Annotated in this window: 57 protein-coding genes, 1 tRNA gene and 1 other RNA gene (2 of these 59 cut by a window edge); 29 read left to right on the top strand and 30 right to left on the bottom strand. The window is 48.4% G+C overall.

Annotated features, from left to right (window positions below):
- Positions 1 to 805 carry the 5' portion of a 4-hydroxy-3-polyprenylbenzoate decarboxylase gene (ubiD, locus tag TOL_RS17640; RefSeq protein ID WP_015488738.1) on the bottom strand. It extends 704 nt beyond the left edge of the window, so the window shows 805 of its 1,509 coding nt (coding positions 1-805); its start codon is at positions 803 to 805; its stop codon lies beyond the left edge, outside the window.
- Positions 806 to 916: 111 nt separating this feature from the next.
- Between ubiD and TOL_RS17635 the strand changes: the two genes are divergently transcribed.
- The 4 genes from TOL_RS17635 (at position 917) to TOL_RS17620 (ending at position 3,451) form a co-directional block, all read left to right on the top strand.
- The gene (locus tag TOL_RS17635; protein ID WP_015488737.1) at positions 917 to 1,309 is read left to right on the top strand and encodes a DUF423 domain-containing protein; all 393 of its coding nucleotides are present in this window, start codon (positions 917 to 919) and stop codon (positions 1,307 to 1,309) included.
- Between the two features lie 9 nt (positions 1,310 to 1,318).
- Positions 1,319 to 2,095 (top strand): tRNA (guanosine(46)-N7)-methyltransferase TrmB, encoded by a 777-nt coding sequence (trmB, locus tag TOL_RS17630; protein WP_015488736.1) that lies wholly within the window; start codon positions 1,319 to 1,321, stop codon positions 2,093 to 2,095.
- A gap of 162 nt (positions 2,096 to 2,257) precedes the next feature.
- A complete protein-coding gene (locus TOL_RS17625) occupies positions 2,258 to 2,551 on the top strand; it encodes a PA4642 family protein (RefSeq protein WP_015488735.1) in 294 nt (97 codons plus the stop codon).
- A gap of 57 nt (positions 2,552 to 2,608) precedes the next feature.
- Positions 2,609 to 3,451 (top strand): hypothetical protein, encoded by an 843-nt coding sequence (locus TOL_RS17620; protein WP_015488734.1) that lies wholly within the window; start codon positions 2,609 to 2,611, stop codon positions 3,449 to 3,451.
- Positions 3,452 to 3,509: 58 nt separating this feature from the next.
- On the opposite strand, the gene TOL_RS17615 is transcribed toward TOL_RS17620, so the two are convergent.
- Complete coding sequence (locus TOL_RS17615) at positions 3,510 to 5,402, bottom strand: ATP-binding cassette domain-containing protein (protein ID WP_015488733.1); 1,893 nt, start codon at positions 5,400 to 5,402, stop codon at positions 3,510 to 3,512.
- Positions 5,403 to 5,427: 25 nt separating this feature from the next.
- On the opposite strand from TOL_RS17615, the gene TOL_RS18580 reads away from it, so the two are divergent.
- The 3 genes from TOL_RS18580 to TOL_RS17600 are packed head-to-tail and all read left to right on the top strand — an operon-like array spanning position 5,428 to position 7,215.
- Positions 5,428 to 5,913, top strand: coding sequence for a TIGR02444 family protein (locus TOL_RS18580; protein ID WP_015488732.1), 486 nt, complete (start codon positions 5,428 to 5,430; stop codon positions 5,911 to 5,913).
- Positions 5,906 to 6,337, top strand: a complete 432-nt coding sequence (locus TOL_RS17605; RefSeq protein WP_223248691.1) for a YbaN family protein — start codon at positions 5,906 to 5,908, stop codon at positions 6,335 to 6,337. The genes TOL_RS18580 and TOL_RS17605 overlap by 8 nt, the downstream gene beginning before the upstream one ends.
- Positions 6,334 to 7,215: an alpha/beta fold hydrolase gene (locus TOL_RS17600; protein ID WP_015488730.1), complete on the top strand. Its 882-nt coding sequence runs from the start codon at positions 6,334 to 6,336 to the stop codon at positions 7,213 to 7,215. The genes TOL_RS17605 and TOL_RS17600 overlap by 4 nt, the downstream gene beginning before the upstream one ends.
- Positions 7,216 to 7,233: 18 nt before the next feature.
- On the opposite strand, the gene TOL_RS17595 is transcribed toward TOL_RS17600, so the two are convergent.
- Positions 7,234 to 9,234 (bottom strand): alkyl/aryl-sulfatase, encoded by a 2,001-nt coding sequence (locus tag TOL_RS17595; RefSeq protein WP_015488729.1) that lies wholly within the window; start codon positions 9,232 to 9,234, stop codon positions 7,234 to 7,236.
- Here TOL_RS17595 and TOL_RS19455 point away from each other — a divergent pair.
- Positions 9,234 to 9,359 (top strand): hypothetical protein, encoded by a 126-nt coding sequence (locus TOL_RS19455; protein ID WP_269450296.1) that lies wholly within the window; start codon positions 9,234 to 9,236, stop codon positions 9,357 to 9,359. The two genes, TOL_RS17595 and TOL_RS19455, sit on opposite strands and share 1 nt — an antisense overlap.
- 108 nt (positions 9,360 to 9,467) lie before the next feature.
- Here the strand turns inward: TOL_RS19455 and TOL_RS17590 are convergent, their stop codons facing one another.
- Positions 9,468 to 10,217 (bottom strand): ParA family protein, encoded by a 750-nt coding sequence (locus TOL_RS17590; protein WP_231847996.1) that lies wholly within the window; start codon positions 10,215 to 10,217, stop codon positions 9,468 to 9,470.
- A 93-nt stretch (positions 10,218 to 10,310) separates the two neighbouring features.
- Here TOL_RS17590 and TOL_RS17585 point away from each other — a divergent pair, with 93 nt between their 5' ends.
- Complete coding sequence (locus TOL_RS17585) at positions 10,311 to 10,769, top strand: DUF4124 domain-containing protein (protein ID WP_015488726.1); 459 nt, start codon at positions 10,311 to 10,313, stop codon at positions 10,767 to 10,769.
- Positions 10,770 to 10,775: 6 nt separating this feature from the next.
- Here TOL_RS17585 and TOL_RS17580 read toward each other — a convergent pair whose 3' ends face one another.
- From TOL_RS17580 to TOL_RS17570, 3 genes are all read right to left on the bottom strand, one after another.
- Entirely contained in the window at positions 10,776 to 11,753 is a 978-nt protein-coding gene (locus TOL_RS17580) for a WD40 repeat domain-containing protein (RefSeq protein ID WP_015488725.1), read from the bottom strand.
- Positions 11,754 to 11,861: 108 nt separating this feature from the next.
- Positions 11,862 to 12,335: a sigma D regulator gene (gene rsd / locus TOL_RS17575; RefSeq protein ID WP_015488724.1), complete on the bottom strand. Its 474-nt coding sequence runs from the start codon at positions 12,333 to 12,335 to the stop codon at positions 11,862 to 11,864.
- 209 nt (positions 12,336 to 12,544) lie between these two features.
- On the bottom strand, positions 12,545 to 13,081 hold the full coding sequence (locus TOL_RS17570; protein ID WP_015488723.1) for a disulfide bond formation protein B: 537 nt from the start codon (positions 13,079 to 13,081) through the stop codon (positions 12,545 to 12,547).
- 157 nt (positions 13,082 to 13,238) lie between these two features.
- On the opposite strand from TOL_RS17570, the gene TOL_RS17565 reads away from it, so the two are divergent.
- Positions 13,239 to 13,682 carry a flagellar basal body-associated FliL family protein gene (locus TOL_RS17565; protein ID WP_015488721.1) on the top strand — a complete coding sequence of 148 codons (444 nt, stop codon included), beginning with the start codon at positions 13,239 to 13,241 and terminating at the stop codon, positions 13,680 to 13,682.
- A gap of 75 nt (positions 13,683 to 13,757) precedes the next feature.
- Here the strand turns inward: TOL_RS17565 and gshA are convergent, their stop codons facing one another.
- The 6 genes from gshA to yrfG all read right to left on the bottom strand — a co-directional run bounded on the left by gshA (position 13,758) and on the right by yrfG (position 21,733).
- Positions 13,758 to 15,320, bottom strand: coding sequence for a glutamate--cysteine ligase (gshA, locus tag TOL_RS17560; RefSeq protein WP_015488720.1), 1,563 nt, complete (start codon positions 15,318 to 15,320; stop codon positions 13,758 to 13,760).
- 119 nt (positions 15,321 to 15,439) lie between these two features.
- Positions 15,440 to 17,782, bottom strand: coding sequence for a Tex family protein (locus TOL_RS17555; RefSeq protein WP_015488719.1), 2,343 nt, complete (start codon positions 17,780 to 17,782; stop codon positions 15,440 to 15,442).
- A 253-nt stretch (positions 17,783 to 18,035) separates the two neighbouring features.
- Complete coding sequence (locus TOL_RS17550) at positions 18,036 to 19,571, bottom strand: phosphoenolpyruvate carboxykinase (protein WP_015488718.1); 1,536 nt, start codon at positions 19,569 to 19,571, stop codon at positions 18,036 to 18,038.
- A gap of 201 nt (positions 19,572 to 19,772) precedes the next feature.
- Positions 19,773 to 20,630, bottom strand: coding sequence for an Hsp33 family molecular chaperone HslO (hslO, locus tag TOL_RS17545; RefSeq protein ID WP_015488717.1), 858 nt, complete (start codon positions 20,628 to 20,630; stop codon positions 19,773 to 19,775).
- 2 nt (positions 20,631 to 20,632) lie between these two features.
- On the bottom strand, positions 20,633 to 21,040 hold the full coding sequence (hslR, locus tag TOL_RS17540; protein WP_025266568.1) for a ribosome-associated heat shock protein Hsp15: 408 nt from the start codon (positions 21,038 to 21,040) through the stop codon (positions 20,633 to 20,635).
- A gap of 36 nt (positions 21,041 to 21,076) precedes the next feature.
- Positions 21,077 to 21,733: a GMP/IMP nucleotidase gene (yrfG, locus tag TOL_RS17535; RefSeq protein ID WP_015488715.1), complete on the bottom strand. Its 657-nt coding sequence runs from the start codon at positions 21,731 to 21,733 to the stop codon at positions 21,077 to 21,079.
- Between the two features lie 53 nt (positions 21,734 to 21,786).
- On the opposite strand from yrfG, the gene nudE reads away from it, so the two are divergent.
- Complete coding sequence (gene nudE, locus TOL_RS17530; protein WP_015488714.1) at positions 21,787 to 22,350, top strand: ADP compounds hydrolase NudE; 564 nt, start codon at positions 21,787 to 21,789, stop codon at positions 22,348 to 22,350.
- A gap of 13 nt (positions 22,351 to 22,363) precedes the next feature.
- Here the strand turns inward: nudE and TOL_RS18575 are convergent, their stop codons facing one another.
- The 4 genes from TOL_RS18575 to TOL_RS17510 form a co-directional block, all read right to left on the bottom strand.
- Positions 22,364 to 24,853 (bottom strand): ATP-binding protein, encoded by a 2,490-nt coding sequence (locus TOL_RS18575; RefSeq protein WP_051052438.1) that lies wholly within the window; start codon positions 24,851 to 24,853, stop codon positions 22,364 to 22,366.
- A gap of 45 nt (positions 24,854 to 24,898) precedes the next feature.
- Positions 24,899 to 25,585, bottom strand: coding sequence for an LrgB family protein (locus TOL_RS17520; RefSeq protein WP_015488712.1), 687 nt, complete (start codon positions 25,583 to 25,585; stop codon positions 24,899 to 24,901).
- A complete protein-coding gene (locus TOL_RS17515; protein ID WP_015488711.1) occupies positions 25,582 to 25,914 on the bottom strand; it encodes a CidA/LrgA family protein in 333 nt (110 codons plus the stop codon). The genes TOL_RS17520 and TOL_RS17515 overlap by 4 nt, the downstream gene beginning before the upstream one ends.
- Before the next feature lie 16 nt (positions 25,915 to 25,930).
- Positions 25,931 to 26,015 (bottom strand) — tRNA-Leu (locus TOL_RS17510).
- 203 nt (positions 26,016 to 26,218) lie between these two features.
- Here TOL_RS17510 and TOL_RS17505 point away from each other — a divergent pair.
- The 4 genes from TOL_RS17505 (at position 26,219) to TOL_RS17490 (ending at position 30,794) form a co-directional block, all read left to right on the top strand.
- Positions 26,219 to 27,238, top strand: coding sequence for an AI-2E family transporter (locus tag TOL_RS17505; protein WP_015488710.1), 1,020 nt, complete (start codon positions 26,219 to 26,221; stop codon positions 27,236 to 27,238).
- Positions 27,239 to 27,330: 92 nt separating this feature from the next.
- On the top strand, positions 27,331 to 28,023 hold the full coding sequence (locus tag TOL_RS17500) for a response regulator (RefSeq protein ID WP_015488709.1): 693 nt from the start codon (positions 27,331 to 27,333) through the stop codon (positions 28,021 to 28,023).
- Between the two features lie 43 nt (positions 28,024 to 28,066).
- Positions 28,067 to 29,404: a HAMP domain-containing sensor histidine kinase gene (locus TOL_RS17495; RefSeq protein ID WP_015488708.1), complete on the top strand. Its 1,338-nt coding sequence runs from the start codon at positions 28,067 to 28,069 to the stop codon at positions 29,402 to 29,404.
- 127 nt (positions 29,405 to 29,531) lie between these two features.
- A complete protein-coding gene (locus TOL_RS17490) occupies positions 29,532 to 30,794 on the top strand; it encodes a malic enzyme-like NAD(P)-binding protein (protein WP_015488707.1) in 1,263 nt (420 codons plus the stop codon).
- 62 nt (positions 30,795 to 30,856) lie between these two features.
- Here the strand turns inward: TOL_RS17490 and TOL_RS17485 are convergent, their stop codons facing one another.
- Together TOL_RS17485 and typA are read right to left on the bottom strand one after the other, a co-directional pair.
- A complete protein-coding gene (locus tag TOL_RS17485; RefSeq protein ID WP_015488706.1) occupies positions 30,857 to 31,627 on the bottom strand; it encodes a substrate-binding periplasmic protein in 771 nt (256 codons plus the stop codon).
- A gap of 137 nt (positions 31,628 to 31,764) precedes the next feature.
- Positions 31,765 to 33,582, bottom strand: coding sequence for a translational GTPase TypA (gene typA, locus TOL_RS17480; protein WP_015488705.1), 1,818 nt, complete (start codon positions 33,580 to 33,582; stop codon positions 31,765 to 31,767).
- Between the two features lie 426 nt (positions 33,583 to 34,008).
- On the opposite strand from typA, the gene glnA reads away from it, so the two are divergent.
- The 3 genes from glnA (at position 34,009) to TOL_RS17465 (ending at position 37,020) form a co-directional block, all read left to right on the top strand.
- Positions 34,009 to 35,415 (top strand): glutamate--ammonia ligase, encoded by a 1,407-nt coding sequence (gene glnA, locus TOL_RS17475; RefSeq protein WP_015488704.1) that lies wholly within the window; start codon positions 34,009 to 34,011, stop codon positions 35,413 to 35,415.
- Between the two features lie 92 nt (positions 35,416 to 35,507).
- A complete protein-coding gene (locus TOL_RS17470) occupies positions 35,508 to 36,461 on the top strand; it encodes an alpha/beta hydrolase (RefSeq protein ID WP_015488703.1) in 954 nt (317 codons plus the stop codon).
- A gap of 139 nt (positions 36,462 to 36,600) precedes the next feature.
- Positions 36,601 to 37,020, top strand: coding sequence for an ester cyclase (locus TOL_RS17465; RefSeq protein ID WP_015488702.1), 420 nt, complete (start codon positions 36,601 to 36,603; stop codon positions 37,018 to 37,020).
- A gap of 25 nt (positions 37,021 to 37,045) precedes the next feature.
- Here TOL_RS17465 and TOL_RS17460 read toward each other — a convergent pair whose 3' ends face one another.
- On the bottom strand, positions 37,046 to 37,501 hold the full coding sequence (locus TOL_RS17460) for an EVE domain-containing protein (protein ID WP_015488701.1): 456 nt from the start codon (positions 37,499 to 37,501) through the stop codon (positions 37,046 to 37,048).
- Between the two features lie 183 nt (positions 37,502 to 37,684).
- Here TOL_RS17460 and TOL_RS19450 point away from each other — a divergent pair, with 183 nt between their 5' ends.
- Positions 37,685 to 37,810, top strand: coding sequence for a hypothetical protein (locus TOL_RS19450; RefSeq protein WP_015488700.1), 126 nt, complete (start codon positions 37,685 to 37,687; stop codon positions 37,808 to 37,810).
- Positions 37,811 to 37,827: 17 nt separating this feature from the next.
- Here the strand turns inward: TOL_RS19450 and TOL_RS17455 are convergent, their stop codons facing one another.
- From TOL_RS17455 to TOL_RS17445, 4 genes are all read right to left on the bottom strand, one after another.
- The gene (locus TOL_RS17455) at positions 37,828 to 38,430 is read right to left on the bottom strand and encodes a 5-formyltetrahydrofolate cyclo-ligase (RefSeq protein WP_015488699.1); all 603 of its coding nucleotides are present in this window, start codon (positions 38,428 to 38,430) and stop codon (positions 37,828 to 37,830) included.
- 21 nt (positions 38,431 to 38,451) lie between these two features.
- A non-coding RNA gene (gene ssrS / locus TOL_RS18865) (6S RNA) lies at positions 38,452 to 38,630 on the bottom strand.
- A 108-nt stretch (positions 38,631 to 38,738) separates the two neighbouring features.
- Positions 38,739 to 39,053: a cell division protein ZapA gene (locus TOL_RS17450; RefSeq protein WP_025266560.1), complete on the bottom strand. Its 315-nt coding sequence runs from the start codon at positions 39,051 to 39,053 to the stop codon at positions 38,739 to 38,741.
- Complete coding sequence (locus TOL_RS17445; RefSeq protein ID WP_015488697.1) at positions 39,046 to 39,258, bottom strand: TIGR02449 family protein; 213 nt, start codon at positions 39,256 to 39,258, stop codon at positions 39,046 to 39,048. The genes TOL_RS17450 and TOL_RS17445 overlap by 8 nt, the downstream gene beginning before the upstream one ends.
- Positions 39,259 to 39,452: 194 nt before the next feature.
- On the opposite strand from TOL_RS17445, the gene TOL_RS17440 reads away from it, so the two are divergent.
- The 4 genes from TOL_RS17440 (at position 39,453) to TOL_RS17425 (ending at position 43,848) form a co-directional block, all read left to right on the top strand.
- Positions 39,453 to 40,007: a UPF0149 family protein gene (locus tag TOL_RS17440; protein ID WP_015488696.1), complete on the top strand. Its 555-nt coding sequence runs from the start codon at positions 39,453 to 39,455 to the stop codon at positions 40,005 to 40,007.
- A 10-nt stretch (positions 40,008 to 40,017) separates the two neighbouring features.
- Complete coding sequence (gene pepP / locus TOL_RS17435) at positions 40,018 to 41,334, top strand: Xaa-Pro aminopeptidase (RefSeq protein WP_015488695.1); 1,317 nt, start codon at positions 40,018 to 40,020, stop codon at positions 41,332 to 41,334.
- Between the two features lie 10 nt (positions 41,335 to 41,344).
- Positions 41,345 to 42,568 carry a 2-octaprenyl-6-methoxyphenyl hydroxylase gene (gene ubiH / locus TOL_RS17430; protein WP_015488694.1) on the top strand — a complete coding sequence of 408 codons (1,224 nt, stop codon included), beginning with the start codon at positions 41,345 to 41,347 and terminating at the stop codon, positions 42,566 to 42,568.
- 65 nt (positions 42,569 to 42,633) lie between these two features.
- Positions 42,634 to 43,848: a UbiH/UbiF/VisC/COQ6 family ubiquinone biosynthesis hydroxylase gene (locus tag TOL_RS17425; protein WP_015488693.1), complete on the top strand. Its 1,215-nt coding sequence runs from the start codon at positions 42,634 to 42,636 to the stop codon at positions 43,846 to 43,848.
- Between the two features lie 26 nt (positions 43,849 to 43,874).
- On the opposite strand, the gene TOL_RS17420 is transcribed toward TOL_RS17425, so the two are convergent.
- Positions 43,875 to 44,753 carry an HDOD domain-containing protein gene (locus tag TOL_RS17420; protein ID WP_025266556.1) on the bottom strand — a complete coding sequence of 293 codons (879 nt, stop codon included), beginning with the start codon at positions 44,751 to 44,753 and terminating at the stop codon, positions 43,875 to 43,877.
- A 150-nt stretch (positions 44,754 to 44,903) separates the two neighbouring features.
- Here TOL_RS17420 and TOL_RS17415 point away from each other — a divergent pair, with 150 nt between their 5' ends.
- On the top strand, positions 44,904 to 46,100 hold the full coding sequence (locus tag TOL_RS17415; RefSeq protein WP_015488691.1) for a class I SAM-dependent rRNA methyltransferase: 1,197 nt from the start codon (positions 44,904 to 44,906) through the stop codon (positions 46,098 to 46,100).
- On the opposite strand, the gene TOL_RS17410 is transcribed toward TOL_RS17415, so the two are convergent.
- Positions 46,090 to 47,313 (bottom strand): imelysin family protein, encoded by a 1,224-nt coding sequence (locus TOL_RS17410; RefSeq protein ID WP_015488690.1) that lies wholly within the window; start codon positions 47,311 to 47,313, stop codon positions 46,090 to 46,092. The two genes, TOL_RS17415 and TOL_RS17410, sit on opposite strands and share 11 nt — an antisense overlap.
- A gap of 3 nt (positions 47,314 to 47,316) precedes the next feature.
- A complete protein-coding gene (locus TOL_RS17405; protein ID WP_015488689.1) occupies positions 47,317 to 47,979 on the bottom strand; it encodes a histidinol-phosphatase in 663 nt (220 codons plus the stop codon).
- 289 nt (positions 47,980 to 48,268) lie between these two features.
- Here TOL_RS17405 and TOL_RS17400 point away from each other — a divergent pair, with 289 nt between their 5' ends.
- Both TOL_RS17400 and ptsP read left to right on the top strand, forming a co-directional pair.
- Positions 48,269 to 48,760: an RNA pyrophosphohydrolase gene (locus TOL_RS17400; protein ID WP_025266552.1), complete on the top strand. Its 492-nt coding sequence runs from the start codon at positions 48,269 to 48,271 to the stop codon at positions 48,758 to 48,760.
- Positions 48,761 to 48,766: 6 nt separating this feature from the next.
- Positions 48,767 to 51,049 (top strand): phosphoenolpyruvate--protein phosphotransferase, encoded by a 2,283-nt coding sequence (ptsP, locus tag TOL_RS17395; RefSeq protein ID WP_015488687.1) that lies wholly within the window; start codon positions 48,767 to 48,769, stop codon positions 51,047 to 51,049.
- Between the two features lie 42 nt (positions 51,050 to 51,091).
- Here ptsP and mepK read toward each other — a convergent pair whose 3' ends face one another.
- From mepK to TOL_RS17380, 3 genes are all read right to left on the bottom strand, one after another.
- Positions 51,092 to 51,634 (bottom strand): peptidoglycan L,D-endopeptidase MepK, encoded by a 543-nt coding sequence (mepK, locus tag TOL_RS17390; RefSeq protein ID WP_015488686.1) that lies wholly within the window; start codon positions 51,632 to 51,634, stop codon positions 51,092 to 51,094.
- 179 nt (positions 51,635 to 51,813) lie between these two features.
- On the bottom strand, positions 51,814 to 53,589 hold the full coding sequence (locus TOL_RS18570) for a L,D-transpeptidase family protein (protein ID WP_051052437.1): 1,776 nt from the start codon (positions 53,587 to 53,589) through the stop codon (positions 51,814 to 51,816).
- Positions 53,590 to 53,728: 139 nt separating this feature from the next.
- Positions 53,729 to 54,577: an NRDE family protein gene (locus TOL_RS17380; RefSeq protein ID WP_015488684.1), complete on the bottom strand. Its 849-nt coding sequence runs from the start codon at positions 54,575 to 54,577 to the stop codon at positions 53,729 to 53,731.
- A gap of 35 nt (positions 54,578 to 54,612) precedes the next feature.
- Between TOL_RS17380 and TOL_RS17375 the strand changes: the two genes are divergently transcribed.
- From TOL_RS17375 to thyA, 3 genes are all read left to right on the top strand, one after another.
- Positions 54,613 to 55,395, top strand: a complete 783-nt coding sequence (locus TOL_RS17375) for a sulfite exporter TauE/SafE family protein (RefSeq protein WP_015488683.1) — start codon at positions 54,613 to 54,615, stop codon at positions 55,393 to 55,395.
- Between the two features lie 102 nt (positions 55,396 to 55,497).
- On the top strand, positions 55,498 to 56,307 hold the full coding sequence (lgt, locus tag TOL_RS17370) for a prolipoprotein diacylglyceryl transferase (protein ID WP_015488682.1): 810 nt from the start codon (positions 55,498 to 55,500) through the stop codon (positions 56,305 to 56,307).
- On the top strand, positions 56,304 to 56,487 hold the 5' portion of the coding sequence (thyA, locus tag TOL_RS17365) for a thymidylate synthase (protein WP_015488681.1). The gene runs 611 nt beyond the window's last position; only the first 184 of its 795 coding nucleotides appear in the window; the start codon lies at positions 56,304 to 56,306; the stop codon falls past the right edge of the window. The genes lgt and thyA overlap by 4 nt, the downstream gene beginning before the upstream one ends.

The following is a 56,487-nucleotide window of genomic DNA, read 5'->3' as shown; positions in this document are numbered from 1 at the left end:
TACTTTTGATGAGTTCGGTACGGCTATCGCGTAGCAAACCGGCAAAGGCATATTCGCTCAGAGTATCTGGAACCGGCGTAACTGCGCCAAGAATCGTTGCAGGGTCGGCACCCAAAGCAACACTCACAGGGAAAGGTTTGCCCGGATTCGCCTTTTGCCACTCTAAAAAGTCTAATGCACCGCCGCGATGACTCAACCAACGCATGATGACCTTGTTTTTGCCAATCACTTGCTGGCGGTAGATGCCCAGATTGTGGCGATCTTTATGCGGCCCTTTGGTGATAACTAATGGCCAAGTGATCAGTGGGCCGGCGTCGCCTGGCCAGCAATGCTGTACTGGGATTTTCGATAAATCGACTTGGTCGCCTTCTAATACAATTTCTTGGCAAGGCGCTTTCTTAACTTCCTTTGGCCCCATGGCCAGCACTTTTTTGAAGATTGGCAGTTTCGACCAAGCGTCTTTTAAGCCTTTCGGTGGTTCTGGTTCTTTTAAAAAGGCCAGCAGCTTACCGACTTCACGCAGTGCCTCTACCGATTCCTCGCCCATACCTAAGGCAACGCGTTCGGGGGTGCCGAATAGATTGGCCAGCACCGGCATATCGTAGCCTTTGGGGTTTTCGAATAGCAGGGCTGGGCCTTTGGCGCGCAACACGCGGTCGGCAATTTCGGTCATTTCAAGATAGGGATCGACCGGCGTCTTAATGCGTTTAAGCTCACCGCGTTTTTCGAGTAATTTGATAAAGTCGCGAAGGTCGGCGTACTTCAAGAGAATCTCCCAGATCCAGAGTCTGTTAAGGGCAAGCATGATAGCAGTGTTCATTGCCTAGCTGCCAATTGTGACGGCGGGCCTAGTCTCCTTTATAATGCGAGTCGTTTTGCGTATTACGCTATTTTTGTTCATCTAAGGAGCTGCACAATGCAGGCAAGAAATACCTTGCGCGTCGCCGCGGTTGCCGGTTTTAGCGCAGTTGCCTTTGGTGCATTTGGTGCTCACGGCTTAAAAGGCGTACTCGCCCCTGAATTGATGACGGCCTACCAAACCGGCGTGCAATATCATTTGGTACACGCGGTCGTACTCTTGGTGCTTGCAGCTTGGTCGATGGTACGTCCTGATCGCTGGCTAAGCCTAGCGAGCGGTTTTATGACCGCGGGCTTAATTCTATTTAGCGGTAGCTTATATGCCTTGGCATTAACCGGTGAGCGCAAACTCGGCATGATCACCCCTATTGGTGGTGTTAGCTGGCTGATTGGTTGGGCTTTGTTGCTAGTGGCTGCAAGCCGTATTCCCCATTCTAATTCCCGTCCATAGGGCTTATTTGTGTCTGATAACGAATTGAACAAGTCAACGCCAGAATCGGCGTTGGAGACTGAATTGCCGGATACCGTTGCTGCGGATGAAGTGGCAGGTAAAGATGATAAACCCGTTTATCGTCGTGGTATTAAAAGCTTTGTAATCCGTGCGGGTCGTTTGACCAAAGGCCAAGAAGGCGCATTGGAGCGTCAGTGGCCGACCATGGGCATGGAACTTAGCGATGGTGTGATTAATCCAACCGAGGTATTTGGCCGCGATAGCCATGTGGTGTTGGAAATTGGCTACGGTATGGGACAGTCGTTAGTTAAGATGGCCCAAGCTGCGCCAGAAAAAGATTTTATTGGTGTCGAAGTGCATCTACCGGGTGTTGGTTCTTTGCTATATCTGGCCGAAGAAGCCGGTGTGACCAATTTGCGTACTTACAAAGACGACGCGATTGAAGTATTGAAGCTTATTCCAGATGCCAGTATTGATACCGTACAGCTGTTTTTCCCTGATCCTTGGCATAAGAAAAAGCATAATAAACGTCGCATCGTACAAGCCGAATTCGCGCAAACTATTCGTCGTATTTTAAAAGTGGGTGGTGTGTTCCACATGGCTACCGACTGGGAAGCCTATAGCGAACATATGATGGAAGTAATGGAGGCCGCCGAAGGGTATGAAAATATCGCCGGTAAAGGCCAATGCGTTGAACGCCCGGAAAATCGCCCTTTAACCAAGTTTGAAAAACGCGGTGAGCTGCGTGGTCATGGTGTTTGGGATTTAATGTTTAAGAAGCTGTAGAAGCGATCTGCTTATCCGCGAATGAGTCGGTGTATGTAGGAGCGGATCTTATCCGCGAACATGATCGCGAAAGAGTTTCGCTCTTACATCTGAGATAACTGCAAGCTTGGTGTAGGAGCGGATCTTATCCGCGAACACATTGAAAAAATTATAGGAGTATTTATGCAAAAGAAAGACAAAGAAAAAGTATTTGGTGGTGATTGGACTGAAGAACAATTCCGTGAATTTATGCTGGTAGAAAGCTACGACGGCACGGACAAAGATTTTATCTCTGGCATTCGCGCTTACCGTCATATGTTGCCAGAAACCTTTGCGCAATTTGTTGCCCAGTTTAAAGCGGAAGGCCATAACTTGAGCGCAGCTGATCTTGAAGGTAAAACACTGGTGCAAACTCTAGCGAGCCATGCACAAGGAGTTGAATACGCAGAAATATTGAAAGCCGCTGGCGCTCAGTAATTCTAATGTTTTATTGGCGTCGTCAGAGGCCATTTTTTAGTTAGCCAGGGTAGGGTAATGATTAATAAAAAAGCAGGATTACTAGTAGGGACGTTATTGGTTGGTTGTGGTGGTTCCGGAGGCGGAAGCTCGATCGACCTAGAGCGTTATACCCTTAATCCTTACACGGCAGCCAATGCGAGCGTCAGTAACGCATCCATGACGGGCACTTGGGTTGTTGTGTGGTCAATTATTAATAGAGCAAAAGGACTTGATGGTGCCAAGGTTGAACGCGAAACAACGCATATCAGCCGCAAAGAATTTGTGGTTGTGCGTAGTGGTGACGACGGTTTGGAAATCGCCACATGTACTAATGGCTTTAATTTATTAAGCCTAGAAAATAATTATTGGACCACGAGTGGCGGCAGTGTTCTTGTTATAGACAAAAGTAATACGCGCTTATCCGAAGGTGCGGTCAGTGCAGAATACTATGCTGACCTAGTTGATGGGGGCCGTGCGACCTTCTCTACCGAGTATCGAGCAAATTACTATAAAGTCAGTGATGCAACCGGACCGCTGGGTGGAATTACCTGGAATTGGTCGGATCAAGAAGGCACGGAGAGCGATAATATTTATTGTGCCGGTGTTAATCGTATAGAGGGTGGCGCTCAGCGATTAAGTTTAGGTACTGAGTCCGGTTCGATTTTATCTATTGGTGATAGTATCGAAGTTGGTGTTCCTGATGCGCGTTTTCAAGACCGTGCGGGCAGTGGTTATAAGGCGATTGAGCTAACGTTGGGTATCGGCGATTCTTCGTTCTCAGTCTACGATGAAACGGATTTTGGCTTCTCTTTTAATGACGTGTCCATTGAGGGCGGCGATAAGTCGATCACCTTGTATGGTGGCGTCAGCGCAGAATAGAGGGGTCATTAAACAGCGCAATTGTGATTACGATTGCGCTGCATCATGTTAGAAAATACTAAGCGTCAGCTTCCAGCTGTTCCGTTAAATCCATCCACTCCATTTCCACTTCTTCAAGTTCGGCTTTTAATTTACCTTGCTCTTGAATCAGTTTATTCAGCTCGTCTTTGCGACTGGCGTCGTATAAATCAGAATCGCCCATTTTTTCTTCAATGGCGGCAAGTGTGTTTTGCAGCTTTTCCATTTGCTTTTCTGCCGCCTGCTGTTGTTTGCGAATAGGCGCAAGGCGTTGACGCTTTTCAGCGTCTAGCCGTTTTTGTTCTTTACGATCAACGCCAGCATCTGCTTTGTTTTCGGCGTCTGCGCTTTGTTCGCTCTGCGGTGCAAACTGCTCACGCTGATTAAGGTAATGATGATAATCGTCGAGATCGCCATCAAATGGCTGTACCTTACGATGATCGACTAACCAATATTCATCTACAGTCGATTTTAATAAATGGCGATCATGGCTTACGATTAAAATTGCGCCTTCAAAATTCTGCAGTGCCATGGCTAATGCTTCACGCATTTCGATATCTAGATGGTTGGTTGGCTCATCGAGAATTAATAAATTCGGTTTTTGCCATGCCACGCAAGCGAGCGCTAAGCGTGCTTTTTCGCCACCTGAAAAAGGCTCGATGATTTCTAATGCTTTATCACCCGAGAAACCAAATCCACCTAGAAAATTACGAATTTCTTGATCGCTTGCCGTTGGTTTCATGCGCTGTAATATCAGTGCGCCGCTGGCGTTAACATCCAACGACTCCAATTGATGCTGAGCAAAATAACCAATTTTTAAATGCTCGCCACTGTTGCGCTGGCCATTCACCATCGGAATTTCTTCGCACAGGGTTTTTAATAAAGTCGATTTACCCGCACCATTTGGCCCTAACAAGCCGATGCGATGACCCGGAACAATTGAAATTTTAACCTTAGGTAATAACACGCTTCCGGCATAACCAAGGTCGGCTTGATCAATCGCCAGTAAGGGCGTCGACATTTTATCCGCACAGGGGAATTTAAAATGAAACGGAGAATCAACATGCGCGGGAGCAATTAACTCCATGCGCTCTAATTCTTTAATGCGACTTTGTGCTTGCTTGGCTTTACTGGCTTTAGCACGGAAACGCGCCACGAATTGTTCGATTTCGGCAACACGGGTTTGCTGCTTCTCAAATAAGGTTTGTTGCTGCGCTAATTTCTCCGCACGAATGCGCTCGTAAGCACTGTAGTTGCCCGGATACATAGTCAACTGATGTTGATGCAAGTGCACAATATGATCGGCAACGCCGTCGATAAAATCGCGGTCGTGGGAGATAAACAGCAAAGTGCCGCTATAGTTTTTTAACCATTGCTCTAACCACAAGGTCGCTTCTAAGTCTAAGTGGTTGGTCGGCTCATCGAGTAAGAGGAGATCCGACGGCATCAGTAGCGCTTGCGCTAAGTTCAAACGAATACGCCAACCACCGGAGAAGTCACTGACAGGGCGTTGCAGATCGCTTTGGGCAAAGCCTAAGCCGTGCAGTAGTTGCTCCGCGCGCACCGGCACTTGATAGCCTTGGTGCTTATCCATTTCATCCAGCCAGCGGGTTAGCTCGGCATCGTTGGCCGCGTTGGCGATGCCTTTCTCTATCAAGCGATAGGTATGATCACCGTCAATGGCGTAATCCAGTGCGCTACGGCTGCTAGCCTCAACTTCTTGAGCCATGTGGGCAATGCGCCACTTGGGCGGAATGTATAAATCACCACCATCGATCTGCAGCTCGCCATTTAGCAAAGCAAACAAGCTCGACTTACCCGCGCCATTGGGGCCGATGAGCGCCATCTTCTGGCCATCGTGGATGCGTAAGCTCGCCTTGCTAAGCAAGGGATTGGTACCGCGCTGGAGAGAAACCTGATTAAATTCGATCATAACAGTCAGCAAAAAGGTAAAGGCAATGGCGGCGCAGTGTGCCACAGATTCGGACGATAACCCACTATGGCAGTACGCGCTTACGGTGTATGCCAAGCCCGGTATTGCCCAGCATTTACTGCTTGGCCAAGATCAGCTCGGCCTTGATGTGCTTTGGTGTTTAACCGCTTTGTGGCTCGCCGAACAAAAGCAGAGGTTAACGCCAGCCTTAATGCAGCAGGTTGCTTACGACGAATGGCGTTCTAACATGATTATCCCACTGCGTGAACTGCGTTATCGCTGCGATAAAACCCGTGATGCGGCTTTGCGAAATGCCTTGTTAGCCGCTGAGCTTGCAGCCGAAAAGCGTGGTATCGCTCTGCTGTATGCTGGGGTGGAGGGCAATAATGACATTGTGCCGGTGGAGAATTGTGATCTGGAGGAGTTGGTGCAGAGAAATTTGAGCGTACTGACAGATAGAGGCCAGTGGATTCATGCGTTGGCCCAGTTATGTTGGAAAAGTAATGGCTGATGAATCAAACATGTCCAATCGCTCCGTGATCCGCCAACCGCTGTTGCGATTTGTAGTGTTCACTTGCGGCTGGTTAAGTTTGGCGTTAGGGGTTGCAGGTATATTTCTGCCGGTGCTACCTACGACGCCATTTTTACTGCTATCTGCCGCCTGTTTTATTCGTACCTCTCCACGTTTTTATCACTGGTTAATTGAGCATCCGCATTTAGGAAAATACGTGATTTATTACCTAGACGGTCAGGGGATGCCAAAGAAGGCGAAGGTTTATACCTTACTGTTGATGTGGACCACCATGTTGTTAACGGCTTTTGTTTTTACTGACAGGCTGATGTTGAAGATATTGTTGCCGCTCATTGGGCTTGGTGTGAGTATTTATATTCTTAGGTTACCAACGTTAGTACTAAAGGACATTGGAAAGGGATGATGACTTATGCTAGCCAACCCGAATCTTTGCAAGAATGGCAGGCGCACGGGCAGTATTTTGATTTCGCCGGGCATAATATTTTTTATAAGACCGCAGGTGGGCGCGATAAACCGGTGGTTTTGCTGATTCATGGGTTTCCAACCGCGAGCTGGGACTGGCGTCATCAGTGGTTGTTATTAAGCCAAGACTATTTTGTAATTACCGCCGATATGCTGGGTTTTGGTTTTAGTGATAAACCGACGACTGCGCAATATTCTATTAGTTTGCAAGCCGATCTGTTTGACGCTTTGCTCGATAAACTAGATGTAGAGCAATACCATCTGGTCGCTCACGACTATGGCGATACCGTAGCGCAGGAGCTATTAGCACGTCAGGCTGAGCATGCTAAGCAGAGAATTCTCAGTGTGCAGCTATTAAATGGTGGTTTATTTCCCGAGACTCATCGCCCGGTACTTGTGCAAAAATTATTGATTAGCCCGCTAGGCTCTTTATTCTCTCGTTTATTTAATGAACAAAAACTTCGCAGTACCTTTGCGCATATTTGCCGCCAGCCTCTCAGTGATGAGGAATTAGCGGGGATCTGGTACTTGTTCAGTTTTAATCACGGTGCGCGGGTGATGCATAAGTTAATTCGTTATATGCAAGAGCGGCGCGAACATCGAGCACGCTGGGTCGGTGCTTTACAAACATGCCAAGTACCTATGCAGATTATTAACGGTGCAGATGACCCTATTTCGGGTCGCCATATGGTGCAGCGTTTTACCGAAGTGGTGGGCGATAAGCCGATTATTTCGTTGGAAGGGGTTGGCCATTATCCGCAATTAGAAGCCCCTCGGGCGGTTAGCGATGCGCTAATCGCCTTTTTAAAGGGCTTATGATTACTGCTTTTTCCGAATTTATTCCGGCGTTACGATTGCAAATGATGTCGCTGGTTTTTCAAATAACGAGAAAAATCGCACTAAATCAATACGACTGCCATCTACCGATAAATCATCAGAAAATAGCGTGTCTTTTAGACCTGCCTCTCCGGTTAACATACTGGCAAATAAGGGATGGGTAAGATTGAGCGTGGCATTAACGTCACTTTCGCTATTGGTTTCTTTGGCGTGATGCAATACCGAGTTTTCTAGCCAAAGTAGGTAGGTTTCTTTCAAATCAGTAAAGTGCAGTCTTATGCGCCAGTCTTTGTCTGTAGCATCTTCGGCTTTTAAGCGCACGGCCATGCTATCGAAAAAGTTCTCAATAGGAGTCAGTAGAAGCATATCTTTCATCGTGGCGATATTAATGCCTTTTTCTGGTGTGCCATGACGCAGTTCTAGTGCACCGGTTAAATATACGTCTCGCCAAGGGCCAGATTCAGCTTGATAACCTAACTGGTCATAATTAGCGGCGAGTAATTCTTTTGCTAGGGCGTTGTCCGGTTGGGCAAAAACCAGATGGTTTAATAATTCGCTCGCCCAACGATAATTACCTTTGTCCATCGCGCGGCGTGCTTCTGCAATTAGTTTGTCGGCTCCGCCTGCAAGGGCAACATAGCCTTTGGAGCGTTCAATATTGGGCAGTGGATCTAAATGTGCAGGATTGGCGTCATACCAACCCAAATAGCCTTGGTATACTGCGCGAGCATTGTGCTTAACCGTACCGTAATAGCCACGGCTGGAAAACGCTTGAGCTAGGGATTCGGGTAATTGTAATTCTTCTGCTATATCATCGGGCGTTTTACCTTTATTCATCAGGCGTACGGTTTGATCATGAATGTATTTGTAGGTATCACGCTGTTGTTTGAGAAACTCTTGAATACGATCGCGCCCCCACATCGGCCAATGATGACTGGCAAAGTAGATGTCGGCTCCGTCGTATAGCTGACGCATTTCTTCGATATAGCCACTCCACTTTAATGCGTCACGCACTTTTGCGCCGCGCAGTGTATAGAGATTGTGCATGTTGCGAGATACCACCTCTCCACCACAGAAAGCCTTTAATTGTGGTAAGTAAAAAGTGAATTCTGCCGGTGCTTCCGATTCGGGGGTGTATTGAAACTGAAAATTGACGCCGTCTAACGTGAGTTCAGTTACTGTTTTTCCAACTAGGGTGTTAGGCGCGACAATGCTGAATTCACCAAAGGCTGGGCCTTTGCCTAAACCAGAATCAACATGACCCCGTTCATTACGTGGAAGGTTTTTACCGTACATAAATACGGCTCGGCGGCTCATGGCCGTGCCCGCGATCATATTTTCGCTTGTGGCCTCTTCCATAAAACCTAGTGGTGCCACTACCGGTATATTTAGGCGCTGAATGTCGTCGGCGCTGAGAATGCCGAGTACGCCACCGAAGTGGTCAATATGACTGTGGGTAAAAATGATGGCACTGATGCGCTGTTCGTTATCACCACGCGCGGCAAATTGCTGCATAGCAAACTGAAATGCGGTCGCGGCAGTTTCTTTGGCCGTGAGTGGATCAACAATAATCCAACCGTTTTTACCGCGAATGAGGGTCATATTCGATAAGTCGAAACCGCGTAGTTGGTAAACGCCGTTCGTTACTTCAAACAGTCCGTTAATATTATTGAGCTTGGCTTGTCGCCATAGACTTGGATTAACTGAGTTTGGTGCATCACCTTTTATAAAGTCATAAGCAGGTCTATCCCATACGAAGGTTTCAGACTCTCGAAGTGAGGCGGTCTTTAGTGGCGATAAGCTTGCAATTAACCCACGATTAGCATCTTTAAAATCTTGTTGATCGGCCAGTGGCAGTTGTTCTAATACATCTTGCTGCGCGGCTAAAGTAAAGCTGCTGGGTTCGGTATTTCCCCAAGCACCGATATCAACGTTGGGCGTATCGCCTATTGGCGATTGATTCGTCTGTTCCGGTGGTTGGCAGCCAATAAGAGCTAGCAATGAAACACTCGTTAGAAAGAAGACTGGCCAATATTTTCTTGGATCTGATTGTGGTTAGTCGCCAAGGCTTAGCGGTGAATGGCGTTGCGTGGGGGAAGGTTTTTATCATTAGTGGCTCCTCATAGTACTTTTAGTCTAGGAGAAGTTGTGCGAACTCACTCATTTGAGGCTAATAAAGTCTAATTCTTGTAGATCTCCTAAGTTGAGCCATCCGAGTTTTTGGGTCGATCATGTCAGCGCTGTGTTGATTTTTCTGCATTGACTTTACTAATGGTGTTGTTTAGCCACCTCATTAATGGCACCCATTCTTCTAAATCTTTTTCGTGTTGGCGATCGAAATCAATTAAGCCAAAGCCATGTTCACTGGCGCGTACGTAAAACTGGGTATCGCGCAATGTGGCGATAAAGGGAATTCCCAAGCTTTTTAAAAATACTTCGAGCTTGCCGTATACCAGAGTGTTGCGTTTTACGCGGTTTGCTATCACGGCTATGGGTTTAGGTTGTTTACGATACGACTGAGACAGCAAGACGTCGCGAATAAACTCAGTTGCTGCGCGGATATCAATGGCAGAGGGAATAACTGGAATCAATAAAATATCGGTATGGGCAATTAAATCGGAGAGTTCATTACCATGCAGTCCGGCAGGAGTGTCAATCACCACGCGCTGAGTCGATAGCGGCACTCTTAAGCGCCAACTCAGAGTTCCTGCACCACCATTACGCTCGCGATAGGCGGCAATCCCGTTGATGATGGGGAGATTGCTGCCACGGGCTTTTAGCCATTCCGTTGATGACCCTTGGGGATCGTAGTCGAGCAGCGTCGTGACTTCGCCTTGGCGGGCAAAGTAGCTGGCCAAATTAGTTGCGAGTGTTGTTTTGCCACAGCCGCCTTTGGCATTGGCAACCAATACGCGAATCGGCCGAGCGTAGCCGACAACACGAGTGGTGCTTTTGATTTCTTCGGGCATTGCTGTCTGACTCACAGGGTTTCCTTGTTAGACTTTTACAGACTTACACTAAGCATAAGCTATAATTCGCTGAGTTGACGAATATAAAGAAATTCCAAGGAAGGCGGCATGCGCATTCAATTTATTATTTTTATTATCGGTTTACTTGGGTTAGCAATGGCTACTCCCTACATCATGCAGCAAACGGGCGTTGTACCGAGTGTTGGAAGTTCTAGCACTGGCGACATTCTGCCCAGTTTTAGCCCAGATATATTATCGACAAATGACACTCGCCAAACTTTTTATAAATGGCAGGATGCTAAAGGTACTTGGCATTTCGGTGACACGCCTCCTAAGGGTACGACGGCGATAGAGGTGAGCGTTGACACTGCCGCTAACGTATTGCGCCCTGTTGCAGCTCCTGAGGCGCCTGCTGCCGATACTAAGACGAGTACCGGGGCAAGTTCGATTGTTCCTTTACCTATGACGGTGAACCCCGCTCAGATCGGTAAGTTGATTGATGACGCTAAAAATGTGCAGCATCTTATGGATGATCGCGTAAAAAGCGTTGATGCGGCGACGCGTTAAGAAACGTTATCGCAGGTGATAAATGCGTCCATTGGCACCTGCTGCCAGCCAATGATCTGCGGCGAAGGCAACGTCTTCGACCTGAACATTGCTGCTAATCCATTTATCTCTAGCGCTGGCTCGCCACGTTTGTTTCAGGGTTCCATCGGTTAAATTCCACAATTGGATTTGACCTGAGGTATTGCCTGTTAGCAGCGTTTTTTCGTCGGTGCTAAAGCGTGCAGCACTGAAATGTCCACGTCCGCCCGGCAGTTCGTACAATAACTTACCACTTGCGGCATCCCACACTCGTCCGCTTTCTCCCATCGATGAGGTAAATACCAGTTTTCCGCTAGGCGATATTTCTGCAGTACGTACCTGATTTTTATGGCTAAGCACTTGTAAGCGTTTACCGCTTTGTAAGTTCCAGATGCCTGCGGTCAGGTCTCCACTAGCCGTCGCTGCGATTAATCCGTCGGCACTCATGCTGACATCGTAGACGATCCCTTCATGGGTTAGCCGTTTCCGAATACCGCCATTTTGAATATCGAATAGGGTGGCGGTGTAATCCGCCATGCCTAACAACGCAAGTTCCCCGCCAGCGGAAAGCGCGATATCTTCAATGTCGCCTGGTGCATTCCAAAACCACACCGCTTCACCACTTTGGCGCTGCCATAGAACGATGGTGCGAGTATCGGTCGTTGCGACAAAGTCGTCGTTGGGCGCAAAGGCGCTACTGGTAATGTTGCTGTAGCCGTCTGGGCGATGATTCCAATCGAAAATACGCTCGGCAGGATTCAGTGTCCATAAGCTTCCACCATGATGAATGCTACCGACAGTTGCGCTACTGCCGTCGTGCGACAATGCGATTGAATATGCGCCTTGAGCGGTGACATCGGTTGTATTACTTGGAGGTGTCGCGTCGTCGCAGCCACTGAGTGCTACTGTCGCCAATGCGGTGATCAAGAGGCGATTGAGAAGATGTCGATTTTGCGGGAACAACATGGCGTTTCGTCCGTGATCGGTTCACTGAAAGAAGACGGTGCTATCAAGCACCGCTATCTATCATGGTTAGATAATCTTTACAGTGTAGACGCCGATGTGACGTTTGGCTTATTCGGTCACGAGTTCACGGTGAATATTATGCAGACGCTCAATAAGCTGATCTTCAAGCTGGAAACGTTCTTCCAGGTTTTCGCCCATCGCGGACAGGTCTTCGGAAAGCTTTCCGAGCTGTTCTAGGCTGCAATGTTTGTCGTAGGTATCGTTAAAATCAACGCACTGGGTAGTGAGCGCATCAAGGCGTGGAACCAACTTGTTGGCTAGATCTAAGCCACCATCATCGTATTCTTTTGCTTCGTTGATGAGTTGTTCGTAGATTTCAAAATGCCCTGCAGAGCAGTAGTCCATCATCATTTCGCAAAAATTCTGAATGGTCGTACCTAGTGGTTCTTCGTTTGATAGCGGTTTGCTGGCTGATAAGTTGCAGAACACAACGATCAGTGATTGACGAGAATTTAGCCAGTTATCAATTAACTGATGAACTCCGCCCCAACGTTCCTTAGCTGATTTGCATTCTTCTAACATGGTTTTCCCCTTAAATGTCTTTTTCTCACAATCGGCAGATTGGCACGATTATCATCTTTGTTTGAAGACACTATAGGCGCGCTAAAATGGCTGGCGCAAGCAGCTTTTTTCAGTTTTTTTGCTTGAAATTTGGGGGTGTTGTGCTTGTGTTGATGTGAACCGGAGGCGCATACGATGCGGCTCCGGCGGAATTCGTGGCTTAAAGTGTCTCAGCGACGCTTTAATGTGCTCGCTAAGGCGACTACTGCAGCAACGACAAAACCGAAAAACCAAATGCGGGTCCACTCGGGCATGCTCAAGCCCCAAAAACTCCAAACGACGTCGGCACAACTGCCATTGCCCCGCAGCATCGTCGTGATGAGCTCATTGAGAGGGAGAGTTTCTATCATGTATTCCAAACTGGTTCCGCACGAAGGAACTTGATCGGCAGGCAACCCTTGAATCCAAACATGGTGATCCGCCACCCACGTACCAAAGATGGCAGAGGCTAAAATAAAGACTAAGGCGATCAGGTGTGAAATCTTGCCGTTACGGGTAAAAAACGCCGCTAAGCAGCCTAAACCAATCGCCAGAGTGGCAATGCGCTGCATGATGCACAAAGGGCAAGGGTCCAAATAGAGTACGTATTCAAAGTAGTAAGCCGCTGCCAGTAAACCAACGCAGGATAAAAAACCTACGAGATAACCAATGCTCAGCAGTGTTGGGTGTAATGGCAATAAGCCTGTTTGGGTCGAAGAGGACGTCATGTCTTGGTGTACTCCAAACGTACAAAATGAATTATTGCCGCAGTGTATCACAGCGTTTGTTGTGACTTTCATAGGCGGTTATCTGGTCTAAGCTAAATACAGACTTGGAGAGAGAGGAAGGGTTCCTCGGCTCGCAGACAAATAACAGGAGATATGCATGAATTGGCGTGCTGTATGGTTGTGGTGTGGCTTAACTATCGCGGCAATGATGTCGCCACTGGCTTGGGCCGAAGATGCGGCAGTAGATGCGGCAGAAGGCGAGGGGGAGGCTGCAGGACCGCAAACGCGGTATATCTACATGGAGCCTGCATTTGTGGTGAATTATGGCAGCACGGGACGGATGAAATATTTGCGTACGGAAGTAGCGTTAAAGGTATCCAGCGCTGAGGCGGCGGGCAAAGTGAGTGAGCACAAACCTTATCTTCGCAATAATTTAGTGATGATGTTTAGTGCCCAAGAATCAGAGATTATGAATAGTTCCCAAGGGCGAGAGCAGCTACGCAAGTTAGCACTCGATGAGGTGAGAGCGGTGATGGAACAGCTTGAGGGTATGCCGTATATCGACGACTTATATTTCAGTAATTTTGTCGTGCAGAACTAGTTAAAGTCGCACTGTAACTATAAAAAAGCCGCTGTCATTTTCATGGCAGCGGCTTTTTTTTGAGCAATTAATCACTTAGTCGCGCTTTAAATACTCTTTTAGGTATTGCTCAAACGGTAGGTTATCGTTTTCCTCAAGTGCACGCTGGTTGCTCAATGATTCCTGTGCCATGGCTGTCCATTGCTGGCGCACTGTAACGCCCAGAGGTTCAGATAAAGTCTTACGATGCTGCAATGCTTGATCCAAGGTTAGTTCACTAAATTCCTTACCGGTATCAATCAAAGCGGCCAGCACCTGCGCTGACGGTGTGCGGCTACTATCCACCAACTTGAGGCGCTGTTGGTATAGTGAATCCAAGTGGAAATTGTAGCTATGCGCTTGGTCGAATTTCTCTGCTAACGCCATCATGTCATCGATTAATTCAATGCCCCATGCTTGTAGAGATATTTCCGTATTGTCGCGTTTTAGCATTAGCCCAGGACGTCGGCCTTCCATTACCGTGCTTTGCAGGTTGTCCTTTAGCTGTGCACAGTCAGCATCGCTAATGTTCGGGCTGTCGTGCAAGGCGCACCATGTTAAGAACACGTCCATGAATTGCATATGTGGAATATCAATACCTACCGGCATAAATGGATTCACATCGGTACAGCGCACTTCAATGTACTGAATTCCAGCTCGAGACAGGGACTCCAACGGTTTCTCTCCAGATGGTCCAATACGTTTAGGACGTACATCGCTGTAAAATTCGTTTTCGATTTGCAGCAAGTTGGTATTCAGCTGCTTGTATTGGCCTGTCTCATCTTGCATGCCAATCGCTTCATACGCTGCAACTGGTACGGAAATGGCTTCCCCTAAGGTTTCGATATAGCGCGCTAAAGAGTTGTGACAGACGGTCAGTTCTGATTGCGCATTATTCTGGTAGCCAAGGTCGCTCATACGCAACGACGTGGCGTAGGGCGCATACAAGGTGTGTTGATGGAGCGTATCGAGTGTGTGTTTGCGACCAGCTAAAAAGCTGGAGCAAACGGCTGGCGAGGCACCAAACAAATAGATCAACAACCAAGAGTAGCGCCGGAAGTTACGAATTAAGCGCAGGTAACCCGCTGATATGTAGGTCTGATTGGCTTCCTTGCCTTCCGCCTTGGCAATTAATTGCCATAATTCTTCCGGTAATGAGAAGTTGTAATGGATACCGGCAATGCATTGCATCGTGCGACCATAGCGGTGCCATAAACCATGACGATAAACATGCTTGAGCTGGCCGAGATTCGAACTACCGTAATACGCAATCGGAATGCTCATTTCGCCTTGCAGAATACACGGCATAGAACTTGGCCAAATGACTTCAGCATCCATTTGGCTGTAGGCGAAACGATGAGCTACATCGAGGTAAGCATGAGCTTCATGGGCACTGGCCATGACTGGGGTAATAAATTCCAGCAGCGACTCGGAATAATCCGTGGTGATGCTTGGATGCGTTAGTGCGGAGCCTAATCCTTTAGGATGTGGCGTTTGGGAGATGATTCCCTGATTGGATGCACGCAAGCCTTCCTTTTCTATACCTCGGTTTAACTGGGTAAGAAGTGGGAGATTTGTAGGAAGACTCAATTGAGCCAGTAGGTCGTTGTAGGTCGCCAAAGTCGCCTCGGGAATGCATCAGGTTTTGGCGATTATAGGGAAAGGCGGTTGTACACGTAAGCGATAATTGCGCCTGCCATGAAGTCTATTAACCCATGGCAGGAACAGTTCGTTTTAGATTACTTCTTCGCTTTGGCGAAAGCCGCCGCTAAGGCCCCTGCCATCGCACCTTGGCCGTTGCTGTTTTTATCAGCAAAGCTGGTGGATTGCTTATGGCTTTGTTGGCCGCGCGGATTGCGTTGCCCTTGACGCTCGCCCGGTGTTTTTTCGTTGGCTTTTTCTGTAGCGTCGTCGCTCATGCGCATGGACAAGCCGATACGCTTGCGCGGAATATCCACTTCCATCACCTTCACTTTGACGATATCACCGGCTTTGACCACATCACGAGGGTCTTTGACGAACGTATCCGACAGCGCAGAGATATGCACGAGGCCGTCTTGGTGTACGCCGATATCGACGAAGGCACCAAAAGCGGCAACGTTGGTAATAACGCCTTCAAGCACCATGTTTGGCTTTAGATCATTGAGGGTTTCAACGCCGTCTTGATACTGCGCGAACTTGAATTCTGGGCGTGGGTCACGGCCCGGTTTTTCTAGCTCGTTAAGAATATCTTGAATGGTGATTACACCAGCGCTTTCGGTCGCGAACTCAGCGGCATTCACTGACTTTAAGAAGCTGCCATCGCCAATCAAGCTGCTGACATCGCGGGAGAATTTATGCGCGATATTTTTCACCAGCGGGTAAGACTCAGGGTGAACCGCCGAAGCATCGAGCGGGTTTTTACCATTCATTATGCGTAAGAAGCCAGCGGCCAGTTCAAAGGTCTTTTCGCCTAGGCGTGGGACTTTTTTCAGATCGCTACGGCTATTAAAGGCGCCATTGGCATCGCGGAAAGCGATGATGTTACTGGCTAAGGTGCTATTTAAACCGGACACGCGAGTCAGCAGCGGCACCGATGCGGTATTCAAATCCACACCGACTGAGTTCACACAGTCTTCGATTACGGCGTCTAGTGTACGTGCCAGTTGGCTTTGGTTCACATCGTGCTGATATTGGCCGACCCCAATCGACTTAGGCTCGATTTTCACCAGCTCCGCTAATGGATCTTGTAGACGTCGAGCAATCGATACGGCACCCCGAATCGTGACGTCTAAGTCTGGGAACTCTTTTGATGCGAGTTCAGAAGCGGAATAAACCGATGCGCCAGCTTCGTTCACCATAATTTTCTGTACGTTTTTTAAGCCTGCTTGCTTGAGCATATCGCCGACAAACTTATCGGTCTCGCGGCTGGCGGTACCGTTACCAATCGCGATTAATTCAACATTATGCTTTTGGATCAATGCCAGCAGGATGGCACCGGATTCAGCAATTTTATTTTGCGGCGGCGTTGGGTAAATCGCACAGTGGTCCAATACTTTACCGGTGGCATCAACCACCGCAACTTTAACGCCGGTGCGCATACCAGGGTCGAGGCCAATGGTGGTTTTTGCCCCGGCTGGAGCAGCCAAAAGTAAGTCTTTCAGGTTGTCGGCGAACACTTTGATTGCGGCTTCTTCGGCACGTTCACGCAGGTTGCCTACTAACTCGGTTTCTAAATGCGTGAGCAGCTTGATGCGCCATGTCCATTTCACCACTTCCGATAGCCACTTATCGGCGGCACGACCTTGGTTTTTTACACCAACATGATCGGCAATCATGGCTTCACACGGGCTGGCGGCGAGTTTGTCTTCGGGGTCACCAGTCACTAGGCTGAAGGTTAAAACGCCTTCATTGCGCCCGCGTAAAATAGCGAGAGCACGATGGCTCGGTACGTTTTTAAGCGCTTCGTCATGTTCAAAATAATCGGCGAACTTAGCGCCTTCTTGTTCTTTGCCCGGCACCATACGTACCGATAGAGTCGCTTCTTGCTGCATAAACTGGCGTAAAGAAGCCAGTAAATTCGCGTTCTCAGCAAAGCGTTCCATTAGAATGTACTTAGCGCCATCTAACGCCGCTTTGGCATCGGCAACGCCTTTCTCGGCGTCGATGTATTTCGCTGCTTCGGCTTCTGGATCAAGATTCGGGTTTTCGAACACGCCATCGGCAAGCGGCTGTAGTCCGGCTTCGATTGCAATCTGGCCTTTTGTACGGCGCTTTTGTTTGTAGGGCAGGTATAAATCTTCAAGACGGGTCTTAGTATCGGCGCTGTCGATTTCACGCGCTAACTCTGGCGTTAACTTGCCCTGTTCTTCAATGCTTTTGAGGATAGAGATACGGCGATCTTCCATCTCGCGCAGATAGCGCAAACGCTCTTCCAGATTACGCAACTGAGTGTCATCCAATGAACCTGTGACTTCCTTACGATAACGAGAAATAAACGGCACGGTTGCGCCTTCATCTAACAAAGCCACAGCGGCAGTAACTTGCTGTGGACGAATACCTAGTTCAGTAGCGATGCGTTGACCAATATCTGCGTGACTCATAACACTCTCTAAAGCGAAAAAACGTGGAGGGAGTATAGCGAAAAATGGGGTGGGCTTGTTATAGGTGATTTGCGGCGGTCGTCACTGTTCCTTTGTAGGAGTTACTCCGAGAGCGCCAGCGAGCAGTGACGAACAATGGGGTGAAATAGCGTCGCGACTACGAACAAAAAGCGTTCGTTGAGTCGCTCCTACAGATCTTTCACCCACAAAAAAGCCCCGCATGGCGGGGCTTTTTTACAGGCTTAGCAGCAAATTATTCTGCTGAAGGACCTGCAGCTACGATGGCATCAGATACATCGTATTTCTTAAAGTTTGCAGTGAACTGAGCTGCCAAACCTTTTGCCGCTTCAGTCCATTTTGCTTCGTCGCCCCAAGCATTGATTGGGTTCAACAGGTGAGTGTCTACACCACTAACGGCTTTAGGTACGTTCAAGCCGAACACTGGAAGAGTCTCAGTTTCCGCATCGCGTAACGCGCCAGTTTGAATAGCACTGATCACGGCACGAGTGGTTGGGATAGAGAAACGCTCGCCGCCTGCGCCGTTAGCACCACCAGTCCAGCCGGTGTTTACTAGGTACACTTGTGAGTCGAATTCAGTAACACGCTTCATCAACAATTCAGCGTATTCACCCGCTGGACGTGGGAAGAATGGTGCGCCGAAACAAGTAGAGAAGGTCGACTTAAGGCCTTTAGATCCACCCATTTCAGTAGAACCAACAAGGGCTGTGTAACCACTTAGGAAGTGATAAGCCGCTTGTTCTTTGGTCAGTACTGACACTGGAGGAAGAACACCTGTCATATCGCAAGTTAAGAAGATAACCGCTTTTGGCTCGCCACCTTTGTTTTCTGCAACGCGCTTTTCTACGTGCTCAAGTGGGTACGCACAACGACCGTTTTCAGTCAGGCTGACATCGGTGTAATCGGCAGTACGAGCTTCGTTGATTACGACGTTTTCAACGATGGCGCCAAACTTGATCGCGTTCCAAATGATGGGTTCGTTTTTCTGAGACAAGTCGATGGTTTTTGCGTAGCAGCCACCTTCGATGTTGAATACTGTGCCTTTGCCCCAGCCGTGCTCGTCGTCACCAATTAGGTAACGCTCTGGGTCAGCAGATAGGGTGGTTTTACCAGTACCTGACAAACCGAAGAACAAGCAAGTGTCGCCGTCGTCACCTACGTTGGCAGAGCAGTGCATTGGTAGCACGTCTTTTTCTGGCAACAGGAAGTTTTGTACAGAGAACATGGCTTTTTTCATTTCACCGGCGTAACGCATGCCAGCTAATAATACTTTGCGTTGAGCGAAGTTGAGGATCACACAACCGTCAGAGTTGGTGCCGTCACGCTCAGGTACACATTCAAAACCAGCCACGTTCAAAATCTGCCACTCTTCTTTAGAAGAGCTATTGTAGCTTTCTGGGCGGATGAACAAGTTGCGGCCAAACAGGTTCTGCCAAGCAGTCTGAGTGGTCATTTTAACTGGCAGGTAATGTTGTGAATCAGAACCTACATGGACATGAGAAACGAAGCTGTCGTGCTGCGACAGATACTCTTCCACTCGCTCCCAAAGGGCGTCGAACTTGTCGGCGTCGAATGGGCGGTTGATGTTGCCCCAGTCGATGGCGTCTTTGCTGCTCGGCTCTTCAACTATGTAGCGGTCCATTGGCGAGCGGCCAGTACGAGCACCAGTTTCTACAACCAGTGCGCCATTGTCCTGCAATTGGCCTTCGCCACGCAGAATCGCTTGTTCTACCAAAAATGGTGTGGATAAGTCGGTGTAAACAGTCGTCATATCGGTGCCCAGAGGGGTCCTCATTAATCGGGTGTGGCTTATGGCCGCACGCAGTAATCTCTATATGTTGCCCTGAGGGTACAAGGGCAAATCTAGAATCGAAGGCCCGCAATTATGCCAGAAAATCTGACTCACGCTAAGCCCCCTGTTCATTAATCAGTCTATGCGTTGGAAGTTACTGATTTTATTAGACTTTGTATGTCAATGAGGATGTCTTTCAGGGAACATCTCTTCAATTTCAGGGCGTTCAAAGGCATAAGCCTGCTGACAAAACTCACAAGTAATCGAAATTTTGCCAGCTTCTTTGAGTATTTCGTCCAGTTCGGCATAGCCTAATTGATGCAGTGCATTAGCTGTGCGTGGCTTTGAGCAGGTGCAGAAGAACGACAGTGTCGATTCGGGGTAGAGTCGCACTTGTTCTTCGTGATACAGGCGATGCAATAGCGTTGCGTTGTCTAGATGCAGCAACTCTTCATCCTTTATCGTGCTCGCTAGATGGCCAATTCGATCCCAAGCATCGGTATCATGACTGTCTGTTCCGGGCATTTTTTGCAGCATAAAACCGGCAGCAATGCCGTCTTTGCAAACCAGCCAAAAGCGACTGTCGAGTTGTTCGGATTGCACGAAGTATTCTTCTAGCGTACTAGCAATATTGCCACCTTCGATGGCGGTAATACCTTGATAGCGCTGCCCTTGTTCTGGCTCTATGGTGATAATGAATTGGCCATTTTCTAGCTGGAGTTCGGTGGCGGCAGCATCTTCGTCATAACGAGCGATGGCTCGCAGTTGCCCCTGTTCGTTGGTTTCCGCTTGCAGTAGTGACACATTACCCGCAAGGCGTATTTGTAAGGTCAGGCGCCCAGCAAATTTTAGGTTAGCGCTCAGTAGGGCGGTTGCCGCCATGAGTTCGCCCACGGCGGTGGCAATGAGAGGCGGGTACTGGTGGCGCTTGAGTACATCTTGATAGCTGCTGTGCAAATGCGTGATTTCACCGCGAATATCGGTGCTATCAAAGCTAAAGCGTTGCAATAAATCGGCGCTGCCGGAAGGATGGCTCATGTTTAGTAATCCTGTCTTTGCTTAAAGCGACTGATATCTCGTCGCTCTTTTTTGTTGGGTTTGTGGTCGGGTGCCATGCCGGCGGCATTAATAATGCGGCGAGTTTCCGCTTTATCGATCCGCTGTTTAATACTTTCTGGTGTTTCTTCGTAGAGTAGTCGAGCTTCTGGTGCCCCACGTCGTTGTTCGGATAGCCCAGTTATTACCACGGTTTTTTCGTCGAAACCTTGGCGAATGGTCAGTTTATCGCCGACATCTACGGTCTTGCTGACTTTGCAACGCTGACCTTGGAAATGAACCTTGCCGCCATCGATGGCCGTTTTTGCTGCCGCGCGCGTTTTAAAAAAACGGGCAGCCCAAAGCCATTTATCGATACGAATTTTACTAGTGTTGCTGTCTGTGGCGCTCACAGTTGCTCCAATTTCGATTAACAACGTGTCGTTGCTCTACCAATCAAGCTCATCGAAGTGGTCGATGCCCGGAAATTGACTGTCTCGGCTTGGGGCTTTTTTACTATCTGGGTGGAAGATGGTTAATAAATAACGAATACCCCAACGAGATGCCGATTCTAACACAGCCTGGCTGTCGTCTATTAGTAGTGTGCGCTCTGGGTCGAAGCCTTCATCACGTTGTAAGTGATCCCAAAATGCTTGGCTTTCTTTGGGTTCGCGATAATCATGGGAGCTGATAATTCGATCGACGAGCTGATCTAAACCGGTGCGTTGTATTTTGAGATTAACGCTATCGCGGTGCGCGTTGGTAACAATGACGCGACGCTTGCCCATGCTTTGCAGGCGTTGCAGAAAATCTTGCACATGTGGGCGAAAACCGATTCTATCTTGTACATCGCGTTTAAGTTCTGCGATGGGAAGGCCGGTCAGCTCTGTCCAGTAATCTAGGCAGTACCAGTCGAGGGTGCCACGCAGCCCAATAAAGCTTTTATTGAGTTCACTCAGGGCTTCTTCTTCGCTGAGGCCGTGATGACTGGCATAGACTCCTGGAAGATGATCAAGCCAGAAGTAATTATCGAAATGGAGATCAAGTAAGGTGCCATCCATGTCGAGCAGAACAGTATCAATTTGTTGCCAATCAGGCAGGTTCATGGGGTTATACTCCAACATAGCATTGCAATTACTCCTATTAAAACAGGCTCACCATGGATAAAAAACCACAGATTTTGCATCGTTCACTGGTGGCGGAAAGCCGCTTGTTTCGTATTGAGTCGATTGACCTTCGTTTTAGTAACGGGGTGGAACGCACTTATGAGCGATTAGTTCCCGGGGGGAGTGGTGCGGTGATGATGATTGCGCTGCTGGATGATGACACGTTCGCCTTGATTCGTGAGTATGGCGGCGGAGTTGAAGATTACACCCTTACATTGCCAAAAGGCGCGGTGGATTTGGGTGAAAGCATGCGCGATGCCTGCAACCGCGAGCTACAGGAAGAAATAGGTTTTGCGGCGCGCGAGTTTATTTATTTAAAGAAAATGAGTTTGTCACCAAGCTATATGCGCGGTGGTATTGATGTTGTGTTAGCGCGTGATTTGTTTCCGTCTAAGCTTGAAGGCGATGAGCCTGAGCCGCTCGAACTGGTGCCTTGGAAATTTTCCGATTTGCCTGAACTGTACGCTCGCGATGATTTTAACGAGGGCCGCGCGATTGCTGGTTTGGCACTGGCGATTGAGTATTTGGCCGGAAGGTTTGAAGGGGCGGTGTTGTAAGCGGGATGAGATGTTAGCTCTCGGATTTATCTTGAGTTGCGTTTGGCAGCAAGCTTGCGATGGCTGCACGTAAACTATCCATTCGAATCGGTTTGCTAATAAAACCGTTCATTCCGGCATCAAGGCATCGTTGACGATCTTCCATCATGGCATTGGCGGTGAGTGCCAGAATAGGAATTGTACTTTTCGCAGCTCCTAAATCACGAATCTGTTGTGTGGCGGATATGCCGTCCAAAATGGGCATGTTTACGTCCATTAAAATCAGGTCAAAATTGCTTTTTATTACCGCCCGCACGGCCTCTTGCCCATTGTTTACTGAAGTGCAGCGTAACCCCATTCGCGTTAACATTTTTTCGGCAATCTTTTGATTCACGGGATTATCTTCGGCCAACAGTATTTTGGTTCTAAAATCGATAACTGGTCGAACGGTAGACGGTTGTAATATTTGTAATTTATTGGCATCGCCCAGCGGTAATGCGAGAGATAAGGTAAATGAACTGCCTTTGTTTGCCGCTGTTTTTAAAGTGATGTTGCCGCCCATGGCCACCGCTAAGTGACGGCAGATGGTTAAGCCAAGACCGGTGCCGCCGTATTGTCGACTGGTACTGGTATCTGCTTGGCGAAATGCCGAGAAAATCTGTTCTTGCTTAGAGGGGGGGATGCCGATGCCTGTGTCGTTAACATGAATCTGCAGTTGATAGCTGTCACCGTCTAATCGCTTACCTTCAGCATGAAGCTCAATGTGGCCTTGATGGGTGAATTTAACGGCATTACTTAGTAAGTTGGTTACTATTTGACGTATACGTTTTGGATCTCCTCGCCAAATGGTAGGGATCTGATTATCAAAGCGGTAAATAAGAGCGAGCTCTTTATTCCGTGCAGGCTGATGGAATAAGTGAAATAGATCGTTTAACAATTGGTTTAAATCGAAGTCAACGGCTTCTATTTCGAGTTTGCCTGATTCGATCTTTGAGAGGTCTAAAATATCATTGATGATATCGAGTAACACATGACATGAGCTGTGAATGATATCGACGTAACCGCTCTGTTCTTTATCTAGGGGCGAGTCTAATAGCAGTTCTGCTGCTCCTAGCATTCCGTTCATGGGGGTGCGAATTTCATGACTCATACTGGCCAAAAAGATGCTTTTAGTGCGGTTAGCATTTTTAGCGGTATTTAACGCTTCGCGGATTTGGCGGTTAGCCACTTCTAGAGCTTGTTGATTGGCTATGGATTCGGTGACATCGAGACCGGCCATCAAGATATCAATATGTTCGCTGTCAGGATAACGCACGACGGTGAATTGCCAGTTGATAGTGGATTCTTTGCCACTCGACGAGATTAGTGCAAGCTGATCCACTGGATGACCGTCGATAGTAGGTAGGCGTTGCCACAAGGATTTTAATCGGTCGCGATCGTCTGTGCGCAGCAAGGACCATATCGGTTGTTTGTGCAAACTTTCGCCGGGCATGGCGATGAGGTCTTCTGCCTGCTGATTCATGCGCAATACATTACCGTCGTGATCGCAAATGATAAGTAAGGTCTGCATGGCATCTAGATATAAGTTTACTCGCTCTTGTTCTGCTTGAAGTTCTAAAGCCATACGATGGTGACGAGTAATATCGTCTCCATACAGGAGTATGGATTCTTGACCATCAAGGTCCCACGGACTGGCTGACATGGCCCAATGACTTTTTACGCCTTGGGTATCCACTAAAACACATTCGAATTCTATGACACTTCGTTCTTGTAATGCTTGCAGTACATAAAAAGCCAAATCACTGGATTTCTCTTTTGATGTTGCATCGCTTAAGCGGTCGCCGGTCGTTAACTCGAACATGGATTCGAAGCGAGGATTGGCATCCAAAATATATAAACTTGAGCTGATGCGCAGGGCAATGCCACTCATGCTTTCCCAGCTCAGGCTGTGTTGCAGAAGTTGGCGCCGAATTTTTTCGTTGATAGGGCGTACTATGTGCTGGGATAGCACACCGGCGATGATCAATAAAATCGCATTAGCGATAACAATAAGTGCCCAAGTATGCAGGGTGATGGTGCGAATTTTGGTTATTGGTTCACCGACAACTAGACCTAATTGTTGATTGATCGGCAGTAGGTAGAACATGTAAGTACCGGAGCTTAATGTAACTCTTCGGAAGCCTTTGCTGCCAGCGATGGCATCGCGTAGCAACGATGCCGGAATATGGGTTTCGGTTTTATTTTGTTCGTACCAAAAATAAAGTTGGTTGTCTTGCACTTCAGCGATTTGCAGTGTTTGCCCTGGACTAATCAATGAGGGGCGATCAAGGGGGCCAATATGTTGGCGATTGAGAGTCGGCGGGGAGTAATCGTGGAGTTTTTCGAATGCCGCCTTCGCCCATGCTTCGATGCGTATTGTTTGGCTGTGAATCTCATTGGCGTAAATCACAACGCCTGACACCAGCACCATACTCGTCAGTGTGCCGATTCCTAGCAGCAGCAGAGATCGTAGGTGGCGGGTCATTTCTATTCCTTAAGGGACAACTCCCTTAACCATAGACGCTGACGCTCAAACTAGCCAAGGTAATGCAATCGCATGCAGCGTTGCGGTTAAAGTCATAGCCATTGCGGCGTAGGCGGATTCTCGCGTTCCCAGCTCAATGGCGCGACTGGTGCCAATGGCATGAGCGCAAACACCTAAAGTGAGACCCATGGCTTGCGGTTGGTTAAGTTTTGTAACCTTGAGAAGGGGCGGTATCAGCAGCGCGCCAAAGACGCCAGTCACAATGACAAAGGCAGAGGCGAGCGCACTAATGCCGCCCAATTGCTCACTCAATGTGATCGCAACAGGAGTGGTAACGGACTTCGTTGCCATTGTCGCGGTAATGGCCCGATCGCCAATCCACCAATCAACTAACAATACCGCAGTGCCAACGGTTGTCGCGCTGCCTAGGCTCACCGCCAAGCTAATGCGTAACCATTCTTTACGCATGGCATGAATAAACTGATACAAGGGCACGGCGAGCATCACAACGACCGGTCCGAGCATAAGGTGCAAGTACTCACCGCCTTGCATGTAGGTTTGATAACTCGTGCCGGTGAGCTCTAAGGTTACGCAAATTAATACGATGCCAGTCAGTATCGGTGGAATGAAAGCGCTATTGCCGAGTTGTTGATAAAGGCGCTGGCCCAATAAAAACGATGCGATGGTGAGCGCTGTCCAAAACAGCGGGGTGTGCAGTAAGGAGACGATCATGAATCTGATCTCTTCGTCATAATAAATGCGCAGACCAGTGCCCCTGGTATCAAGCTCACGGCGAGAATAATCAGCAGAGCGATGCCGTGCTCATTGAGCAATTCTTTTTGGGTGATGATGCCAACGCTAACCGGAACAATAAACAGAGGTAGCAAGGGCGACAGTACGCGGCTGGTGCTTTGCAAGGTTTCTGGGGTGCGACGCAATAGCATCAATACGAACAAGAGAGTGAGCATACCGACGATGGAGCCGGGAACAGGAAGATCTAACCAAGTTTGTAACGAGATACCTGTTAATAGAAAGACTAACAGGATAAGGAGGCCAGACATGGACGACTCCGTAAATTGGTGCGGAAAGAGAGACTCGAACTCTCACGCCTTGCGGCACTGGAACCTAAATCCAGCGTGTCTACCAATTTCACCACTTCCGCATTTCAGGCCGCGAATTCTATAGAAAATTATTCTACTTGCAATACCTTTGCACAAACAATTCGACAAAAGATGTAGAAAAGTACCAAAAACATCATTCGATTGCTTAAAAAACGACCGATAATGCGTTTGGTCGACGTGTAGATGGTGCTGCTCGACTCCTGTATGGTAGCGCAATCGTCCTCTCAGCTTGCATGGAGCCATCATGACGTCGTCTGAAAATCGCGTTGCCGGGAATGTAGTATTGATTTTAGCCGCGATTGTTATTGTGATTGCCGGTGTTAAGAGTGCAGCCAGCATGCTGGTACCTTTTTTATTGGCGGTTTTTATCGCTATTTTAGCGGCACCTATGATGCGCTGGCTGACACGCCATAAAGTGCCCACTCTTATTGCACTTATTATAATTTTGCTTGGTTTTACCGTGGTTGGGACTCTGTTGGCGACCTTTATTGGCAAGACGTTGAATGCGTTTTATGCCGACGTTCCGGTTTACGAACAAAAGCTGCAAACCCTCACCACGCAGTCGGTAACTTGGTTACGCGGTCAAGGTATTGAGGTTGCCGATAATGTTTTGCGTGAATATGTTAATCCCGGTGTTGCGATGAAAATGGTCGCAAGCGTCTTTAACGGGCTAGGCGGGGTATTGGCTAACACCTTTTTGATTTTGTTTGCGGTCATTTTCATTCTATTGGAAGCATCGTCTTTCCCCGATAAAGTGCGCAAGGCCTTTGGCGATCATACTCAAGCATTCACGCACTTTCAGCGCTTTACGGATTCTGTACAGCAGTATTTGATGATTAAAACCCTGATGAGTTTGGGCACCGCGGCGATGGTTGGGATTGCCTTGGTGATTGTCGGCGTCGACTACGCACCGCTCTGGGCATTAATAGCTTTTCTGTTGAATTACATTCCCAATATCGGCTCTATTATTGCGGCAGTACCCGCGGTGCTGGTGGCCTTAATTCAATTGGGTGTGGGGGATGCTCTTATTACCGCCGCTATTTATGTCGGTGCCAACACTTTCTTCGGTAATGTGGTTGAGCCGCGAATGATGGGGCGTTCTTTGGGCTTATCGTCCTTTGTGGTGTTCGTCTCTTTGGTGTTTTGGGGGTGGGTGTTGGGGCCGGTTGGGATGCTGTTGTCTATTCCTCTGACGATGGTGGTCAAAATCGCCTTAGAAACACGTCCGCAAACGCGTTGGATGGCGACTTTACTGGATCATTAGTGTCGGGAACGTTGGGTTCTTGGTAAGGAAGGGTCAATAGGGCTACCGCGTATTGAGTCGCAGGGGTAATCTGCCTAAATTAGAGGTGAATCATGAACTCCATTTTACTTATTGATGATGATTTTGAGCTGGGTGAGCTATTGCAGGAATATCTGTCGATGGAAGGCTTCCAGTTAACAGCGGTACAAGATGGTGAGACGGGCTTAACAGAAGCCTTAAGCGGTAAATACAATCTGATTCTATTGGATGTTATGTTGCCCAAACTGAACGGCTTTGAGGTTTTGCGCAAGCTACGCGCCGAGTCGAATGTGCCTGTTATTATGCTAACGGCGCGGGGCGAGAGTGTTGATCGCGTATTGGGGCTTGAGCATGGAGCGGACGATTACATTCCCAAGCCATATCATCACCATGAGCTAGTTGCGCGTATCAAAGCGCTGTTTCGTCGCATCGAGTTGTCGAGCGATGTCACTCCTCAAGTATCCTCAGAGTTGCATGTCGGCGATATTGCATTGAATCCTACGACCAGAACGGCAAGATTGGACGGCGTTGAGTTGCAAATTACCGGTGCCGAATTTGGCGTGTTGCAGTGTTTGATGGAACACGTTGGTGAATTAGTCGACAAAGACACGCTGTCTATTGCCGCGCTTGGCCGGCCATTAATGGCTTACGATCGCTCAATTGATATGCATGTTAGTAACCTACGTAAAAAGCTCGGAAAACGTGACGATGATTCTGATTGGATCAAAACCGTGCGCAGCCGTGGCTATCTCCTTGTTAATGTTTAACGGCAATTGTAAGAACTACACTGAGTTAAAGAGGTCTTTCTAAATGGTGCGCTGGTATCGTTCGTTGTTCTTGCGCATCTTTCTTTGGTTCTGGAGTGTGGTGTTTATCGCTATGTTTACAGCGGTTCTCACTGGCTTGTGGATCGAGGATGATTACTTACGCCAAGCCACTCCAAACGAAACCCTTCTGTTGGTGCGCATGATCGAGCGCCAGCGCCCAGTCATGGTTGAAGATCGTAAATTGTGGCGACGTATTCGCCCCGGCTGGAATCTTGTTGCCGCGCCAATGGATATGGTGAGCCAGCTCCCACACGACCTTGAAGAGTTTGTTGATGAGGCGGCTGATCGCAGTCAGGTTTTGCGCGGGCAAAATGACGGTTGGTTATTGGTTGGGCCTATTCGCCGTGGCGATTATCTATATGTGGCCGTTTCACGCATTGGCTGGCAAAGCATCCTAGAAGATGAGGAGCGTTGGATGCTACCCGCAGCAATGGTGCTGGTGGTGACCATATTATGCTTTGTACTCGCTTGGAGCTTAACTCGTCCAATTCGGCGCCTGCAGTATGCGGTAAAACAGCTCGGAGGCGGCGATTTTGATATGTCGGCATTGAAGGTTGATGGTCGGCGTCGCGATGAAATTGGCGCGTTAACTAATGAAGTTGTCGATATGGCTGCGTCATTACAGCGCTTGCTGCACAGTCATCAGCAGCTGCTGCGTGATGTCTCTCATGAATTACGTTCACCATTAACGCGCCTGCAGATCGCGCTCGGTATTGCTCGTAAAAAAGACACTGAAAATCGACTTGGAGCAGAGCATGCTCGTATTGAGCGGGCGGTTACTCAAGTTGATAGCTTAATTGGTCAGATGTTGGATTTAGCGCGCCTGCAAGAGCAAGATCAACATCAGCTACAGCTCAGTGATGGTGTGGTGCAGGAGCATCTCGAGCAATGGCTAGCCGATGCGGATTTAGAGATGGCGGCGCGACAAGTAAGTGCTGCGATTAACTGGCCTGCAGAGCCCATATCGGCGATGTGGGATTGGTTGTTGATTGAGCGGGCATTCGATAACTTATTGCGCAATGCTATTCGCTTTGCACCAGAAGGAAGTGCACTCACGATTAGCCTGCAGCACCAACAAGATGAGTTAGTGATTAATATTCGAGATCGCGGTCCCGGTGTGCCAGATGATCAGTTAACTCGTATCTTTGATGCCTTCACTCAAGTTGATACCGCTCGAGACCACGCAGCGGGTGGCTATGGTATTGGCTTGGCATTGGTTAAGCGCATTGCTGAGCTGCACGGTGGGCGAGTAATTGCAACGAATGCCATGCCAGGTTTATCTGTCAGTTTAGTGATACCGATCATCTTTTCAGAGGCCTAATACCTTATTTGTATAGAATTTGGTAGCGCTTTTTGTTATAACTCTCGGCCCTTTGCCTCTGTGCCCGCTTGGTAGTTCTGGTGCGGTCGGCATACAACACTCATTGCGATGGAACTGGACAAGCACTATGTCAGAAGATTTCAAACAAGCGGCGTTGGATTATCATGAGTTTCCAAAGCCAGGCAAAATCAGTATTGAACTGACTACGCCAGCTCAAACCTCACGCGATTTGTCGTTGGCCTACAGCCCAGGTGTGGCAGAGCCAGTGAAGGCAATTGCTGCCGATCCTGAAAATGCTTACCGTTATACAGCGAAAGGTAACTTGGTTGCTGTTATTACTGATGGTACGGCGATTCTTGGTTTGGGTAACTTAGGTCCATTGGCTTCCAAACCAGTAATGGAAGGCAAGAGTCTTCTGTTCAAGCGTTTTGCTGGTGTTGACTCAATCGATATTGAAGTTGAATCAGAAAGCCCACAAGCTTTCATCGACACCGTTCGTCGTATTGCCAATACTTTTGGCGGCATTAACCTTGAAGATATCAAGGCGCCTGAGTGTTTTGAAATTGAACGCACTTTGATCGAACAATGCGACATCCCAGTATTCCATGATGACCAACACGGTACGGCTATCGTAACCGTTGCCGGTGCTATGAATGCACTGGAAATTGTTGGCAAAAAGATCGAAGACGCAAAAATGTGCGTACTTGGTGCCGGTGCTGCCGCAATTTCTTGCTCTAAATTGATGATTTTGGCGGGTATGAAGCCAGAGAACATCTTCATGTGTGACCGTAATGGCGTGATCCATTCTGGCCGTACTGATTTGAACCAATATAAAGCCGGTTTCGCGGTTGAGACTGACAAGCGCACAGTGGATGATGCACTTGAAGGTGCAGACATCTTTTTGGGTTTATCTGGCCCTAACATGGTGACTGGCGAACAGATCAAAGCAATGGCTAAAGATCCAATCATCTTTGCTTGCGCAAACCCAGTTCCAGAAATCATGCCTGAAATCGTGAGCGAAGTTCGTCCAGATGCGATTATGGCAACTGGTCGTTCAGACTACCCGAACCAGGTTAACAACGTTCTTGGCTTCCCATTCATCTTCCGTGGTGCATTAGACGTGCGTGCTAAGCGTATTAACGAAGAGATGAAGTTGGCTGCAGCAAAAGCATTGGCTGGTTTGGCGAAAGAACCAGTAGCTCAGGAAGTGTTGGATGCCTATGGCTTAGAATCTTTAGAATTCGGCCGCGAATACATCATTCCTAAAGCGGTTGATACTCGCTTGTTGGGTGTGGTTTCTTCGGCTGTTGCTAAAGCAGCAGTTGATACTGGGGTGGCATCAAAGCCTTACCCAGCAAACTACCCACTGAAAACTTTGGCAGATATCTAATAGCTGTTAAATAAAAAAACCGGCTTCGGCCGGTTTTTTTATGTCTGCTATTCGCTAGGTGTTTACTGAATCAGGTACCGCGACAGCGTTTGTTCGTAGCTATTAATAATATTCTCATAGCGTCCATTGCTACGCAGCGTAGCAATGCCTTCGTCGAAGGCATTGCGGTATTCTTCGTTACTGAACGCCATAAAATATTCACTAGGTTCAAACAGCTCTACCGCCGTATAAGAAGCTTGATAGCGCATATCTGGCGGATTTCTATGACGTAATTTGCTGAGGTAATAACGGAAAATAAGACGATCCATAATAATGGCATCGCAATCCCCATTGTAAAGCGCTTCTACTTGTTCGATTTGCTGTGTGTATTCTATATAGCTGGGCGCCAAATCCGCGGTGATGGCGAAGGGTTTCGGTAGCAACTGTTTGGCTAGGCTAAAAGCCCCTATGCGCAGATCGCTTAGATCACTTACTTTTTCAATGTTATAGCCTGCGTCTTTTAAGGTAATGATGACGTTATGGAAGATCATCACGGGTTCGCTTGAAAAAAATGCTTTGGGTGTTAGTTGTGGTTGAGTTACTAACAATGCGTTCAATTTTCCTAGATTGAAATCGTCAACGTTCTCGGCATTGCTACTGTAATGAACGTCGCTGTCCAAACCGCTCGCAGCCAGCGCTTCACTTGTTAGGTCTAGGGTGATGCCACTATTGTTGTGGGGAATAACGTACGGAGGTATTGATAAGCTAGTACCAACATGCACGACCACGTCCGCTTGCGCTGGATACAAGAAAAGTGCGGCTAATGTTGCGATAAAAGAGACTGGGATACGCATTGGCTAAGCTTCGTTAAGACTTCTTAATGATCATAGATCAATGTAGCGATATTGAGGTAGAAGGAAATAAAAAAACGGGCCATAAAGGCCCGTTTGGCTGGTAAGGTGATCAATCCTAGGGACTGATCAGCGTCACCTTAGCTCTTCTTAGTCTTCGAACGCTTACGCTCGTTCTCAGTTAAGAACTTCTTACGTAAACGAATGCTGGTAGGTGTTACTTCTACTAGCTCGTCGTCTTCGATAAATTCCAACGCTTGTTCTAGGGTGTGTTTCACTGGTGGCGTCAAGTTGATCGCTTCGTCTGTGCCTGATGCACGAACGTTGGTCAGCTGCTTCGCTTTGGTTGGGTTAACCGTTAGGTCGTTATCGCGGCTGTGTAAGCCAACAATCATACCTTCGTACACTTCTAAACCTGGCGCTACAAATAAGCGACCACGTTCCTGCAGAGTGAACAAGGCATAACCTAAGATTTTACCTGGAACCATTGATACCAGTACGCCGTTGTGGCGAGTAGAACCTAGTCCAGATTGTACTGGGCCGTAATGATCGAAGATGTTGGTCAGGATGCCTGAGCCAGAAGTCATGGTCATAAACAAGCCACGGAAGCCGATCAAGCCACGTGCAGGCATGATGAACTCAAGGCGCACACGGCCTTTACCATCTGGAACCATGTTGGTCATTTCAGCGCGACGGTTACCCATCTCTTCCATGATCGAACCTTGGTGCTCTTCTTCGATGTCGATAACAACTTGTTCGTACGGTTCTTGAACTTCGCCATCAACGATTTTTTGCACAACTTCAGGTTTTGAAATACCCATTTCGAAGCCTTCGCGACGCATGGATTCAATTAATACTGATAAGTGCAATTCACCGCGGCCAGATACTTTAAATTTCTCTGGCGAGTCGCCGGGTTCAACGCGCAATGCCACGTTGTGGATCAGTTCTTTGTCTAAACGGTCTTTGATGTTGCGGCTAGTAACATATTTACCTTCACGACCAGCAAACGGTGAATCGTTTACCTGGAAGGTCATGCTAACAGTTGGCTCATCAACGCTTAGTTGTGGTAATGCTTCAACATGACCAACGGCACATAGCGTGTCAGAGATGTTTAAGCCATCGATACCAGAGATACATACGATGTCACCAGCGTGTGCTTCAGGAACATCAACGCGTGTTAGGCCGTGGAAACCTTTCACTTGCTGGATACGACCTTTGCGCACATCGCCTTCAGCAGTGATTAGCTGAATGTCAGTGCCCGGCTTTAATGTACCGCGAGAGATACGGCCAACCCCGATAACACCAACGAAGCTATCATAATCCAATGCAGAAATTTGCATTTGGAATGGACCTTCGCGATCCAATTCTGGCGGAGTTACGTGATCGACGATCATTTGGAACAGTGGCGTCATGTCATCAGCCATTGCTTCTGGATCTAGACCTGCAATACCGTTTAACGCAGATGCATATACAACAGGGAAGTCTAATTGCTCTTCGGTCGCGCCAAGACGGTCGAAAAGATCGAAGATTTCATCCATAACCCAATCAGGGCGAGCACCAGGGCGGTCAATCTTGTTGATAACAACAATAGGACGCAGGCCGCGCTCAAACGCTTTTTGAGTTACGAAACGAGTTTGTGGCATTGGACCGTCAACGGCATCAACCAACAAACATACTGAGTCAACCATCGACATAACACGCTCAACTTCGCCACCGAAGTCGGCGTGTCCAGGGGTGTCTACGATGTTGATTGGGTAATCATTCCAACGAATGGCGGTGTTTTTCGCCAAAATGGTAATACCGCGTTCTTTTTCTTGGTCGTTCGAGTCCATGACTCGCTCGCCGCCCTGATCTTTACGATCTAGGGTGCCAGATTGCTCTAAAAGTTTGTCTACCAGAGTAGTTTTACCATGGTCAACGTGGGCAATAATGGCGATGTTTCTTGGAATGTTGCTCACAACAGTAGCCTTCGTGATGGGAGTGTCTGACGCCGTCACGTAATTGGAAGGTATCAGGGTCCGGTGTCAGTTCAAAAATCGAGGCCGGATTATACCTGAAGTTGAGCCTTTACGGGATATCAATTTTTGTAAGAGGAAAGCGCTTTTTTTGTGCCGATTTTCATGTACTGACGGTACGTTGTGAACCTATAATGTGCGGGCTTGTATCGCGTTACGCATATAAGAGCCTTATTTGCATCTTATTGGTGCATGATCGCTCATTTGTGCTCTAATTTGGAACAAAGTGGTGATGAGTGGTCGTTAAAAACCCAGTATTTACGCGGGTCTTTAGATTGATGGCAATGGCACACTACTTGCTCAGCGAAAGGGCATGGCAAGCCGGGTTTAGTCCCGAATGAAATTGAACCAGCATCTGGAGACGTTAAGATGTCAGAGAACACTCTGAATTTGATCAAAGAAAATGATGTACGTTGGGTTGACCTGCGTTTTACTGACTTTAAAGGTAAAGAGCAGCACGTAACTATCCCAGCGAGCTATGTGAACGAAGAATTCTTCGAAACTGGCCAGATGTTCGATGGTTCTTCCATCGCTGGTTGGAAAGGCATTAACGAATCAGACATGATCCTGATGCCAGATGACGACACGTCATTCCTTGATCCGTTCACTGAAGACGCTACCTTAGTATTGCGTTGTAATATTGTTGAACCTTCAACTATGCAAGGTTACGAGCGCGATCCACGCTCTGTTGCTCTACGTGCTGAGCAGTTCCTAGCATCTACTGGTTTGGGCGATACAGCATTCTTCGGTCCAGAACCAGAATTCTTTATGTTTGACGATGTACGTTGGGGCGCAGACATGTCTGGCTCTTTCTGCAAAATCAACTCTGACGAAGCTGCTTGGAATACTGCAGCAGTGATGGAAGGCGGCAACTTAGGTCACCGTCCACGCGTTAAGGGCGGTTACTTCCCAGTGCCACCAGTTGATAGCCATCACGATATCCGTGCTGCTATGTGTAACACTATGATGGCCATTGGTTTGGACGTAGAAGTTCACCATCACGAAGTGGCGAACGCTGGTCAGAACGAAATTGGTGTGCGTTTCAACACACTGGTTAAAAAAGCTGACGAAGTTCAAATGTACAAATACGTTATTCATAACGTAGCGGCTGCTTACGGCAAAACTGCGACTTTCATGCCTAAGCCAATCGTTGGTGACAACGGTTCTGGTATGCACGTTCACCAGTCTTTCTGGAAAGACGGCGTAAACCAATTTGCTGGTGATTTGTATGCTGGTTTGTCTGAAACTGCCCTGTTCTACATCGGTGGTATCATCAAGCACGCTAAATCACTGAACGCTTTCACTAACCCAGGTACTAACTCTTACAAGCGTTTGGTTCCAGGTTTCGAAGCTCCAGTAATGTTGGCTTACTCTGCGCGTAACCGTTCAGCGTCTATCCGTATTCCTTACGTAGCGTCGCCAAAAGGCAAGCGTATCGAAGCGCGTTTCCCTGATCCAATTGCTAACCCATACCTAGCATTCGCTGCTATGTTGATGGCTGGTATCGACGGTGTTAAGAACAAGATTCACCCTGGCGATGCAGCTGATAAAGACTTGTACGATCTAGAGCCAGAAGAAGCGGCTAAGATCCCACAAGTTTGTGGTAGCTTGCGCGAAGCAATGGACAGCTTGAAAGCTGACCACGCTTACTTGACTGAAGGTGGTGTTTTCACGCCTGACATGATCGAAGCGTATATCAATCTGAAGATGGAAGAAGTTTACCGTGTTGAACAGACGACTCACCCTGTTGAGTTCGATCTGTACTACAGCGTGTAATACTCTACATTGCTAATGAAAAGGGGCTCTTCGGAGCCCTTTTTTATTGTCTAACTGCTACTATAGAGCGGTTATCACCATGAGGTTGTTGTGTGAACTGGGATCGCCAAGCGCTGTTGGAAGAACTGCGAGAGTTTGACTGGTCGTTTAAGACGACAGAACTAAGCCCTAACTTGGCCGCTTATTGTCGTCACTATAAGCTGAATTTTGACGATACTGGCCTAGCTTTGCAGTATACGGCCGGATTGGTATCGCTTGCAGGATTTAGTATCGCGGTTCAGAGTTGGCGCCAGCCTGAGGCTCGAGGAACTGCGATTCTGGTTCATGGTTACTATGATCATATTGGGCTTTACGCCAGCTTGATCGATTTCTGTTTGCGTCAGCAATTCAACGTCATTGTTTTCGATCTGCCAGGGCATGGCTTATCGAGTGGCGAGCAGGCGGCGATTTCTAATTTCCAAGAATATGACGATGTTTTTAGTCATTTGTTGCAGCTGGTTCAAGCTCACGACTCTAGTCCCTTGTATGCGTTTGGCCAGAGTACCGGTGGCGCGATTCTTATCAATTATTTATTGAAGCGACAGTTAACCGCGGCGCAATCGCCATTCGAAAAAATCGTGTTATTGGCTCCGCTAGTGCGACCAACCGGTTGGCAGAAAGGGCAATTGTTGCATTCCGTTGTGAGCATGTTTATTAGTCGAGTGAAGAGAAAGCATGGAGACTCGTCATCAGATCCTGACTTCTTAAATTTTGTCCGTACCCAAGATCCACTGCAGTCGCTTTATCTGAGCGTTCAGTGGGTTGGGGCATTACGTCAGTGGGTGCCATTTATTGAGGCACAATCACCATTGGATTTGCCGCTATTGATTATCCAAGGTGATAACGATGGTACGGTGGAGTGGAAGCACAACCTTGAGGTTTTGGCTGAAAAATTCCCCAAGGCTGAGGTCTTTATTTTGCCCGACGGACGTCATCATTTAGTCAATGAGTCGCTACCTCAGCGCGCGATCGCCTATGGCCAGATTGCGGACTGGCTGAATCGTTAATTTACGCTAAACTTGTAACTGCTTGAGCCAATCAATGGTGTTGGCTTGTTTGGTCGTGCAGATCGCTACGGATTTTGCAGGGATGATCGATATGCTATGACAGTTATTGTCATGCTCTCGTTAACAGGGATTGCAGCTAATGGATAACAAACGACTCGTTCGTCATTTTATAGATCTCACTTGGAATCAAGGTCGCCATAGCATAGCTAGATCTTTGCTACGTCGAGACTTTACCTATCACGCCAGTATGATTGACGAGCCAATGGATTTTGATGGTATGGTTGCTCTCATCAATACCATCAAGGCAGCCATGGACGATTTTTCGGTCTCTGTTGAAGAGATTTTAGCCGAGGGAGATAGAGTCGTTACTCAAAGTACATTCACCGGTACGTTGGTGCGCCCCTTATTGGGTTTTGAACCCAGTGATCGGTTATTATCGTTAAGCGCGGTGACGTTTTGGAGTATTGCTCGTGGCCAGATTGTGGATGGGCAATCACAACTTGATACTGCTGAACTAGCACGTCATATTCAGCGCTCTAGTGTCCGTTTTACTGCTTAATTAAATTCTTTTGTCTGAGTGTGCATTACATATTATTTAATAAGTAATGCCACTCGTCCGCCCTCACTGGCTGTACGGATAATCGACTACGGTTTAATAACACCATATTGGCCAATGCCTCGTGCTGGTGCATCTCTTTCAGTGGAATGATCTTAGGTAATGCCTCGACCGCCTCTACTTCAATGGTGATCCACCGTGGCTTTTCTAGACTCGACTTTGGGTCAAAATATTTTGATGATGGATCAAGTGAACTTGGATCGATAATGTCGGTCTGAGTGACGCGACAAATTCCGGCAATGCCGGGAATGGGACAACTAGAGTGATAAAAAAATACTAAATCACCTACCTGCATGTCATCACGCATGATATTTCGTGCTTGATAATTACGCACGCCGTCCCATACTGTGCGCTTATTAAGTGCGCGTTCCAAATCGTTAAAGCTGAAGCTATCGGGTTCTGATTTCAGTAACCAATAATTCATAATAAAACCTTAGATTGGTCTAGTCGTTGCTAGGAAGTCTGGGAATAATAGCGGCTTAGCTTTTTATTGGGAATGCGTGTGTAAGCCGCACAAATAATAACGACAGAGCGACTCTATGCTTGGGGCTTAGGGGCGTTTCTGAAATAAGAGTAACCGTTTTCTATTTTGGGGTTGTTGAGGACGATGAAAAAACCAGATGTATTACTTTTTCTGGCGATTGTGGTCGCATTGGGGTCGGCTATTACCGGTATGGCAAGTGAGGAGCGTAAGTCTCCAACGGTGCTGGCGTCGGAGTACAGTATTCGATAGTCGCTAACATCTAACTATTAGTCGGCGGGTGTCGTAAATGTTAACAAGCGATGCAGGGATGCATCGGTAGCGATCAGTTTTAGTGGGATATCCCACGACTCTGCTGGCAGCATGGAAATTCGTTGGAAGTCATAGGCGCAGCCAACTAATAAAGGCGTTTTACCTTTTTCGTGCACAAATTCCAGCGTTCGATCATAAAAACCACCGCCCATTCCCAAGCGATTTCCGCGATCATCGAAAGCAACTAACGGTAGGCAGATTAAGCGTATAAAGCGCGCTGATACGGCTTTATTGCGGCTAAAACTTGGCTCCGAAATACCGAAGCGGTTGCGGCTCATTACGGTGTTCTTCTGATAGCGAATAAATGCCAAATGTCCTTTGCGCAATGGGTGAAGAACCGGCAAATAAATCTCTCTGCGGCGCTGATGCAAATCTTGAATTAACCACTGAGTATCAATTTCACCATCATTGGTGAGATACACGGCTACGCGCTTAGCGGTCAGGTATTCTGGCGCGGAGCGCAGTTGGCGCAGTAATCCACGACTAGCGCTTTGGCGTTGCGCTTTTGATAAGCTGCGACGTTGCTGGCGAATCAGTTTACGTAATTCAGATTTATTCATCGAAAGGCCGATATGAAAAGGGAGCTCCCCACTGTGCCGCTGTCTAAAAAGGCCTTGAACCCAGAGGTTCAAGGTGGCGGGTTCGACACTGAATAAGGCTTTCCGGAAACCGGACATGCGCAACAACAGCGAGCAGAACCCTCCAGGGTAGTACGCATCGGCTCGAGGTCTTTATCGACTGGCCAACACCCCAGGGAGCTGAACTAGTATAGCAAAGCCGCCCCTATTTCGGGCAGCCTTGTTAACGAATTGAAACGGAAAAATTTAGCTTGGTTATTCGCTGATCAGTATGCCGCGAACGTTCATCACTAAAGTTCGAGTTGAACATCCTGATCGAGAGCGGCATCAATACTGGCATGTAATTTCTTCAGCTCGGTATCAATAGTATTTTGCTGAGTTTCTATCTCAAGCATATGGTGAGTAATATTGAGTGCAGCAATAACTGCAATGCGGTCGGTACCGATGACTTTACCGGCTGCTGAACTCGCATTCTTAATTTCTTCCATTTTATCATTGAGATGGCGTGCGGCATTGCGCAGCTCTTCTTCGGCACCCGCAGGGCAATTTACGCGATATTCGCGTTCCATAATCGTTAGTGCCAATGTTTTCGGTGCGTTAGCCACTATTGCGCTCCAGCGTTTGCAGGCGGGTAATCATTTCGTTCACCTTGCGGCGAGCCATTTCATTTTGCTGTACTAGCTTGGCGCGTTCAGCTTGCCAGCTTGCTTCGGAAATACGCATAGCACGATTTTGCTCACGTAATGAGTCGTGTATTGCTAGCAGCTTTTCAATTTTGCGCTGCAGTTTTTTTAGTTCTGATTCTTGCATCGCTATTCGACAGGGTTATGAAAACTGTACCTACTATAAGAGTGGCATGCTGGCGAGGTCAATGGAGTTAGAAGACACTGCGCAAGTATATGACGTTGATAGCGATAATGAAGTTCAGTTTTCTGCGCAATATTAACTGTCTTTGCGGCTGGCAGTGGTAGAATTAAAACGTTTTCAAAGCTCTAGGGGCCATTATGACCATCGAATTTGCCAGCGCTGCCGACCAGTGGCTGGAATCACGTTGTTACCAAACTCCATCTGCCTTGCATGGCTGGTTAGCGGGATTTCTCGCTAGCGGTGCTCGTTTAACAGCGGAAGCATGGATTGGTGAGGCTCAAGATTATCTTGAATTAGAAGAAAACGCAGACCCGGCTCTAGCGGCATTGTTGCTTACTATGTATGAAGAAATGTTAGCGTCACTAAGCGCCGAAGATATGACCTTCCAGCCGTTACTGCCCGAAGACGACGACGCCGATGTTGATGAGCAAGTTGATTGTTTAGCTGAGTGGAGTAAGGGCTTTCTTGATGGTTTCGGTGCCTCTGGATTGGCATCCGGTAAGTTACCGGACGATGTCGTCGAAGTATTACGCGATCTTGATGCGTTTTCTCAAGCAACGATTGATGACCCTCAAGACCCGCAAAATCCGCAGCTTTATTTAGCCTTGACCGAACATGCCCGTGTCGCTGCGTTAACCGTGTTTTATGCTTTTAACAAACCGGCAGAGTCAGCGCCGGGCATTGTTCACTAAGGGGATTGATATGGTGAAACTGGATCCGCAAGAATACGCTCGTCGTCGCCGTCAATTGATGGATTTAATGAGCCCAAATAGCATTGCGATTATTCCGTCGGCTCCTGTGACGGTGCGTAATCGCGATGTTGAGCATCCTTTTCGCCAAGATAGTGATTTTTATTACCTCAGTGGCTTTGCTGAAGAACATGCCGCCTTGGTGCTTATTCCCGGACGTGAGCACGGCGAATATGTGATTTTTTGCCAAGAAAAAATCAAAGAACAAGAAATTTGGACTGGTCGCCGTGTTGGTCCTGAGGCCGCACCCGAAGTACTTGGTGCAGACGATGCTTTTCCCGTAACCGATATCGACGATATTTTGCCGGGTCTTATTGAAGGCAAAGATCGTATTTACGCCAGTCTTGGCGTTAGCCCTGATTTTGATCGCCAGCTAATGCAGTGGGTGAACCACATTAAAACTCAGGTGCGTAATGGTGCGACTCCTCCACATGAGTTCTCTGCGCTAGATCATCTTTTACACGAAATGCGTTTGATAAAATCACCCGCTGAAGTTGCTGTGATGCAAGCCGCAGCCGACATCAGTGCCGAGGCACACACGCGGGCGATGCAAATGGTTAAGCCGGGAATGATGGAATATCAGTTAGAAGCTGAAATCATGCGTACCTTTATGGCGGCGGGCAGTCGTTGGCCCGCATATCCATCAATCGTCGGTGCGGGTGACAATGCTTGTATCCTGCATTACACCCAAAACAACCAGATGATTGCCGATGGTGATTTGATTTTGATTGATGCGGGTTGCGAGCTGGATTACTACGCCTCGGATATTACCCGTACCTTTCCAGCTAACGGGCGTTTTAGCGATGAACAGCGCGCTCTCTATCAGTTGGTGTTGGATTCTCAATACGCCGCTATTGCAGAAGTGAAAGCAGGCAATCATTGGAATCAACCACACGAAGCAGCGGTGAAGGTGTTAGTGACAGGCTTGATCGAGCTGGGCTTGCTTGAAGGCACAGTCGAAGAGAATATCGAGTCACTCGCCTATCGCCAATTTTATATGCACAAGACTGGGCATTGGTTGGGTATGGATGTGCACGACGTGGGTGAATACCGCATTGATGGCGAATGGCGCATCCAAGAGCCGGGCATGGTTATGACCGTTGAGCCGGGTCTTTATATTGCCCCTGATGACGACAGCGTTGATGCCAAGTGGCGCGGTATTGGCATTCGTATCGAAGACGATGTGGTGGTGACCAAAACAGGATGTCATGTTCTGACCTCTGGAATAGTGAAAGAAATCGCCGATATTGAACGCGTAATTGCAGGTTAATAGGTAACTGATGACGACACTAACTGCCGACATAACGATCATTGGTGCTGGAATGGCCGGTGCCAGCTTGGTGCATTTGCTTGCTCCCGCGCGCGCTGCTGGTATGTCGGTTGCGTTAATTGATCGTCAACCGCTGCAATGGCAAGACGACAGTGATGCCCGCCCGCCCAGCTTTGATGGTCGTGCCACGGCGCTATCCTTTGGCACTCGAGAGATTCTCAATCAATTGGGTTTATGGGATGCCATTGCGTCTCACGCTTGCCCGATCGAACATATTCAAGTGAGCGATGAAGGACGTTTTGGGCAGGCGCATTTGCATGCCACTGAGCAAGGTACGCCTGCGCTCGGTTACATCATCGAAAATCACCAGCTCGGCCAAGCCTTGCTGCGTGATATCGTCAATGCCGACGATCTGTTGCAGTTAACCCCACTTAGTGTTGAGCAAGTAAAAATGAACGCCGACGGCGCTTTGCTGCAATTAAGTGATGGTCGAAAGTTGCAAACGCGCCTCTTGATTATGGCGGATGGCGGACGTTCACCTTTGATGACGCAGTTGGGTATTCAATCTAAGCGTAACGATTACGGTACGCATGCTTTGGTAACCCAGGTTGAGTGTGATCAGCCCCACAACAATTGGGCTTACGAACGTTTTAGCCAAGATGGCCCTATCGCTTTTTTACCTTTGCATAAAAATCAGTATGCCGTGGTGTGGACGCTTGATGCCGACGTGATCGACGCCATGCTGGCATTAGATGAAGCGACCTTGCTCGCCAAGCTGCAACAACGGATTGGTCATCGGGTTGGGCGTCTCACCCGTATTGGCTCGCGTGTTAGTTACCCTCTGGCCTTGGTCAAAGCTTCCGAACAAGTACGTCGTTCTCTGGTGTTGTTAGGGAATGCAGCGCATAGCTTACATCCAGTGGCTGGCCAAGGATTTAATCTAACCTTGCGCGATGCCGCGAGTTTGGCCGAGCATCTGAATAAAGCGGCACTAGACGGATTAAATCCGGGTGATTTGAATGTATTAGAGCGGTACTTAAAGCAGCAGGTTACTGATCAGCGCAATACCGTCACCGCCAGTGATTGGCTGCCGCGACTATTTGCACAGCCGAATGCCTTGGTAGCTTGCGCTCGTGATGGCGGCCTATTGGCGCTAGCCGCGATGCCCACTGCACGGCGTTTATTTGCTCGTCATGCTATGGGGCAAGGTCAGCGTGCAGCACGTATCGGTTAGTGTTCGAATACTCTGGTTGAACAGTCAGCAGTCTTTCTCGTAGTAAAGAGCGTTAGGGAATCAGTATGCAATACGATGTAGTGATAATCGGAGCCGGTTTAGTAGGGCAAGCGGTGGCTGCTGCCTTAGTAAAAGGTATGGGGAATAAAGCTGTGCGAATTGCGCTGGTGGATCCGAGTTACAACCCCGACGCTCCTGCGCTAACAACCTCTTTGCAAACCGTCGATATACGGGTAAGTGCATTGACCGCTCAAACTCAAGAATTTTTAACCCAAGTGGGTGCATGGCAACATCTTCCTCGTGCTGCGTTGAGCCCTTACACGGGGATGCATGTTTGGGATGCCGAAGGTACGGGCTCCGTCACTTTCGATGCAGCTGAACTGCATGTTCCTTGTTTAGGCCACATCGTTGAAAACCGTCAAACGTTGTGGGCATTGCAGCAGGTTGTGAACGCTGCAGAGAGTATTGATGTTTTCCCCGTAGCGGTTCGTTATTGTGATAACCCAGATAGTGATGGATTTGTGCCTGTGGTGTTGGAAACGGGTAAAACTCTGAACGCTAAGTTAGTTGTTGGTGCTGATGGTGCTTTGTCGCGCGCGCGTCAATGGGCCGGACTTTCAACTAATGAGTGGGATTACGATCATCACGCCATCGTTGCCACGGTCGAATGTGAACAGTCGATAGCGGCAACGGCATGGCAACGCTTTCGCCCCGAAGGCCCATTGGCCTTTTTACCGGTAGCTCATCATCCGCATTTGGCGTCGATTGTTTGGTCGACCTCTCCAGCCGAAGCGAAAGAACTTTTAGCGCTGGATGATGAGGCGTTTTGCCAAGCATTAAGCACTGCGTTTGAGCATCGCCTAGGTGCAGTGATAGCGGTATCTAAACGTGCAAGTTTTCCGCTTCGTCAACGTCATGCGCGCGATTATTTTTGTCGCGGGATTGTGCTGGCGGGAGATGCGGCGCACACCATTCACCCGCTGGCTGGCCAAGGGGTGAATCTTGGCTTCAAAGATGCGGCAGTGCTAAGCGAAGAGATTGTGCGTGCGCTAAAGCGCGGAATTTCACCAGGTACAGATGCAGTACTATCGCGTTATCAGCGCCGTCGTCAGGCCGATAATCTCGCAACGATGGCGGCGATGGAGGGCTTCAAACGCTTATTTGCCGCTGATATGCCCATGGTTCGTTGGTTACGTAACGAAGGTATGCGCTTGTTTGATCGTTGGTTACCGGTTAAGCAGCATGTCGTCATGAAAGCGATGGGGTTGGATCGACTCTAACGCGAGATGTCTTTCAGGGGAGCGTTTTAGTGGCGATAGTTTTGCAGCCCAATGCCATTTTCTGCATAGCTGTCTTGTAATAGCTCAAGGTCAAATTCGCCTATACCTAAATAGGCGAGTACTTCTTGCCCGCAGGCTTGCCATTCAAGGTCTTCGCTCTGACGACCTAAAATCCGATAATTACCACAGATATGCTCGGCGACTTTTAAAATCGCCAAAAGGGTTTTCTCGTCGCTATCTTGCTGGTTGGCGGTATTGAAGTAGCGCGTGGCATTGTGATGCTCGGCAATGACATCACACAAGATACGTGGCAGACGCCATGATTTTGCTGTGTAGTAGCCAATCACCGCATGATTGGTGTTGAGTTCTCTGTTTTCGATATCGACGACTCGTAATTCGGGATCGGCATACGACATTTCCATCACATCAAAATAGTTATCAAAACGCATCATTAGTAATGGGATGCCACAATTGTGGAATAGCCCTAGCAGGTAGGCGAGATCTTGGCGGCTAAAATTTAATTGATTGGCCAGCGATGCGGATAGGTGAGCGATATCGGTAGCGGTATCCCAAAAGCGATTGAGTTGTGTGATTTTGTCATCACTCAGTTGGCTTTTAATGGCGAGGCCATTGATAACGTTAATCACACTGTTTAAGCCGATTAGACTCACGGCCTGACTCACTGAGGTGATCTCATTGGGGAGTGAATATAGCGGTGAGTTCACTACTTTCAGCACGGTACCACTCAAGCCAACATCTTGGCCGATGAGTTGTGAAATGCGTTTGATGTCAGGGGCGGGCGCAAACTGTTCCATCTGCAAATCGACAAGAATCTGTGGTTGCGGTGGAATGCGTATGCCCTGCATGACAGCCATTATTTGTTCTTCGGTGAGATCTTCAGCCATGATCCGCCCAATGGAATAAGAAGTTCTAATAGTGTAGATGAGCTTATGGATTGTTACCGAGTAAGTTGCGCAACTCGTGGGTATAATGTCGGTAATTTTGTAATCAATGACCATCCGAGTGTTTCGGGCGGTATCTGTACTGAGGTTTCCATGCACAGCACCTTGAGATTAAACGCCAAGGCAGAGCGCCGCCTAAAAGGCGGACATCTTTGGATATACAGCAATGAAGTGGATACGGTAACCACACCGTTAAAACTGATGGAGCCAGGCTCTCAAGTCGTGGTTGAAATGGCTAATGGTAAGCCATTGGGAGTTGCTGTTGTCAGTCCTGAGCAGCTTATTTGTGCGCGATTGATCAGCCGTAATCCGCAGCAATTTCTAGATGCATCGCTTATTGTGCATCGTTTGCAAGTGGCGATGAGTGGTCGCGATTTGTGGTATCCGCACCAATGTTACCGCTGGGTATATGGCGACAGCGATGGTTTGCCTGGCCTAGTAATCGACCGCTTTGGTGATGTGGCTGTGGTGCAGATTTCGAGCATCACGATGGAAATGCATCGCCAAGAGATTATTGATGCGATCCACAAAGTTGCTAAGCCAAAGACTATCGTGCTGAAGAACGACGGTAAGTTGCGCGCCGTTGAAGGTTTACCTGAGTACGTAGAAATTGTGCATGGCGAGCTGGTGGATGATTGTGCACCGCTGATAGAAAACGACACTAACTTCATGGCGCCAGTGATTCATGGGCAAAAGACGGGTTGGTTTTATGATCATCGCGAGAACCGCGCCCAGCTGAATCGCTTGGTAAAAGGTAAGCGCGTACTGGATGTGTTTAGTTACGTGGGCGGTTGGGGAATTCAAGCCGCGAATCATGGCGCGGCAGAAGTGCATTGTGTGGATGCATCTGCGCAAGCCCTAGACTGGGTCGAACAGAACGCCATGTTGAACGGTGTGGCCGACAAGCTGCATTGCTGGGAAGGCGATGCCTTTGAAGCATTGCGTCAGCTAAAAGATAACGGCGAGCGTTTCGATGTGGTAGTCGTTGATCCGCCAGCCTTTATCCCACGTCGTAAGGATATTAAAGCCGGTGAGTTGGCTTATCGTCGTTTGAATCAAATGGCGATGCGTTTGTTGAACAAGGACGGTATTTTGGTCAGTGCATCTTGTTCTATGCATTTAGCTGAAGATCGCTTACCGGACATGATTCGTATCTTAGGTCGTGAGCTGGATCGAGAAGTCATGATTCAGCATGTTGGCTCACAGGGTGCGGATCACCCTGTGATTCCAGCGATTCCAGAAACACGTTATTTGAAGGCTGTTTTTGCGCGCGTATTACCTACCCGTTAGCGGGTAGTTTTACGCCTAATGTCCGTGCTGAACGTTCGAGTACGGCCATGAGTTCGATAACGCGCTGGCGACATAGCTGGCGCGCTTCATCTTCGTTTGGTAGGTGGTCATGCCATTGCACTACGCAGGTGTCGATGTTATCCCAGCTGCTATTCCAGTTGGCCATCAGGTCGGCGTGATCGCCTAGCAACATGTTTAACCCTGAACCTTCAGTCGCGGGGAAATACAACTGCTTCAAGCCATTAATAACGGCCGCAACATCCGCAGGTGTTGATTGGCTGTAGGGGCTGCTGTAATCCGTAAGGCGACGCTGCAGTACTTCATTACGAAGTAAATTTTGCCCAGCAAGCAGTGATGCCTGTAGTACTTTTTCGGCGGTAGTCGCTTGTACTACGCTAGCGTAATAGCCATTGGCGGGTTCCCAGCGGCGCTGCAATCGTTGCAAATGTTGCTGTAGAAGTTGGCTGGCGAGTAACAGGTAATTGCGGCGGCGCTGATGATTACTGGCACCATCCTCTAGGTTTTGATATTCCATTGCATGGCTATCGGCAGTGTCATCACTATTGTTATGAGTGACATCGGCGCGCGCATCTTTTTTATCGTCAAAGTCAGTTGCTAGGCGTAGCCCATCTTCACCCCAAAGCATGAATTCGAGCGGGTGATAGCCCACGCTGGCATAGCTTGGATCCGAAAATCCGTGTTGGTCCAGCAGGGTTTCGGCACTGATCGTCAGGGTTAAATCATTAACAATGCCACTCAAGGCATAACCCGGCACGTAATCAATATAGCCACCTTCGATTGGCCAGCTATCCAGTAATGCCTCGACATCTCGGTAGCTTAAGTTGGCCTGCACCCATTCTGGCGGATCGTTCACGGGAATGCGGGTTGAGGCGAGTGACGATAAATAACTGGAGTAGGCCGAACGCCACTGATCTTGCGCTAAGTGCAGATTTTCGTCGTTTGGCTGCTCTAACAGGTTAACGATGCGGCTTTCTAGTTCAGTGGCCTGTTCTAATGCATCGGTTAGCGCCTGATAAGCACTCAAACTTATGTGTTCAGCGTATAGAGTCGCCTCGGGAATTTGCGCCGGAGTTTCAAGTTGTTTTAGCGCAGGCGCTAATTCTACTTTTGGTGCCTCGGTAGTATCACAAGCCGCTAACAGTATGGCCGTACCAATAGAAAGCATTATGCGTTGCAGGGTGCGAACCGCCATGAATTACTCCGCCACTCGCAAACTAATAATAGGCCAGCCTGCCGCTTCTGCCGCTGCTTTTAAAGTATCGTCAGGATCGACAGCCACAGGATGATCGACAATGCGCAGTAACGGTAAATCATTATGCGAGTCGCTGTAGAAGTAACTGCCTTCAAGAGAATGCTGGTGTTCCGCAATCCAGTCGTTTAGACGAGTGACTTTGCCGCCCTGAAAGCTTGGAATGCCAACGGTTTTGCCGGTATAGCGTCCATCCACGACTTCAGGATGCGGTGCGATGATGTGTTCGATATCGAGACGCGCTGCAATCGGATAGGTCACGAAACCATTGGTGGCAGTAATGATGAGGAGTACATCGCCTGCGGCGCGATGCTTTTCAATCAAGTCGCGGGCATGTTGGGTAATCAGTGGGTCAATGCGCTCGATTAAAAAGCGTTCCCGTTCAGCCAGCATCTGCTCAATGTCGTATTGCGTAAGTGGGCGCATAGCAAATTCGAGATATTCGTGAATATCCAGTGAGCCTGATTTGTACTGCTCATAGAAATGATCGTTGCGCTGTTGGTGTATAGCGGGATCGACTAAACCGCGGTCAACAAGGTATTGACCCCAAGCGTGATCACTATCGCCAGAGAGTAGGGTGTGGTCGAGGTCAAATATCGCGAGTGCCAATGTTTTTCAGCCATGTCGGGGCGCAGCCAGTGGGCGTCGAGAGGGGGTCCAGCTGGGCGCAGAGATTACAAAATATATCGCTATTCTACGGGGATCAGCGCATACTTTCCTCAAAATTGTGCGGCAGATGGTGCGTTTTTACCTCTGTATTTCGCATCCGTATATGAATGGTTCCAACGCTGTTTCGCAAGTCAAACTCCAGCTAGCTTATGGTTAGTCCTGTTGAGACTTGACCTTTGTCTCGAAATCAGCAAATTTTGGAAGCAGATAAAACGATTTGGATGGCATTGTGATTGATGAACACGGTTACCGCCCCAACGTCGGTATCATCCTTTGCAACGGCAATGGACAGGTACTTTGGGCACGGCGGATTGGTCAAGATGCCTGGCAGTTCCCTCAGGGAGGGATCAAACAAGGTGAATCGCCAGAAAAAGCCCTTTACCGCGAACTTGCGGAAGAAGTAGGGCTGGGGCCAGAGCACGTGCAGATTATAGGTTGCACGCGTGGCTGGCTGAGGTATCGTTTGCCTAAACGCATGGTACGTCACGACAGTCACCCTGTGTGTGTAGGACAAAAACAAAAATGGTACTTGCTGCGCTTGGTTGGAGAAGATGCTCTGATTAATGTTGCAGCAACGGCAAAACCAGAGTTTGATGGCTGGAACTGGGTAAGTTACTGGTTTCCGCTTGGAGAGGTTGTTGCGTTTAAACGCGACGTTTACCGTCGAGCATTGACGGAGCTGGCGCCCCGGATAGCCAGATTGCAACGAAAAACCGGATGAGGACGTATGCTCGATATATTGAGACGCATAGTACAGGAGGTCAGCTCAGCTACAGATCTGAGTGATGCCCTCAAGGTTGTGGTTGCCCGTATTCGCGAGGCGATGCACACCGAAGTGTGCTCGGTATATTTGTACGACCCAGAATCTAAGCGTTATGTCTTGATGGCGACCGAGGGTCTTAATCAAGATGCAGTAGGCAAAGTGAGTCTAATGAGCTCGCAGGGCTTGGTTGGTCTTGTTGGTACGCGTGAAGAACCGCTCAACATTGATAACGCTCCAGCACATCCTCGTTTCCAATTTTTACCTGAGACTGGCGAAGATCCATTTTTGTCATTCTTAGGCGTGCCTATTATTCACCACAAACGCTTAATGGGCGTTATGGTGGTGCAGCAACGCGATAGCCGTCAGTTTGATGAAAGTGAAGAAGCGTTTCTTGTCACTATGTCGGCTCAGTTGGCCGGCGTTATTGCTCATGCAGAAGCCACCGGCAATATTCTTCACTTACCAACCGAAGCTAACGAAAAAAAGAAAAGTGCTAAATTCGGCGGCGCACCGGGTGCGCCTGGCGTTGGCCTAGGTGAAGCCGTTGTAATCACACCTGCCGCCGATCTTGGTAGTGTTGTCGATCGTATTCCCGATTCTATTGCTGAGGAAATCGAACGCTTCGATATTGCCTTGGATGCTGCTCGAAATGAAATTCGTAAGCTCGGCGGGCAACTGCGTGGTGAATTACGCCCCGAAGAAATGGCCTTGTTCGATGTTTATCTCAACATGCTTGATGACAATGCCTTGGGTGCCGAAGTCAAAACTGCCATTCATAAAGGCAACTGGGCGCAAGGCGCTTTGCGCAGTGTGGTGATGGAATATGTCGGCCATTTCCAATTGATGGAAGATGCGTATTTGCGCGAACGCGCAACTGACATTATGGATTTAGGTACTCGTATTTTAGCTCACCTTGAAGGCGCTGAAATTGAGACCAACGAAGACGATTACCCGGCGAATACCATCTTGGTGAGTGAGGAATTAACGCCTGCTATGTTGGGTGAAGTGCCGACCAGCAAGTTACGTGGTTTGGTTTCAGTCAAAGGTTCGTCTAACTCTCACGTAGCGATTTTAGCGCGGGCAATGGGTATTCCTACCGTCATGGGTGTGGTCGATGTGCCTTATGCACAGCTTCAGGGTATGGAGCTGATTGTTGATGGTTATCGTGGCTTGATCTTCTCCAATCCGGGAGACGAGCTGCGCGAGCAATACCAAGCAATTTTTGAAGAAGAGTTAGCGCTCACTGCCGATCTTGAAGGTCTGCGCGGCTTGCCTGCCGAAACCCTCGATGGCCATCGTATGCCGTTATGGGTTAACACTGGTTTGATTACCGATGCCTTGCGCAGCCTTGATCGTGGTGCTGAAGGCGTGGGTTTATATCGTACTGAAGTGCCTTTTATGATGAAGGATCGCTTCCCAAGTGAAAGCGAGCAGCAAAAAACGTATCGTGAGCAGCTAGAGACCTTTAGCCCTGCGTTAGTGACTATGCGTACTTTGGATATTGGCGGCGATAAATCGTTAACCTATTTTCCGATCAACGAAGCCAACCCCTTTTTAGGCTGGCGTGGCATTCGTGTGACCTTAGATCATCCTGAAATCTTTTTGGTGCAAGTGCGCGCCATGATGAAGGCGAGTGAAGGCTTAAATAACCTGCGAATCATGTTACCTATGGTGAGTAACGTCACCGAAGTTGATGAAGCGTTGCATCTTATCTATCGAGCTCACGTTGAAACGTTAGAAGAAGGCTTCGATGTCGAGATGCCAGAAATTGGCGTCATGATTGAAGTCCCAGCTGCGGTTTATCAAATTCGCGAGTTAGCACAGCGGGTTGATTTCCTGTCTGTAGGCAGTAACGACTTAACGCAATATTTGCTTGCAGTGGATCGCAATAACCCGCGTGTTGCCGACTTGTATCAAGCCTTTCATCCTGCGGTTTTGCACGCTCTAAAGCTTATTGTAGATGGCGCTCATGCCGAGAATAAGCCAGTCAGTGTTTGTGGTGAGTTGGCGGGAAACCCTATGGGGGCTGTATTGTTGATGGCGATGGGTTATGACGTGCTATCCATGAACTCAACCAACTTACCGAAAGTGAAGTCGGTGATTCGCGGTATTAGCCGTGAATGGGCGGATAACTTATTGGCAGAAGTGTTAACGATGGAAAGTGGTCAGGTTATCGCTTCAACCATTCAGCTGGTACTGGAGAAGGCGGGCTTCGGACGCATTATTGGTCCATTGTCGAAAGGCTAAACGAGTAGGCGCAATACTTACTCGTGAAGGGCTGTCTAGTCGTTAGGCTGTCCACTGGCGTACGCGGCCAGTATCTATATGTACGAATCCACTCTGCGGATAATAACCAACTCCACCCTTTCTCATTTGCAGCGCTGCTTTTTGCAGGTCGCGGCAAGAAATTCCAGGGAAACGAATATCTAAGGCTCGGCCTTCCATGTGTAAACTGTGTTTAGCAACACCATTGCTTGCAGCGCGCAGCATTTGATTGGTTTGTGGTGAACGATAGCCGGAGATGATTTGAATTGGCTGATTAGGATTCAGCGCTTGCTGTAGCCGATATAGATTTAGATAAAGATCGCGTTGCATCGCTAAGGCTTGATTAGCGCGGTGGTCACGCATTAACAGGTCAATGTCTTGCACTTCACTGTCAATGAAGCCGCCATCTGCCCAAAACGTCGCTTTTAAGGATTCGCCAGTGTGTATGTTGTATAGACGCAGTGTTTTTTCTTCTTGGCTTGCGGCATTGGCCAATGGGCTAATACCAACCAATCCGGCAGTTCCGACTAGTGCGGCCTGTTGAAGAAAACGACGACGATCCAGCATACCAAGGACACCTCAGTTACAGTTCGGTTACAAGAAGTCGTCAGTATGCCAAAGGATTGCCGCTCTGGCGCATTTGAGCAGGTATTGATAGTCGCTAAGGACAGTTATGTCAGGATGATTAGTGTAACCACGCTCGGTTAAGCCCGCCTTAGGCATGATTACGGCGTGCGAAATAAAGATTACAGACTTGCTTGGCGATGCGAGGCCATACCGGCGGTTAAATCGCGCTGATAAACATCTTCGCGAACTTGCAGGACACCATCGTCATCGACCCAAGTAGTCCAATACATTAAGTAGACTGGTACGGGTTGCTCTAAGCGAATACGTGACGTGCGGTTTTGATCAATAGCAGCATCAATGTTAGAGCGCTGCCAGCCTGTTTGACGTGCGAGAAGTTTCTCCGCCAGTAATCGCGGTTGTTCTACACGAACGCAGCCAGAACTGAGTGCTCGCTTTTCCAAAGCAAATAGCTCGCGATGTGACGTATCGTGAAGGTAGATGTCTTGTAGGTTTGGAAATAGGAATTTAACGGTTCCTAGTGCATTATCAGGTCCCGGCTGTTGCACTAAGGTATATGGGAAATACTTGCTGCTGTATTTATTCCAGTTGATGTCTTTGGTCGATACATATTTAGGCGCGCCATCTTGGTACGTGATAACTCTAAAGCCTTTTTGTTCGAGGTAGGCTGGATTACGTTTAATTTGTGGCAATAGGCTAGTAGCAGCAATGCGAGCTGGCACAGTCCAAGTGGGCGAAATTTCTATCGTGCTCATCATTTCGCTCATGACGGGCGTACGGCGTTGTAAATTACCGATCACGACTTTCATATCGAGTGTTGGCGTATTGCCATCCATCAAGCGTAAACGGAAGTCAGCCATGTTGACCATGATATGGCGCTGCCCAAGTTCGCGTGGCAGGTGACGCCAGCGCTTCATGTTCAGAGCGATACGCTGTGCGATCTGGTACGGCGGAATATTTAGTTGTAAGCGGGTTTCATCGTTTAACTCGCCAGTGACTTCTAATTTGTGACGTTTTTGAAAGTGCATTACGGCTTCTTTTAAGGGTTCGTCAAATAAGAAGCGTGGTTCTTCCATATTGATCTCTTCACCTTCCAGCGGCCATTGGCTGTGGCTTTCTTTCTCCTTGAAGAGCCAAGACAAAGCCCCTTTAGGCATGTCGCCATACTGACCTAGCACCCAACGCAGATAAGGCATCATTTTATGACGCTGACCTTCACTTACTTGCATATCTGCCGGCAACTCTTCCCAAAGACCCGTTGCATCAATAGATCGATAACGATTCAGCTGTTCACGTAGTTTGAGATAGCCAGGTTGGTTTGGAGTTAGCTGGGTCAATAGTTCGTCAAGATTGTCGTCTTCAACCGATTTTTGTAGCAAGCGCACCACATCCTCAGTGGTGATGCTCGATAAAGGTTGCTCCGACGATACTTTGCGAATCGGGTGGTCGAGTTCGCCCGTGTCGGGAATAAGCTCTGAGTTTAGTGATTGTTGAGCATAAGTAATGAAGGCATCGGTGAGCAGAATATCTACCGCAGTTGCTTGCTTCGGTACATTCGATAGACGGTTGGTTTCACGCTCTAACGTTGGCAGAGCGTAGCCATAGTTACGCCAATCGTCGCCTGCGGTTTCGCGCAGCACTTGAATCAGTTCTTTAGCCGCAGGTTTTAACTCATAGCTGTCCATCCATACCGGTTGATAGTCGCGGTGTAGATAGAAAGGTTCAATGTTTTGAATGTGCTTTAAACGAACTTCACCGGCAACATGGCGCGACGATTCTATTAGCCATTCTTCCATATACTTTTGCGCCACATTCGGTGGCATGTAAGGCTTGGTGTTCACACTTGCTGCCAGTGCAGCGAATAAAAGACCGACGCACAGCAGCCCGATCACGGCAGGGATCGCTAGATGTTTATTTGAACGAGGCGTGCTCGTCATGCGGTAGTGTGTGTCGTATCTCATACATTGAGTATGGACAGAGATTTTAAAAAATGTGATTCAGATCGCTATTTCATCGCAATGATTTGTAACCAGATGTTGGCTTCTGTTGCGCCGCGCCCGTGAGGTAAAGGAATCGTTACAAGATGACGCTGAATTGTTCCGTTTGTTGCTCGTTGCCTTTGGCATTCCACGTTGTTTCGGCTACATGCAGTGTATTCTTTTGGCCGACAAGTGCGGTGCTAGAACGGGTTCCATAGCCCGGCGCTTGAATAAACTGTGCTGATAATAACCGCTCCCAAGCAAGTGGTACGCCAGTATTAGGGAGTTCGTGGTCTGGGTAGATCTCATGACGAGATAATAGTTTGGTGAGACTGCTCAAAGGTATGGTTGAGTCTTGGCTCTGCTGTTCTCGCCAAGTTGCCAATTGTTGTTTGGCTAATATGGCTTTTGGCCAAGGCGTATCGAGTTGCGCATTGCTGACCACATAGAGTCCGGGCTTTAGCTCGGTTTGATAGCGGTCTGGGTGATTGCGCAGATAGAAAAGTGAATCTGTGGTGCCGACGATGAGATTGAATGGCGCATATGCGCTGGTTGTTAAGCTATTTAGCCAAGCTTCTGGGGCTAGATTAGACTTCAGGTAATCAAGCACAAGATGTCCGCGTGATACGGGGTGTTCTGGGCCAGCATTCATCACACGTATGTTGGTTAACGCAGCAAAGCGTCCCGAGCGACTAATGCCCAGCCAAGTGCCACCTTGCTCTAAATCCCGGCCAGCGATAACCCCCGACGCATCGTCCCACTCGGCTAGTGGTAACGCAGGCCGCTGAAAAAACTCATCACGGTTGGCACTTAAGGTTAGCCATTGTGATTGCTTGGGTTGCCAGTCGAAGACGATTAAACACATGCCGCTAGTGTACCCAAAAACTGGTTTTTTAGCCTGCTTGGCGTAGCGGTGAGGTTCGTACACCAGCCCGTTTTGCGCCATAATGCCCGCCCTATTAAATTACTGAGTTTTGCCGCATGTTTTTGCTGTATCTCATCGTTGGCGCAATCGCTGGCGTGTTGGCAGGATTGTTTGGTGTTGGCGGTGGCATGGTGATCGTGCCAGTACTTATTTTTACCTTTGCAGCTCAAGGTGTTAGCGATTCGGTGGCTACTCATATGGCGGTAGCGACCTCGTTGGCGACGATTGTATTTACGTCTATGAGTTCGGTCTGGGAACATCATCGCAATGGTGCAATTGACTGGAGCATCGTAAAAGCCATGACGGCGGGTATTGTTGGCGGCACATTCGTAGGCGTGTTGCTAATTACCTCAGTGCCGGGGCCGGTATTGCAAAACATCATCGGTGTGTTCGCATTACTGCTTTCTATTAAGATGTACTTCAATATTGAACCTGGCAGTACCGGCAAGCGTCCAAGTGCGGCTGGTTTAATGAGTGCTGGTGGTGTGATTGGCTTTGGCTCGTCATGGTTTGGTATTGGTGGCGGTACCTTCACAGTGCCTTATTTGAGCTGGATGCGATTTCCTATGCGTCAGGCGGTTGCCACATCGGCAGCATGCGGTATTCCGATTGCACTGACTGGCGCTGTTAGTAATGTCTTAACGGGGTGGGGTCATGCTGATTTGCCGGAGTGGACAACGGGCTTCTTGTTTTGGCCCGCCATCCTAGGTATTGCCATTACCAGTGTCCCGTTTGCTAGAGTCGGTGCGCGCTTAGCGCATCGCCTCGATGCGGTGCTGCTAAAAAAAGCGTTTGCCGTGTTACTCTTCGTCGTCGGAATTCGCTTCTTGGCTTTTTAAGGCCCAGCGTCAGGTGCGATTTTTACTTATATATTCGTCGATTCGTCATCTTGCTCCGGCAAGCTTATTGCCCATTTGACGTCTCGTTGCAGGGAACTCGTTATGCTTACATATCCAGAAATCAATCCCATCGCCATTGAGCTTGGGCCGCTGAAAGTGCATTGGTACGGCATCATGTATTTATTGGCATTTGGCACCGCCTGGGGGTTAGCTAATTATCGCGCGAAAAAAAGCAGCAATAATTGGGATGCACAGCAGGTGTCTGACTTGATCTTTTTTGGTGCTATGGGCGTTATCTTAGGTGGCCGTTGTGGTTACGTATTGTTTTACAACTTCGGACAATTTTTAGACGACCCTCTCTGGCTGTTACGAGTTTGGGAAGGGGGTATGTCGTTTCATGGTGGCTTGTTGGGTGTTGCTCTGGCGATTGCCTACTTCTGTCGGAAGTACAAACGCAGCTTCTTTGATGTTGCTGACTTCGGCGTTCCCTTTGTACCGCTTGGTTTAATGTTTGGTCGTATCGGTAATTTTATCGGCGGCGAATTATGGGGTCGTATGGCTGATCCTGCGGTCGTCCCTTGGGCCATGGTGTTTCCGCACGGTGGGGATGTTCCGCGCCACCCATCGCAGCTTTATCAGGCGGCGTTGGAAGGCTTCTTACTGTTTGTTATTCTGTGGTTTTATTCGTCACGTCCGCGCCCGCAAAAAGCGGTGAGTGCTGTATTTTTAATGGGGTACGGTATCTTCCGCAGTTTTGCCGAATTTTTCCGCGAGCCCGATGCACAAATTGGTTTTGATGCATTTGGTTGGATGAGCCGCGGCCAGCTGCTTAGTTTACCTATGATTATTATTGGCGCGATCTTGCTGGTGGTGGCCTATCGCAGCCCGAAAACCGAGGAACAAAAAGCATGAAACAATATCTCGATTTGATGCGTCATGTGCGTGAGAACGGCACCTTCAAAGAAGATCGTACCGGTACGGGCACGTACAGCTGTTTTGGCTATCAAATGCGGTTTGATTTAAGCAAAGGCTTTCCTTTGGTGACCACCAAAAAACTGCACCTGCGCTCGATTATTCACGAGCTACTGTGGT

This window comes from Thalassolituus oleivorans MIL-1 (assembly GCF_000355675.1).
GTDB lineage: Bacteria > Pseudomonadota > Gammaproteobacteria > Pseudomonadales > Oceanobacteraceae > Thalassolituus > Thalassolituus oleivorans.
This window is presented reverse-complemented; position numbering and strand designations above follow the sequence as displayed.

What these genes read in the sequence shown, in the direction of transcription:
- TOL_RS17635 (WP_015488737.1), top strand. Translation starts at nt 917, where the DNA reads ATGCAGGCAAGAAATACCTTGCGCGTCGCCGCGGTTGCCGGTTTTAGC.
- TOL_RS17625 (WP_015488735.1), top strand. Translation starts at nt 2,258, where the DNA reads ATGCAAAAGAAAGACAAAGAAAAAGTATTTGGTGGTGATTGGACTGAA.
- TOL_RS17620 (WP_015488734.1), top strand. Translation starts at nt 2,609, where the DNA reads ATGATTAATAAAAAAGCAGGATTACTAGTAGGGACGTTATTGGTTGGT.
- TOL_RS17615 (WP_015488733.1), bottom strand. Translation starts at nt 5,402, where the DNA reads ATGATCGAATTTAATCAGGTTTCTCTCCAGCGCGGTACCAATCCCTTG.
- TOL_RS18580 (WP_015488732.1), top strand. Translation starts at nt 5,428, where the DNA reads ATGGCGGCGCAGTGTGCCACAGATTCGGACGATAACCCACTATGGCAG.
- TOL_RS17605 (WP_223248691.1), top strand. Translation starts at nt 5,906, where the DNA reads ATGGCTGATGAATCAAACATGTCCAATCGCTCCGTGATCCGCCAACCG.
- TOL_RS17600 (WP_015488730.1), top strand. Translation starts at nt 6,334, where the DNA reads ATGATGACTTATGCTAGCCAACCCGAATCTTTGCAAGAATGGCAGGCG.
- TOL_RS19455 (WP_269450296.1), top strand. Translation starts at nt 9,234, where the DNA reads ATGAAACACTCGTTAGAAAGAAGACTGGCCAATATTTTCTTGGATCTG.
- TOL_RS17585 (WP_015488726.1), top strand. Translation starts at nt 10,311, where the DNA reads ATGCGCATTCAATTTATTATTTTTATTATCGGTTTACTTGGGTTAGCA.
- TOL_RS17580 (WP_015488725.1), bottom strand. Translation starts at nt 11,753, where the DNA reads ATGTTGTTCCCGCAAAATCGACATCTTCTCAATCGCCTCTTGATCACC.
- rsd (WP_015488724.1), bottom strand. Translation starts at nt 12,335, where the DNA reads ATGTTAGAAGAATGCAAATCAGCTAAGGAACGTTGGGGCGGAGTTCAT.
- TOL_RS17570 (WP_015488723.1), bottom strand. Translation starts at nt 13,081, where the DNA reads ATGACGTCCTCTTCGACCCAAACAGGCTTATTGCCATTACACCCAACA.
- TOL_RS17565 (WP_015488721.1), top strand. Translation starts at nt 13,239, where the DNA reads ATGAATTGGCGTGCTGTATGGTTGTGGTGTGGCTTAACTATCGCGGCA.
- TOL_RS17555 (WP_015488719.1), bottom strand. Translation starts at nt 17,782, where the DNA reads ATGAGTCACGCAGATATTGGTCAACGCATCGCTACTGAACTAGGTATT.
- TOL_RS17550 (WP_015488718.1), bottom strand. Translation starts at nt 19,571, where the DNA reads ATGACGACTGTTTACACCGACTTATCCACACCATTTTTGGTAGAACAA.
- hslO (WP_015488717.1), bottom strand. Translation starts at nt 20,630, where the DNA reads ATGAGCCATCCTTCCGGCAGCGCCGATTTATTGCAACGCTTTAGCTTT.
- yrfG (WP_015488715.1), bottom strand. Translation starts at nt 21,733, where the DNA reads ATGAACCTGCCTGATTGGCAACAAATTGATACTGTTCTGCTCGACATG.
- nudE (WP_015488714.1), top strand. Translation starts at nt 21,787, where the DNA reads ATGGATAAAAAACCACAGATTTTGCATCGTTCACTGGTGGCGGAAAGC.
- TOL_RS18575 (WP_051052438.1), bottom strand. Translation starts at nt 24,853, where the DNA reads ATGACCCGCCACCTACGATCTCTGCTGCTGCTAGGAATCGGCACACTG.
- TOL_RS17520 (WP_015488712.1), bottom strand. Translation starts at nt 25,585, where the DNA reads ATGATCGTCTCCTTACTGCACACCCCGCTGTTTTGGACAGCGCTCACC.
- TOL_RS17515 (WP_015488711.1), bottom strand. Translation starts at nt 25,914, where the DNA reads ATGTCTGGCCTCCTTATCCTGTTAGTCTTTCTATTAACAGGTATCTCG.
- TOL_RS17505 (WP_015488710.1), top strand. Translation starts at nt 26,219, where the DNA reads ATGACGTCGTCTGAAAATCGCGTTGCCGGGAATGTAGTATTGATTTTA.
- TOL_RS17500 (WP_015488709.1), top strand. Translation starts at nt 27,331, where the DNA reads ATGAACTCCATTTTACTTATTGATGATGATTTTGAGCTGGGTGAGCTA.
- TOL_RS17495 (WP_015488708.1), top strand. Translation starts at nt 28,067, where the DNA reads ATGGTGCGCTGGTATCGTTCGTTGTTCTTGCGCATCTTTCTTTGGTTC.
- TOL_RS17490 (WP_015488707.1), top strand. Translation starts at nt 29,532, where the DNA reads ATGTCAGAAGATTTCAAACAAGCGGCGTTGGATTATCATGAGTTTCCA.
- TOL_RS17485 (WP_015488706.1), bottom strand. Translation starts at nt 31,627, where the DNA reads ATGCGTATCCCAGTCTCTTTTATCGCAACATTAGCCGCACTTTTCTTG.
- glnA (WP_015488704.1), top strand. Translation starts at nt 34,009, where the DNA reads ATGTCAGAGAACACTCTGAATTTGATCAAAGAAAATGATGTACGTTGG.
- TOL_RS17465 (WP_015488702.1), top strand. Translation starts at nt 36,601, where the DNA reads ATGGATAACAAACGACTCGTTCGTCATTTTATAGATCTCACTTGGAAT.
- TOL_RS17460 (WP_015488701.1), bottom strand. Translation starts at nt 37,501, where the DNA reads ATGAATTATTGGTTACTGAAATCAGAACCCGATAGCTTCAGCTTTAAC.
- TOL_RS19450 (WP_015488700.1), top strand. Translation starts at nt 37,685, where the DNA reads ATGAAAAAACCAGATGTATTACTTTTTCTGGCGATTGTGGTCGCATTG.
- TOL_RS17455 (WP_015488699.1), bottom strand. Translation starts at nt 38,430, where the DNA reads ATGAATAAATCTGAATTACGTAAACTGATTCGCCAGCAACGTCGCAGC.
- TOL_RS17445 (WP_015488697.1), bottom strand. Translation starts at nt 39,258, where the DNA reads ATGCAAGAATCAGAACTAAAAAAACTGCAGCGCAAAATTGAAAAGCTG.
- TOL_RS17440 (WP_015488696.1), top strand. Translation starts at nt 39,453, where the DNA reads ATGACCATCGAATTTGCCAGCGCTGCCGACCAGTGGCTGGAATCACGT.
- pepP (WP_015488695.1), top strand. Translation starts at nt 40,018, where the DNA reads ATGGTGAAACTGGATCCGCAAGAATACGCTCGTCGTCGCCGTCAATTG.
- ubiH (WP_015488694.1), top strand. Translation starts at nt 41,345, where the DNA reads ATGACGACACTAACTGCCGACATAACGATCATTGGTGCTGGAATGGCC.
- TOL_RS17425 (WP_015488693.1), top strand. Translation starts at nt 42,634, where the DNA reads ATGCAATACGATGTAGTGATAATCGGAGCCGGTTTAGTAGGGCAAGCG.
- TOL_RS17420 (WP_025266556.1), bottom strand. Translation starts at nt 44,753, where the DNA reads ATGGCTGAAGATCTCACCGAAGAACAAATAATGGCTGTCATGCAGGGC.
- TOL_RS17415 (WP_015488691.1), top strand. Translation starts at nt 44,904, where the DNA reads ATGCACAGCACCTTGAGATTAAACGCCAAGGCAGAGCGCCGCCTAAAA.
- TOL_RS17410 (WP_015488690.1), bottom strand. Translation starts at nt 47,313, where the DNA reads ATGGCGGTTCGCACCCTGCAACGCATAATGCTTTCTATTGGTACGGCC.
- ptsP (WP_015488687.1), top strand. Translation starts at nt 48,767, where the DNA reads ATGCTCGATATATTGAGACGCATAGTACAGGAGGTCAGCTCAGCTACA.
- mepK (WP_015488686.1), bottom strand. Translation starts at nt 51,634, where the DNA reads ATGCTGGATCGTCGTCGTTTTCTTCAACAGGCCGCACTAGTCGGAACT.
- TOL_RS18570 (WP_051052437.1), bottom strand. Translation starts at nt 53,589, where the DNA reads ATGACGAGCACGCCTCGTTCAAATAAACATCTAGCGATCCCTGCCGTG.
- TOL_RS17380 (WP_015488684.1), bottom strand. Translation starts at nt 54,577, where the DNA reads ATGGCGCAAAACGGGCTGGTGTACGAACCTCACCGCTACGCCAAGCAG.
- TOL_RS17375 (WP_015488683.1), top strand. Translation starts at nt 54,613, where the DNA reads ATGTTTTTGCTGTATCTCATCGTTGGCGCAATCGCTGGCGTGTTGGCA.
- lgt (WP_015488682.1), top strand. Translation starts at nt 55,498, where the DNA reads ATGCTTACATATCCAGAAATCAATCCCATCGCCATTGAGCTTGGGCCG.